Raw genomic sequence first — 56,724 nt, 5'->3', positions numbered from 1 at the left:
CCAGACCTTCGCCGAATGGCAGGCAGGTTTTCGCGTCGAAGCCCTGAAAGCCGGCATTACGCCTGCAGTGTTCGACAGCGCCTTCGCCAACGTCACCCCCGATATGGCAGTCATCCGCGCCGACCGCAGCCAGCCGGAGTTTTCCCGGCCGGTGTGGGAATACCTCAACGGCGCCTTGTCGGCGCTGCGCGTGCGTAACGGCCAGGCCTTGCTGATCAAGCATGCCGATATCCTGCAAAGCATCGAACAACGCTACGGCGTGGATCGCCAGGTATTGGTCTCGGTCTGGGGCATGGAAAGCAACTTCGGCTCGTTCCAGGGCAACAATTCGGTGATCCGCTCCCTGGCGACCCTGGCCTACGAAGGCCGTCGCCCGGCATTCGCCCAGGCGCAATTGCTGGCCGCGCTGCAAATCATCCAGCACGGTGATATCCCGGCCGAGCAGATGCGCGGCTCCTGGGCCGGTGCCATGGGCCAGACCCAATTCATTCCGACCACCTACAACACCCACGCGGTGGACTTCGACGGTGACGGACGCCGCGACATCTGGAACAGTTCCGCCGACGCCCTCGCCTCCACCGCGCACTACCTGCAAAGCTCCGGCTGGCAGAAAGGCCAGCCGTGGGGCTTTGAGGTACAGCAATTGCCGGCAAACTTCGACTACGCCCTGGCTGATGGCGTAGTGCGCAAACCGGTGGGCGAATGGTTGAAACTCGGGCTGCAGGTGCCGGCCGGTGCCAGCGTCCCGCCCAATGTCGAGGCGCTGTCCGCCGCCCTGCTGCTGCCGGCCGGCCATCGTGGCCCGGCGTTCCTGGTGCTGGATAACTTCCGCGCAATCCTCAAGTACAACAACTCGTCGTCCTACGCCCTGGCAGTCGGCCTGTTGTCCGAGCGCTTTGGCGGTGGCGGGGTGATTCGCGGGGATTGGCCAACGGACGAACTGCCACTGACCCGCTCCCAGCGTATCGAGTTGCAGACGGTGTTGAGCGCCAAGGGCTATGACGCTGGCAACCCGGATGGGATTATCGGCGCCAATACGCGCAAGGCGATTCGTGCGGCCCAGCAGTCGTTGGGCTGGCCGGCGGATGGGTATCCGACGGTGAAGTTGCTGGAGTCCTTGCAGAACCGCTAGAACTGCGTAAGGCGACTACCGCCTTCGCGAGCAAGCCCGCTCCCACAGGGGCAAATGCAGGCTTGCTCGCGATAACGGCCTGACAGACGACTAAATACTCAGGGTTTGAACACCACATCCTGCTCCAGCACTAACCGCTGCTCCCCCGCATCCAGTCGCACCAAGGCGCCCATCGGCAAGGTCAGGTTCGGGTCGCAATGGCCGCTGCGCCAGCCAGCCAGGACCGGGATGCACAACGGCTCGAAGGTCTGCTTCAACAGCCGCTCCAGTGCAACGCTATCCACCCCCGCCACATCCCCCACCAGCACACCGTGAACCTGTGCCAACTTGCCCGCCAGGCGCAAGTGCGTCAGCAGGCGGTCGATGCGGTAGATCGGCTCGTTGACGTCTTCGATAAACAGAATGATGCCCTCGGCATCGATTTCGAACGGTGTGCCCATCACGGCCGCGATCATTGACAGGTTGCCCCCCAGCAGGCGCCCGCAGGCGATGCCAGGCTCAATGGTGGTCAGCGGGTAGGCCACCGGGTGCGCCAGCACACTGCCAGCCCCTAGTTGCCCACGCAGCAGGCTGAACAGCGATGATTCGGTGGGCTGTTGCTTATCACCGAGCAGGTCGGCATTGAGCATCGGCCCGTGGAAGGTCACAAAACCGGCGTAGCGGCTGATCGCCAGGTGCAGCGCGGTGATATCGCTGTAGCCGACGAAAGGCTTGGGGTTGGCGGCCAGCAGGGCAAAATCCACACCGTCGAGCAAGCGCGGGGTGCCGTAGCCACCGCGCAGGCAGAAGATGGCGTCGATATCGGGGTCGGCGAAGGCCGCATGCAGGTCACGCAGGCGTACTTTGTCGCTGCCGGCCAGGTAGCCGTCGCGCTCATACACCCCCGAGAAGATCCGCAGCTCGTAGCCACGGGTACGCATCCATTGCCCGGCCTTTTCCACATCCAGCGCGGAGGGGCCGGCGGGGGCGATCAGGCCGATAGTGCCTTCAACTCGCAACGCGGGTACGACGGCACTCGGTTGAGCGGTCATCCATGTTCTCCCTCTCTGTAACGCAGAACCCAATGTGGGAGCGGGCTTGTTCGCGAAGGCGCAGTATCAGTCAATGGATCAAGTGACTGATACTGCGCCTTCGCGAGCAAGCCCGCTCCCACACAAGCCCGCATTCCACATTGATTCTGCGGTGCGGCTTACGAAACCAGGCTCGCCTTGACCAGCTTGGCCTGTTCGTCGGCGTGGTACGACGAACGTACCAGCGGGCCCGACGCAACGTTCTTGAAGCCCATCTTGTAGCCTTCTTCGGCAAACCAGGCAAAGGTGTCCGGGTGCACGAAACGCTGCACCGGCAAGTGACTGCGCGACGGTTGCAGGTATTGGCCGAGGGTCAGCATGTCGATGTCGTGTTCGCGCATGCGCTTCATGACTTCGATCACTTCTTCGTCGGTTTCGCCCAGGCCCAGCATCAGGCCGGATTTGGTCGGGATGTGCGGCATCATCTGCTTGAATTTCTGCAGCAGGGTCAGCGACCACTGGTAGTCCGAGCCCGGACGCGCGGCCTTGTACAGGCGTGGCACGGTTTCCAGGTTGTGGTTGAACACATCTGGCGGCTCGGCGGCGGTGATTTCCAGCGCCACGTCCATCCGGCCACGGTAGTCAGGGACCAGGGTTTCGAGCATCACGTTCGGCGACAGTTTGCGGATTTCGCGGATGCAGTCGGCAAAGTGCTGGGCACCGCCGTCACGCAGGTCGTCGCGGTCTACCGAGGTGATCACCACGTACTTGAGTTTCAGGTCGGCAATGGCGATGGCCAGGCTTTCTGGCTCGTTGACGTCCAAAGGCTTGGGCCGGCCGTGGCCAACGTCGCAGAACGGGCAACGACGGGTGCAGATGTCACCCATGATCATGAACGTCGCGGTGCCGCCGGAGAAACACTCACCCAGGTTCGGGCAAGAGGCTTCTTCACACACGCTGTGCAGCTTGTGTTTGCGCAGCAGGGCCTTGATGCGGTCGACTTCCGGCGAGACCGGGATGCGCACGCGGATCCAGTCGGGCTTTTTCGGCAGTTCGGTGGTCGGGATGATCTTCACCGGGATGCGTGCAACCTTCTCGGCGCCGCGCAGCTTGACGCCGGCTTCCACCTTGGCACGCGGAGCCGGGGCCGGACGGTCGGTAATGTCCAGCGTCGGGATCATGGTTTGCACAACATCAGTAGTCATATCAGTCGATTCCGCCCGTCAGGGTCGTCTGCTCAGCATAGTCGAGGTGTTTGACGAGCTGCGCGCGCAGCCGGGCACTTACCTCGGCAAATTCTATAGGTGTTGCGTGATCGCTCAACTGGGTCATGGCCAAACCGGCGTAACCACAGGGATTGATCCGGCGAAACGGCGCCAGGTCCATGTCCACGTTCAGGGCTAGGCCATGAAAGGAACAGCCATGGCGGATGCGCAGGCCCAGGGAGGCGATTTTCGCGCCGTCGACATAAACACCTGGAGCGTCGGGCTTGGCTGCCGCGGTTACGCCGTAGCTGGCCAATAGCTCGATCAGGCAGGTTTCCATGCGACTGACCAGATCACGCACGCCAAACCCCAGCTTGCGCACATCCAATAGCAGATAGGCCACCAGTTGCCCGGGGCCATGGTAAGTCACTTGGCCACCTCGGTCGACCTGCACCACCGGAATATCACCCGGAAGTAGCAGATGCTCAGCCTTGCCAGCCTGGCCCTGGGTGAATACCGGCGGGTGTTCCACCAGCCAGATTTCATCAGGAGCCGAAGTGCCGCGCTCGTTGGTGAACCGTTGCATCGCATGCCAGACCGGCTCGTAGGCCATCTGGCCGAGCTCGCGAAAGCCCAGGACCTGTGACATCACAACACCATGTGCACGAAGCCGGTGGCCCGCAGTTCACTGTTGATGTTGTAGAGCTGGTCTTGATCAGTCGCAACGATGTGCAACTGGATCGTGGTGTATTTGCCGGTAGAGCTGGATCGCTCATCCACGCGCTGATCGTTGATCGTAGCGTGCTTGCGCACGATTTCGAGGATCAGGTCTTTGCGGCCGACACCGGTATCGCTGATCACCTTGATGGGATAGTCCACCACCGGGAATTCGATCTTTGGCGCCTTTACTTCTTTATCGGTCATGGCGTAACGGCCTCGTAAGCGGTAAGCCGTGGCGACGAGCAAAGCCCCGCGTCGGATCAACGCGGGGCTTTGCGGGTGCACACAATCAGTTGAACAAGCCGTAGAAGAATAGACGGATGCTATCCCACACGCGGCGGAAGATACCACCTTCCTCAACAGCGTCGAGTGCGATCAGATCGGCACTGTGTACGACTTTGTCGTCCAGCTTCACTTCGACTTTACCGATCACATCGCCCTTGGCGATTGGCGCGGTCAGTTGTGGGTTCATGGTCATGCTGGCAGCCAGTTTCTTGAGCTGGCCTTTAGGCATGGTCAGGGTCAGGTCATCAGCCAGGCCGGCCTTGACTTGACGCTCGGTGCCTTTCCAGACCGGAGCCTGGGCCAGTTCAGCGCCCTTCTGGTAGAAGGTCTGGGTTTCGAAGAAGCGGAAACCGTAGGTCAAAAGCTTCTGGGTTTCAGCCGCACGCGCCTGTTCGCTGTTGGTGCCGAACACCACGGCGATCAGGCGTTGGCCGTCACGTACTGCCGAGGACACCATGCAGTAGCCCGCTTCGTCGGTGTGGCCGGTTTTCAGACCGTCGACGGTCTTGTCACGCCACAGCAACAGGTTGCGGTTAGGTTGCTTGATGTTGTTCCAGAAAAACTCTTTCTGGGAGTAGATGGCGTAGTGCACCGGGTCGACGCGAATGATCGCGCGGGCCAGGATCGCCATGTCATGGGCCGACGAGTAGTGGTCTGGGTTTGGCAGGCCGGTCGGGTTCATGAAGTGGCTGTTGGTCATGCCCAGGTCAGTCACGGTTTTGTTCATCATGTCGGCGAATGCATCTTCGCTGCCGGCGATGTGCTCGGCCAGGGCGACGCTGGCGTCGTTGCCGGACTGGATGATGATGCCGTGCAGCAGGTCGCTGACAGTCACCTGGGAGCCGACCTTGATGAACATCCGCGAACCACCGGTACGCCAGGCGTTTTCGCTGACGGTCACCGGATCGTTTTCACCGATCTGGCCGCGACGGATTTCCAGGGTCGCGATGTAGGCGGTCATCAGCTTGGTCAGGCTGGCCGGCGGCAGGCGCTGGTCACCGTTGTTTTCGACCAGCACGTTGCCGCTGGCGGCATCCATGAGCACGTAGGACTTGGCAGCCAGTTGCGGTGGCGCTGGCATCATTTCGACGGCCCAGGCAGCGGGCGCGATGATCAGCGGGACAAGCAGGCACAGGCGTTTGGCTAAGGTGGTGATGTTCATCCGTCTCTCGAAATTGCTTATGGAAACTTGCCCTCGCGGGCAAAACTATTCAGACAACCCGTTGCCAGGCTGTCGCGTGTTCAGTTGCCAGCTCAACCCTTGCCTTCGGGTTTTTATTATCCAAAGAGCCTGCAACCAGGACCCAGGCGTGCCTGGACCCTCAATCCGCTACTTATTCCGCGCTGACCACGCTGGGCTGACCCAGGTTGGCCAGTCGCACGCTGTTCTGCACTTGGGCAATTTCGCCCGCCGAGCCGATAGGGCCCAGGCGTACCCGGTGCAGGGTCTGCTGGTTACGCACGATGGAGCTGATAAATACCGGCGCGCTGACCATCCCGCTGAGCTTGGACCTTAACAGTTCTGCCGCATCCGGGTTGGCGAAAGCGCCGACTTGCAGGTACTGCCCGCCCGCTGCACTGCCCGGCGCCGCCTGTGGCACGGCCACGACTGGCGCAGCGTGTTGCTGGGGCGGCGGCGTCCACTGTTCGACCTTGCCCGCCGAGGCGGTGATCTGCGGCTGTGCGCTTTGTGGTTCGTTGAGCATCAACGGCGCCGGCTTGCCGCGCTGCGCCCAGTATTGGGCTGGGTCGATGCCTTCGACCTTGACCCGCGCCGTGCCGGATTCGGCATAGCCGAGTTTTTTCGCGGCAGCGTAGGACAAGTCGATGATTCGGTCGGAATAGAACGGCCCACGGTCGTTGACCCGCAGGATCACCACGCGGTTGTTGTCCAGGTTGGTCACCCGTACGTAGGCCGGCAGCGGCAAGGTCTTGTGCGCCGCGCTCATGCCGTACAGGTCGTACACCTCGCCGTTGGCGGTGTTCTGGCCGTGGAACTTGGTGCCGTACCAGGACGCCGTGCCCGACTGCACGTAGTTCTTGGACTCTTGCAGCGGGAAGTAGGTCTTGCCCAGTACCGTGTAGGGGTTGGCCTTATAGTTGCCGGTATGCAGGGTCGGCGTGGCATCCGGGATACGCGAGACGTCGACGTCCCACCACGGCGCGCCGTCCTTGTGGGCCCGGTTGATATCCAGCCCAGGCTGCGCGCGGACTACCGGGCCAGCGGCCTTCTGCGTCGGCGCACGGCTGGTGGAACAACTGACAACCAGCAAGGACAATGCGGCCAGCGCCACCAGCTTGAGCGGTTTATTGATTGGCGATACCCGCATTACTTGACGCCCCGTGCTTGAACCAGCATGTCTGACAGCTGATGCACGGCCATTGCGTACATCACACTGCGGTTATAACGCGTGATTGCGTAAAAATTCTTCAGGCCCATCCAGTATTCAGGGCCATCGGCGCCTTCCAGGCGGAAGGCAGTAACCGGCATATCATCGCGCAGCGCATCATGACTTGACCAGCCCAGCGCTCGCAACTCCCCGACGGTTTTCACCGGTTCGATACCCTGGGTCAGGCCTTCATCGGCGCGATCCCCCGTGACATCCGCACGGATCACCACCGGTTCGCCACCTACCCAGCCATGACGCTTGAAGTAACTGGCAACGCTGCCAATGGCATCATCGGGATTGCTCCAGATATTGATGTGGCCATCACCGTCAAAATCCACGGCGTAGGCGCGAAAGCTGCTGGGCATGAACTGTGGCAAGCCCATGGCCCCGGCGTAGGAGCCCTTGAGGGTCAATGGGTCGACCTGCTCTTCACGGGCCAGCAGCAGGAACTCACGCAGTTCCTTGCGGAAGAATTCGGCGCGGGGCGGGTAATCGAAGCCCAGGGTCGACAAGGCATCGATCACTCGATAACTGCCGGTATTGCGCCCATAAAAGGTTTCAACGCCGATGATCGACACGATCACCTGGGCCGGCACGCCGTATTCTTTCTCGGCGCGAGCCAGCACGGCCTCGTGCTGGCGCCAGAAGTCCACACCCCGCGCCACCCGGGCGTCGGTGAGGAACATCGGGCGATATTCCTTCCACTGTTTGACGCGCTCGGCGGGCCGGGAGATGGCGTCGAGGATCGCCTGCTTGCGCTGGGCCTCGCGGAACACGCCCATCAGTTGTTCGCCGGCGAAACCATAGTCACGCGTCATCTCGCCGACAAATTCGGCGACCTGGGGCGAGCCGTCGTAATCGCCGGCCAAGGCCTGCGGTGAAACGCCGAAGGCGCCCAACAGGCCCAGACAGGACGCATACCGAGCAGCCCAGCCGCGCATTGCTTGCATTGACATCTTCACCTTATTCAAACCTGTGCGATCCACTTGCGATGGGTATGGATCGACATCAAAACCCCAAACGCTGACAGTAATGTCACCAGCGAAGTTCCGCCGTAGCTAATGAACGGCAACGGCACCCCAACCACCGGCAGCAGGCCACTGACCATACCGATGTTGACGAAAACGTAAACAAAAAAAGTCATTGTCAGCGCACCGGCCAGCAATTTGCCGAACAACGTCTGCGCTTGCGCGGTGATTACCAGGCCGCGCCCGATCAACAGCAAGTAGATCAGCAGCAGCGCGCAAATGCCCACCAGGCCGAACTCTTCGCCCATCACCGCGATAATAAAATCGGTGTGGCTTTCCGGCAGGAAGTCCAGGTGCGACTGGGTGCCGAGCAGCCAGCCCTTGCCAAACACCCCGCCGGAACCGATGGCAGCCTTGGACTGGATGATATTCCAGCCGGTGCCCAACGGATCGCTCTCGGGATCGAGGAAGGTCAGCACCCGCTGCTTCTGATAATCGTGCATGAAGAAGAACCACATGGCGATCGCCACCGGCACGGCCGCCACCAGCACACTGACGATCCAGCGCCAGCGCAGGCCGCCCATGAACAGCACGAACGCACCACCCGCAAGGATCAGCAGGCCGGTGCCAAGGTCCGGCTGGCGCACAATCAGAATGAACGGAATGCCGATCAGGATCAGGCTGATCCCTACATGCTTGAGCTGCGGCGGCAACGTGCGCTTGGCCAGGTACCAGGCGATGGTGGCCGGCATCAGGATCTTCATGAATTCCGACGGCTGGAAGCGAATCACCCCCGGAATATTGATCCAGCGGGTGGCACCCATGGCGTTATGCCCCATGACATCCACCACCACCAGCAACAGGACGCCAGCGACATACCCCAGCGGCACCCAGCGCGCCATGAAGCGCGGTTCCAACTGGGCGATGACCACCATCGACAACAGGCCCAGACCGAACGACGACGCCTGTTTGATCAACAGGTCCCAGTTCTTGCCGCTGGCCGAATACAGGACAAACAGGCTGCCAGCCGCCAGGGTCAGCAGCAGGATCAGCAACGGGCCATCAATGTGCATGCGCTGCAACAAGGTGGCGCGGCGACGCATCACATCTTCACTGGAGAGGATGCGGTCAAAATTACTCTTCACGGGCCGTAGCCTCCGCGCTTGAAGGGTTGGCAAACTCAGGCTTGAGCTTGCCGTCCTGATCCAGCAACCAGGCGTCCATGATCTGGCGCACCACCGGAGCGGCCACACCAGAACCGGATTCACCGTTTTCGACCATGACCGCTACGGTGATTTTCGGGTTGTCGGCCGGGGCGAAACCGACGAACAAGGCGTGGTCACGATGGCGCTCCTGAACCTTGGAGCGGTCGTATTTCTCGCCCTGCTTGATCGCGACCACCTGGGCGGTACCGCTCTTGCCGGCAATCCGGTACTGCGCACCGGCAGCCGCCTTGCGCGCGGTGCCCCGCGCGCCGTGCATCACTTGTTGCATGCCGTGGTTGACCTTGGCCCAGTCGGATGGATCGCGCAGGATGATGTCCGGGATCGGGTTGTCATCCACCGGCTTTTCACCCTCGATGGTCTTGGCCAGGTGCGGGCGAATCCACTTGCCCTTGCTGGCCACCAGCGCCGTGGCCTGGGCCAGCTGCAAGGGCGTGGCCTGCATGTAGCCCTGGCCGATCCCCAGGATCAGGGTCTCGCCAGGGAACCAGGCCTGGCGACGGGTGGCACGCTTCCATTCCCGGGAAGGCATCAGGCCTGGGGATTCTTCAAACATGTCCAGGGACACTTTCTGACCGAGGCCGAACTTGCCCATGTAGGTCGACAAACGATCGATCCCCAGCTTGTGGGCCAGGTCATAGAAGTAGGTATCGTTGGAACGCATGATCGCCGTATCCAGGTCCACATAGCCGTCGCCGGTGCGGTTCCAGTTACGGTATTTGTGATCGTAGTTGGGCAACATGTAGTAACCCGGATCGTAGACTCGGCTGGAAGCGGTGACCACACCAGCATCCAGGCCGGCAATCGCCACCGCCGGTTTGATGGTCGAACCCGGCGGATACAGACCGCGCAGCACCCGATTGAACAGCGGCCGGTCGATGGAGTCGCGCAACTCGGCATAGGCCTTGAAGCTGATCCCGGTCACAAACAGGTTGGGGTCGAAACTCGGCTGGCTGACCATGGCCAGGACCTCACCGGTATTCGGATCCAGTGCGACCACCGCGCCACGCCGGCCGCCAAGGGCCATTTCTGCGGCCTCCTGCAGCTTGATATCCAGGCTCAGGACAATGTCCTTGCCGGGTATCGGGTCGGTCCGCTTGAGCACTCGCAGCACGCGGCCACGGGCGTTGGTCTCGACTTCCTCGTAACCTACCTGGCCGTGCAGTTCCGGCTCGTAGAAACGCTCGATACCCGTCTTGCCGATATGGTGGGTGCCGCTGTAATTGACCGGATCGAGGGTTTTCAGCTCTTTTTCGTTGATCCGCCCCATGTAACCAACCGAGTGGGCAAAGTGCGCCCCTTGCGGGTAATGGCGCACCAACTGCGCCACCACTTCTACACCCGGCAGGCGGAACTGGTTCACCGCAATCCTGGCGATCTGTTCTTCAGTCAGTTCAAACAGGACCGGCACCGGTTCAAACGGGCGCCGCCCCTGTTTCATGCGCTTTTCGAAGATCACCCGGTCTTCCGGGGTCAGTTGCAACACCTCGACAATCACATCGAGGATCTGCTGCCAGTCACCGGAGCGCTCGCGGGTCATGCTCAGGCTGAAACTGGGTCGGTTATCGGCGATCACCACGCCATTGCGATCGAAAATCAAGCCACGGGTCGGCGGAATCGGCTGCACATGCACCCGGTTGTTTTCCGACAGTGTGGAGTGATATTCGTACTGGATCACCTGCAGGTAATACAGACGGGCGATCAACACGCACATCAGCACCACCACCGCGATCGCGCCAAAGATCACGCGCGCGCGTACAAGACGTGCGTCTTTCTCGTGGTCCTTGATGCGGATCGGCTGGGTCATCAGGCAGGGCGCAGACTATTTGTGATAAGGGTGCCCGGACAGGACTGTCCAGGCGCGATACAGCTGTTCACCGATCAGGATCCGTACCAGCGGATGCGGCAGCGTCAGGGGCGACAGCGACCAGCGCTGGTCGGCCCGCGCGCAGACTTCCGGCGCCAGCCCCTCGGGGCCGCCGACCATGAAGTTGACCGTGCGCGAATCCAGGCGCCAGCGATCCAGTTCCACCGCCAACTGCTCGGTGCTCCAGGGCTTGCCGTGCACCTCAAGGGTGACGATGCGCTCGTTGGGACCGACCTTGGCCAGCATCGCCTCGCCTTCCTGACGGATAAAGCGCGCCACATCGGCGTTCTTGCCCCGGGTGTTGAGCGGTATTTCCACCAGCTCCAGCGCCAGTTCGGATGGCAGACGCTTGGCATATTCATGCCAGCCTTCTTCCACCCACTTGGGCATGCGTGAACCGACAGCGATCAGGCGCAAGCGCACAGCCGTTCCTTATTCCTGGTCTTTGTTGAGCTTGTCGAAGTGCGCGTGGCCGACTTCAGGGCTGTGGTGCTTGCCATCGGCGGCACGGCTCTGCTCGGCACCTTTCCACAGGCGCTCCAGGTCGTAGAACTGGCGGGCGTTGCTGGTCATCATGTGTACGATCACCGTGTCCAGGTCAGCCAGTACCCAGTCGCTGTCGCCCTTGCCTTCTTCACCCAATGGCTTGACGCCCTGGGCTTTGACGGCTTCGCGAACCTTGTCCAGCATCGCGCCGATCTGGCGGTTGGAGGTACCGGTGGCGATGATCATGAAGTCGGTGATGCTTTGCTTGTCGCGCACGTCCAGGACCTGGATGTCCTGGGCCTTCACGTCTTCCAGGGCGGCGACGGCCAGCGCTACCAGCGCTTCACCCTCAGGAGCCGGGACCAGCAAGGCTTCCACCGGCAACGGTGCGCTCTTGAAGGTGCCTTTGCGCTTAACTTTGCTTACGTCTTTGTTCGTCATATAAAACTCGTTTTGCTCATTAGTTCGGGCGCTTCAATACACGACTATTCGTGCCTTCAAGCGCGCCTTTTCAGTTCGACGCACGGTAAAGCCCGTGCGCATCGATGTAGGCCAGGACCGCGTCAGGCACCAGGAAACGTACCGACTTACCGCTGGCCAGCAGTTGACGGATCTGGGTGGCCGACACCGCAAGCGGGGTCTGCCAGACGAATGCAATATTCCCGCTCGGCCCGGTCAGGGCCTGTGGGTCACTTACCGACCGCGCTGCCAGCAGGTTGCGCAAGGCATCCGGCGGTTCGCTGTCGGCATCCGGGCGTTGCAAAACCAGGATGTGGCAATGCTGGAGCAACTCTTCCCAGCGATGCCAAGTGGGCAGGCCGCAAAATGCGTCCCAGCCCAAAAGCAGAAACAACTGGTCATCGGCGGCCAACTCGGCCCGCGTCTGCTCCAGGGTGTCGATAGTGTAGGACGGTTTATCGCGCTTGAGCTCGCGGTCGTCCACCACCAACGGGGCAATCCCGGCCACCGCGCACTGCACCATTGCCAGGCGCTCCTGCGCGCTGACCTGCGGTGTATCCCGGTGCGGCGGCCTGGCGTTGGGGATCAGCCGCAGCTCTTCCAGCCCGAGGGTATCCGCCACTTCCAGGGCACTGCGCAAATGGCCGATGTGCACGGGGTCGAAGGTACCGCCGAGCAGCCCGATGCGTTTACCCATCAAGTGCGCACATGGCCATCGCCAAAGACCACGTACTTCTCGCTGGTCAAGCCTTCCAGGCCAACCGGGCCACGGGCGTGGAGCTTATCGGTGGAAATACCGATCTCCGCCCCCAGGCCATATTCAAAGCCATCGGCAAAGCGTGTCGACGCGTTGATCATCACCGACGCGGAGTCCACTTCGGTGAGGAAACGCCGGGCATCGCTGAAATGCTCGGAAACAATCGCATCGGTGTGCTTGGAACCGTAGGTATTGATGTGCTCGATGGCCTGGTCCAGGTCATCAACGATCCGAATCGACAGGATCGGCGCGGTGTACTCGGTGTACCAATCCTGCTCGGTGGCTTCGATCACATCGCCGCCCAGCAACGCCCGGGTACGCTCGCAGCCGCGCAGCTCAACACCCTTGTCACGATAGATCGCAGCCAATGGCGGCAACACGCGCTCGGCAATGCCGGCGTGGACCAACAGGGTTTCCATGGTGTTGCACGGCGCGTAGCGGTGCGTCTTGGCGTTATCGGCAATGCGGATCGCCTTGTCGAGATCGGCCGCAATGTCGATATATACGTGGCAGACGCCATCCAAATGCTTGATTACCGGCACCTTGGCATCGCGGCTGACGCGCTCGATCAGGCTCTTGCCACCGCGCGGCACGATCACGTCGACAAATTCAGGCATGGTGATCAGCGCGCCAACGGCGGCGCGGTCGGTGGTTTCCACCACCTGCACCACTTGCGCCGGCAACTCGGCCACGGCCAGGCCTTGCTGGATGCAAGCGGCGATGGCGCGGTTGGAGTTGATGGCCTCGGAGCCGCCGCGCAGGATGGTGGCGTTACCGGACTTGAGGCACAGGCTCGCAGCGTCAATGGTCACGTTCGGACGCGACTCATAAATGATGCCGATCACACCCAGGGGCACGCGCATCTTGCCGACCTGGATCCCGGACGGCAGGTAGCGCATGTCGCGGATTTCACCGATGGGGTCAGGCAGCTTGGCCACCTGACGCAGGCCTTCGATCATGTCGTCTATACGTGCCGGCGTCAGCGCCAGGCGATCGAGCAGTGCCGGTTCCAGACCATTGGCCCGGCCATTGGCCAGGTCCTGCTCGTTGGCGGCGATCAGCTCGGAGCGCGAGGCATCCAGAGCGTCGGCGGCAGCCAGCAGGGCACGGTTCTTCTGCGCAGTGCTCGCACGGGCGATCAACCGCGAGGCCTGACGGGCAGCGCGACCCAGGCGGGTCATGTAGTCAAGAACGGACTCAGTCATGGTCTGGAGGTCTTGGCAAAGAGGAAAGCGGCAGATTATAGCTGTCGCGCCGTCCTACGGACAGCGGTGAGGGGCGGATGGTCGAAATGAACTGCAAAAAGACGACGTTCAGCGGTGATTAAGCCTGGAGTTGATATCATCCTGTCACATTTGGCCTGCGCAACCGTCAACCGTCATGTCCAGTTTTTCGCCCAAGATCCTCGCCAGCCCCCTGCCTGATGGCTTTTTCGACCGCGACGCGCAAACGCTCGCGAAAGATTTGCTGGGCAAAGTCATCCGCCATCGCGTCGACGATGTGTGGCTGTCGGCGCGAATTATTGAAACCGAGGCCTATTACCTAGCCGAAAAAGGCAGCCATGCATCCCTCGGCTACACAGAAAAGCGTAAGGCTTTGTTTCTGGATGGCGGGCACATCTATATGTACTACGCCCGTGGTGGCGACTCCCTGAACTTCAGCGCCCAAGGGCCGGGCAATGCCGTGCTAATCAAGTCGGCCTACCCGTGGGTGGATGAGGCCTCAGGGCCGGGCAGCCTGGCGCAAATGCTGCTGAACAACCCTGACGCCAGCGGCCGGCCGCGCCCGGCCCAGAAGCTCTGCGCCGGGCAAACACTGCTGTGCAAGGCCTTGGGTTTGAAGGTGCCAATGTGGGACGCCAAGCGCTTCGACCCGCAGCGACTGTACGTCGAGGATGTGAACCTTACGCCCGCGCAGATTATCCAGACCACCCGCCTGGGCATTCCCGGTGGGCGGGATGAACACTTGATGTATCGCTTCGTCGATGCAGGCTATGCGGTGTATTGCACACGGAACCCGTTGCGACGCGGCCAGGTCGAAGGCCGCGACTACGTTTTGATTTGAAAACCTGCGTCCTCTTGTAGGAGCGAGCTTGCTCGCGAAAAACGTCCAGGCGCCAGGTTTATCCAGGATGCCCGCGTTATCGTTAGCGATTTTCGCGAGCAAGCTCGCCCCTACAGAGGATACGACCATTGATGGAGTGATTGTATGGGCCCATGGCTCGATGGCATTACTGGCTGGCTGACCCTTAACCCGCAATGGCTGGCGGCGGCGGTGTTTATCGTCGCGTTTGTGGAGTGCCTGGCCATTGCCGGGATTATCGTGCCAGGTACGGTGTTGCTGTTCGCCATTGCCGCACTGGCCGGCAGTGGTGCGTTGTCCCTGGGCGAAACCCTGCTGCTGGGCTTGCTCGGCGGGCTGCTGGGCGATGGGATTTCCTACTATCTGGGGAGGCATTTCCACCAGAATATCCGGCGCCTGCCCGGCCTGCGTCATCATCCCGAATGGATGGACGGTGCCGAGGCCTACTTTCAGAAGTACGGCATCGTCAGCCTGCTGGTAGGACGCTTCATTGGCCCGCTGCGCCCCATGCTGCCCATGGTCGCCGGGATGTGCGACATGCCATTCCCGCGCTTTGCTGCCGTCAGCGTGCTGGCCGCCGCCGGCTGGTCGGTCGCCTACCTGTTGCCTGGCTGGGCCGCAGGTGCAGCGTTCCGCCTGCCGCTGCCCGAAGGGTTCTGGCCTGAGGCTGGGGTGGTTGCCGCCTGCCTGGCCGTGTTGTTCGGTATCGCCCTCAACAGCACCCTGCGCGGCCACCGCCGGGCCACGCTGTGGGTGGGCTGCGCCAGCCTGGCCTTGTTGATTGCGATGTTTATCGGTTATCCGTACCTGAACCACTTTGACCAGGGATTGATGGCCCTGGTCCAGGAGCATCGCAGCCCAACCATGGACCGGGTCATGGTGATGATCACGCAGTTGGGTGAGTTCAAGAAGATGTTCGTCGCCAGCGCCGTGCTGACCGGCCTGCTGTTCCTGGCACGGCAATGGCGCCAGGGGATCTTTGTCGGCGCCACACTGCTGGGCGCCGCGCTGATCAATACCGGGAGCAAGCTGTTCTTTGCCCGTGGCCGACCAGAAATCCTCGTCGACCCGCTGACCAGCTTCAGCATGCCCAGCGGTCACGCCTCGGGCTCATTTGCGTTCTTTCTCGCGCTGGCGGTGCTGGCCGGTCGCGACCAACCGATTCGCATGCGCCTGGCCTGGCTGCTGCTGGGAGCGATCCCGGCCGCCGCCATTGCACTGTCACGGGTGTATCTGGGGGCGCACTGGCCGAGCGATATCCTGGCTGGCACCTTGCTAGCAATGACGGTTTGCGCCTTCAGCCTGACGCTGAGCCAGCGCCAGAGCTCGCTACCGCCCATGGCGCCAAAGGTGTGGTGGCTGATCGTGCCGGGATGCGTGGCGGTTCTGGGGTTCTTTGCCCTGACCGGGACCACCCACGCCCTGCTGCGCTACGCCTACTGATCTAGGCCGGACCGACCCAGTCCACGGGAGCGCTACGCCGTTCAGAGCAGCGCTCCCGGCGTTCGAACAACATCTCATCGGCGATTTCGGCAGCCCGCTCGGCAATGTACTCCGGGCCACGATCGCCGGCCTGCTGAATCAATTGCGCGGTCACACTGACAAAAAAAGCATCCCAGATCGGCTGCTCCGATGGCGACAATCGAATCATGTTCATTCCCTGACAGTAGTGGCTGAAGCTCCACTATTTCAGGCGATGAGCACCCGGCATCGAAGAAAAATCCGAACCTTGCGTGGATAAATCCGAGGCAACCCGGCTCAGGGAAACAGTTCACCCTGCAACTCATCCAGCAGCAACTGGATCGCATCCAGACGCTGCTGGGGATCGTCGAGTTGCAGCAACTCGATCTTGTCGGCGTCGGTGAACGGCAACAGGTAGGCAAGGCGGTTGCCCAGCACCTGCTGCCCCTGCGCATCGGCGCCCATGTCCAGCGAGGCGACCATCGGGTGCTCCGCCAGGGCCTCAAGCAGCGCCAACAAATCAGCATCCTCCTCGTCCAACGGGCGCTCGGGCAGGTCTTCCAGCCACTCGACATCGGCTACCAACAGTTGATCGCGCTGCACATCCGCCTCGCGCACCCGAAACCTGCGCCCACCCTCGACCCGAATCCCCAGCAAGCCATTGTCCTGCTGCTTGAAATCACGAATCAGCGCTTCGCAACCAATCACTGCATAGCCATCGGGTGCCAGGCCGACTTCCTGGCCATCAAGGATGCAGACCACGCCGAAGCCTTCGCCCTTTTTCATGCAGCGGCCGATCATGTCCAGGTAGCGCGCCTCGAACAGTTGCAGGTCGAGGGTGCAGCCTGGAAACAGCACGGTATTGAGAGGGAACAGCGCCAGACTCATAAAGCGTTCCTTAAACCCGACTTAAATCGCCAAAGACACGGCCAGTGGCAGGAACACTGCCGTGGCCACGCCCATCAAACTCATCGCCAATGCGGCAAAGGCGCCGCACTCCTCGCTTTCCTGCAAGGCCACCGAGGTGCCGACAGCATGGGCGGTCATGCCCAGGGCCATGCCCCGCGCCTCCGGGCTGTGTACCCCCAGGCGCGACAGGTAGGCCGGCCCGATCATCGCACCGATCACCCCGGTGATCAGCACGAACACCGCCGCCAGTGCCGCGACGCCGCCGATCTGCTCGGCCACCAGCATGGCGATGGGCGAAGTCACCGACTTGGGCGCCATGGTCATCAGCACCATGTGTTCGGCACCAAACCACCATCCCAGCCACACACACAGGCCGGTGGCAAACACACCACCCACCACCAGCGTAGTAAAAATCGGCCAGAACAGCTGACGAATCCGTCGCAGGTTCAGATACAGCGGCACCGCCAGCGCCACGGTAGCCGGGCCCAGCAGGATGCTCATGATCTCGGTGCTTTTGCGGTACTCGACGTAGGTCAGCCCGCAACCCAGCAACACGCCGATCACCAGCAACATCGACACCAGCACCGGTTGCAGGAAGATCCAGCGGGTCTTTTCATACCCCGCCAACACCAGTTGATAGGCACCCTGGGTAATGCCGATGCCAAATAAAGGATGGTGGATCACCGCGGCCCACGCGCCCTGCCAATCGAAGGTCATTGCCCCTCCTCCCGCCGCGCCTGGCGCTTGACCAGCTTTTGCATCAACACGCCGACAAAGCCCATGGCGATCACCAGCGATAACACCAGCGCGCCGACGATGGCCCAGAAATCGGCAGCAATGTCCTTGGCATACACCATCACCCCCACCGCCGGCGGCACCAGCAGCAACGGCAGGTAACGCAACAGGCTGCTGGCCGCCAGGCTCAACGGCTCGCCGACTTCGCCGCGCCACACCAGATACGCCAGCAGCAACAGCAGGCCGACAATCGGCCCCGGCAAGACCGGCAGGAACAAATGATTGATCGCCGTGCCCAGCAATTGGAACAACACCAGCCAAGTCAAACCGCGTAACAACATCTGCCTTCCCTCCAAAAGCCCTTGGCCATTATAAGCATGCAGCCCCTATGAACTGGCATTCGCCAAAAGCATGGTGGGTTGACCGGACCATTGGCCCATGATGATCTACATTGGTTCTCTGTAATCCACCGAAAACAACAACACCCACCCCCTGTAGGAGCGAGCTTGCTCGCGAAAGCCGTCAACGATAACGCGGGCATCCAGGCAGTACGCGGTGACGTTGGGTTTTTCGCGAGCAAGCTCGCTCCTACAGGGGAATAGATTGATGAACCAAGGAGAGTCGCAATGCCCTTCGTACCTGTAGCGCAACTCAATGATTATGTCGGCAAGGAACTGGGACGTTCCGCATGGCTCACCATCGACCAGGAGCGTATCAACCTGTTCGCAGAAGCCACCGGCGATTATCAGTTCATCCACGTCGACCCGGTGAAAGCCGCCCAGACCCCATTTGGCAGCACCATTGCCCATGGCTTCCTGTCGTTGTCGCTGATCCCCAAGCTGATCGAAGACATCCTGATCATGCCTGAAGGCTTGAAGATGGCCGTCAACTACGGCCTGGACAGCGTGCGATTTATCCAGCCGGTTAAAGTCAATTCCAAGGTGCGCCTGGCGGTGACCCTCACCGACGCAACCGAGAAAAAGCCTGGCCAGTGGCTACTCAAGGCGACCTGCACCCTGGAAATCGACGGCCAGGAAAAACCCGCCTATATCGCCGAGTCGTTGTCACTCTGCTTCGTCTGATGCACATGTAGGAGCCGACTTGCCGGCGACAGCGTTTTTGCCGACGCCATCGCCGACAAGTCCTGATTACCACACAGACCACTAGGTATAGCTTCCCCCGCTGCGGCATACTCGGCGCTCAATTATCCGGATCCCGCTATGCGCCCAATCGTTCCCCTTGCTCTGGCCTTGTTGCTCACCGCTTGCGGCGACGGCGAATCCCTGTTGCCGCCCGACGCACGGCTGCCGGACGGCGGGCGTTATCGCGGGGATGTGGTCGATGGGCTGCTGCAAGGCCAGGGCCGGGTGGACTATCCCAATGGCAGTTGGTACGCCGGGCAATTCGACAAGGGCCAGTGGCACGGCCAGGGCGAATGGCACGGCAGCAACGGCGAAGTCTATAAAGGGCAGCTCCAGCAAGGTCTGTTTGATGGACAGGGCACCCTGACCACGGCGGCCAATACCTACGTCGGCGGCTTCAAGCAAGGCCGACGCAATGGCGAAGGCACCCTCAAAGAGGGGCAAATGACCTATCGCGGCGAATTCAAGGACGACCAGTATTCCGGCCTCGGGCGCCTGGAGCTGGCGGACGGCAGTCAATACCAGGGGCTGTTCGCCCACGGCAAGCCCAACGGTGAAGGCCAGCGCAACGACGACAGTGGCAACCAGTTCAGCGGCCACTTCGTCAACGGCCAACTGGAAGGCAACGGCACCTTCAACAGTGCCGAAGGCGACATGTACATCGGCCACTTCAAGCAGAACCAACTCAACGGCAAGGGCCGTTATGAAAACGCCGATGGCGACGTGTGGACCGGTGAATTTCGCGAAGGCGCCCTGAGCGGCAAGGGCGAACTGACCGGTGTGGATGGCAGCCATTACATCGGGCAATTCAGTGACTGGCGCTTTACCGGTGAAGGGCGCCTGAACCTCAGCGACGGCAGCTTCTACGTCGGCGGCTTCGACAACGACAGTTATCAGGGCCAGGGCACCCTCGTGCTCACCGACGGCACCGTGCAAGCCGGAACCTGGCTCAACGGCCTGCGCGTGCGCGATGCCGACGGCAAGCTGTTGCCCGATACCCTCGAAGTCGGGGTACTGGCCCAGGGCCGCTTGCTCGATGAGGCCCTCGCGGCCGTGCCGGCGTCTACCCCGGCTGTCGAGCTGTACAGCCTGGTGGTGGCTGGTGACGGCAAGCAAAGCGTATTTCTGCGCGAGGCCGACTATGTCAGCAACCTGCTGGCCAGTCGCTTCGGCGCGCGCGGCCAGATCCGCCTGGTCAACCACCGCGACCATATCGCCGACCGCCCGATGGCGACCCGCGAAAGCCTGCGCCGGGCCGTACTGACCCTGGCCGAACGCACCGGCCCCGAAGACCTGGTGTTTATCTACCTGACCAGCCATGGCACCCACGAGCACCAACTGGTGCTCGACCAACCGCGCATGGAACTGGCCGACCTGCCGAGCGACGAACTGGCCGCCGTGATGGCGCCGCTGAAAAACCGCGACAAGGTCATTGTTATTTCCGCGTGCTACTCCGGTGGGTTCATCCCGGCGCTCAAGGACGAACACACCCTGATCATGACCGCCTCGCGCGCCGATCGCGTGTCGTTTGGCTGCTCGGAAGAAGCCGACTTCACCTACTTTGGCGACGCCCTGTTCGCCCAGGCCCTGAACCAGACCGACGACTTGCAGCACGCCTTCAAGCTGGCGCAACGGCATGTGACCGAACGCGAGATGGCCGACAATTTCGAAGCCTCCGAACCGCAGATCTGGGCCCCCAAGAGCGTCATCGCCCGCTGGCAATCATTACGTAAACAGCAGGCACGAAAGGCGCTGGAAAGCGTCTCTATCAATAGCAAGGAAGCCAAGAGCAACTAAGCTGAAACTGTATCAAGGGGGGAAACACCATGTACTTGACGCCTCAGCATATATTGCTTGCCGGAGCCTCGGGCTTGACCGGGGAACATCTGCTGGACCGCCTGCTCAACGAGCCCACCGTCACCCGCGTACTGGCACCCAGCCGCCGCCCGCTGGCCGAGCACCCGCACCTGGAAAATCCCGTCGGCGACCCGGCGGTATTCCTGCCGCAACTGAGCGGCCGGGTAGATCTGGCCTTCTGCTGCCTGGGCACCACCCTGAAAAAGGCGGGGTCGGAGGCGGCTTTCCGCGCCGTCGACCTGGACATGGTCGTGACGTTCGGCAAGCGTGCCCGGGAAATGGGAGCGCGGCACCTGATCGTGATCAGCGCGATTGGCGCCGACCCGAAATCCTCGGTGTTTTATAACCGCGTCAAGGGCGAAATGGAGCAGGCCTTGAAAGCCCAGGGCTGGCCACAACTGACCATCGTGCGACCTTCGCTGCTGTTGGGCGAGCGCCTGGAAACCCGGCTGGCGGAAAAGCTCGCAGGGCCGTTGTCGCGGCTGATTCCCGGTAAGTATCGCGGCATCGAAGTGTGCGAACTGGCCCGGGCCATGTGGCGCCTGGCGCTGGAGGAGCAGGACGGGGTACGGGTTGTCGAGTCGGATGAGTTGCGCAAGCTTGGCAAGTGAATCCGTTCAACGGTTTTTGCACCGGCCCAATGTGGGAGCGGGCTTGCTCGCTCCCACATTTTAGGTCGGTGTTAAACCTTGGCTCAGTGTTACAACCCACCCGTCGCATTAAACCCAACCCCCAATACCGTCAACGCCGACAGCGGCAACAGCAGCGTGTCGAGCAACGCGCTGGCCGGCAGATCAAGGCCCGGATAGCTCGGCGCTTGCGCACCAAAACGGTCCATGGCGCAACAACCTCCCTGCAGCGCATACAGGTCCAGGCGCGTCCCTGCATAGACCACCGGCGCGCCGGGTTTCGCCGCATCCAGGGTGCGCGCCGTGGCGCAACCCGCCAGGTGCAGCGCCAGCACGATCAACAGTGCTTTATTCATCGCTGCTCAAATGATGCTCACCCCAACGCGGCAGCATGTCCTGGGGGATATTCAGCAGGTTGAGGATCCGTGCCACCACAAAATCCACGAGGTCATCGATGGTCTGCGGCTGGTGATAAAAGCCCGGGGACGCCGGCAGGATGGTCACGCCCATGTTCGACAACTTGAGCATGTGCTCCAGGTGAATGCTCGAATACGGCGCCTCGCGCGGCACCAGGATCAACTGGCGGCGCTCCTTCAAGGTCACGTCTGCCGCGCGCTCGATCAGGTTGTTGCAGGCACCGGTGGCGATCGCCGACAAGGTGCCGGTGGAACACGGCACCACCACCATCGCTGCCGGCGCACCGGAACCGGAAGCCACCGGCGACATCCAGTCTTCCTTGCCGTAGACCTTGATCTGCCCCGCCGCCGCACCGGTGTATTCGGTAAGGAAGGCCTGCATCATCTGCACTTTAGGCGGCAGCGAGACATCCGTCTCGGTGGCCATTACCAACTGCGCCGCCTTGGAAATCAGGAAGTACACCTCGCGGTCTTCGCGCACCAGGCAGTCCAGCAGGCGCAACCCATAAGGTGCACCGGACGCGCCGGTCATCGCCAGGGTGACGCGCTCCGGCCCGCTCACTGCAGGGCCTCGGCGAGTTTACCGTGCAGGCCGCCGAAGCCGCCGTTGCTCATGATCACCACGTGAGTGCCGGGTTTGGCCTGGCTCTTGACCCGTTCAATGATGCCTTCCAGCGAATCACTGACAATCGACGGCACGCTGCAGAGTTTGGCCACGGCCGCCAGGTCCCAGCCAAGGTTGGCCGGTGCGTACCACACCACCTGGTCGGCATCATTGACGCTTTCCGGCAGGCCGTCGCGGTGTGCACCCAGTTTCATGGAGTTGGAGCGTGGCTCGATAATGGCGATTACTGGCGCATCGCCCACGCGCTTGCGCAGGCCATCAAGCGTGGTGGCAATTGCCGTCGGGTGGTGGGCAAAGTCGTCGTAGATGGTGATCCCGTTCACTTCAGCGACCTTTTCCATCCGCCGCTTGACGCTCTTGAACGCACTCAGCGCAGCAATACCCATCGCCGGCACCACGCCGACATGGCGCGCAGCCGCCAGGGTGACCAGGGCGTTGGCGACGTTGTGCTGGCCGGTCATGTCCCAATCGACAATGCCCTGGGCCTCGCCCTCGAACAGCACCTCAAACCGGGAGCCATCCTCGCGGAGCAACTTGACCTGCCATTGGCCGCCCGCGCCAGTGGTTTGCACCGGCGTCCAGCAGCCCATCTCGATCACGCGCTGCAAGGCAGGCTCGGTGGTCGGATGGATCACCAGGCCTTCGCTGGGGATGGTGCGCACCAGGTGATGGAATTGCCGCTCGATGGCCGGCAGATCAGGGAAGATATCCGCATGATCGAACTCCAGATTGTTCAGGATCGCTGTGCGTGGGCGGTAGTGAACGAACTTGGAGCGTTTGTCGAAGAAGGCGCTGTCGTATTCATCGGCCTCGATCACAAAAAACGGCGTGTCGCCCAGGCGCGCCGATACCGAGAAATTCTGCGGCACACCGCCGATCAGGAAGCCGGGGCTCATGCCCGCGTGCTCCAGTACCCAGGCCAGCATGCTGCTGGTGGTGGTCTTGCCGTGAGTACCCGCCACCGCCAGCACCCAGCGGCCTTGCAGCACATGATCGGCCAGCCACTGCGGGCCGGAGACGTAGGGCAGGCCTTTGTTCAGCACGTATTCCACGGCAGGGTTGCCACGGGACATGGCATTGCCGATCACCACAAGGTCCGGGACCGGGTCAAATTGCGCCGGGTCGTAGCCTTGGGTCAGCTCAATGCCCTGAGCCTGCAATTGCGTACTCATCGGCGGATAAACGTTGGCATCGGAGCCGGTGACATGATGACCCAGCTCTTTGGCCAGGACCGCCATTGAGCCCATGAAGGTGCCGCAAATACCGAGAATGTGAATGTGCATAGTCGACCTCGTAAAACATCGAGGCAGGTTAGCGCAGGGTGGGAAAATTCGCACTCTTTTACTGCAACCCAAAGAGTTGCAATCAAGCCCGGTACTTGGGCATTTCTGCACAACACCCAGCTTGATTGCACTCCCTTGGTGAAACAAACAAACGCACTCCAGCTACCGAATCAGAAGCAATGAAATTTATCTCACGCTGTCTGGGTTTTTTTCGCGTCTTCCACCTCGCGTACTGCAATAAGTCTGCCTATGCCCGAACTATTGAGATGCTCATACCTTTTATCCAGCGTATCCAATCTGACAGTAGCATCTTTCGACACGACTGCTGAATCGTCCTTGTATGGCCTGTAAATAAAATCATTTTTCTCCGAAACTTTCACCATGTTATTCTCAGCCGCGTCATAAAGCTTTTCCATAACATCAAGGCGTTCATTTGTGCCAGTGGGCCATGTCGAGCTTTTTTCAAGGGCCTTACCGTCCCCGCCCTCAACCATGGTCTGAATTGTATTGACGGCATACAGAGTTTTTAGCTCAGCGTTCTCCAGGCGCAACTTAATCACGGCATCATCTTGTCCTCCGGGACTGCTTACCGCCGCCGCAGTATTAGTGGCCTGACTTAGGGCAGGCTGATGGATCGGAGGAAGTACCGGGGTATTGGCAGTAAAACTACCTTTGATAGTTTCGCCAGCCCAGACAGACCCCGCGTAGGTACCAATATTCAACGGTGCGCTGACAAGTCCATTTACGGAAGCATTCACAAAAGCATCACGTGTAACGGTTTTCAAACTGGTGTCCGTTTTAAACACCCCAGCCTTGACTAGGCGATCAGCGACAACCAGATTGGCCGCCACATCGCCAAATGTCTTCGGTTTGGCAACAGCAGGCTTGGCCGGGCCAGTGACTGATGAACCTGGGTGCTGCGTTTTGAACACCATGTCCCTGAATTTAGTCACCCCCGGGCTGTTTGGAGGGCCTGCTGGCCGGCTGTGACCAAGACCGGCGGTCTGTATATATTTACCTGGCGTCCCATTAGACGGCGGAAGCTTCGACTTTTTCGGAGAGGGAAGCGTGGGAAACGTGGGACGCTTGGGAAACTTAATCCCCCGCTTAGTACGTACAGACCCTTCATCCTGCTGCTTTTGCCCAGCAGTATGTGCCTGGTAGGACACCTGGGTCTTTTGGTTATCCATTGACTCATTCAACGTTGACACACTTTTCGTACTGGCGGCTGCCTGCTGACTGGGCAAGTCGGCCGCCGAATCTTTCATTTGAAAATAATTTGGAATAGGAGAACCTGTAATATTCATATCTTCACCTACATAGTAAAAAACACGCCTATGACGCGCCACTAGTACACTGACCCGCCTCTAGAACCTACAATTCCAAAATAATGAATCGTCCTTTATTTCTTAGTACAAGAAAGACAATGCTCAGTTCCACAAGACACATAATTCAAATCAAAAAATCACAACCCACACTTCAAACGCATCTTTCCTCAACACTGACGCACCGCACAAGCACCAAAACAAAAAAACAAAACCCATATTAAACAAGCACCTCACCAAACCACTCCCAGCAAGTGACTGCACAGCCTGGCACTCAGACTATATACATTATGGACTACAGCACTTAGCGAACATACCGGCGACTCGCCCACCGACAACTTACGAAAAGTGAAGGCGTGAGCAAGTTCGCCAGGAAAAGCGTAAAAGATCAAAAGCCCTCCTTGGCGTCACTCAGTTGCGGAGCGCAAAGCGATTCCATGTTTGCGCAATTTGCGGTACAGCGTATTGCGACTGACGCCCAACTGCTCTGCGGCAAGGCTCATATGCCAGCGCTGCTGTTCGAGCGCGGCCAGCAATACCAAGCGCTCGGCATCCTCCAGCGGCTGCTTACCCCGCTGTATGGTGATTTGCACCTGAGAGGGCGCCAGACGAACCATCGAGGGTAAATCGTCCATCTCTACCCGCCCACCGTCACACAGTGCAACCAAGGTGCGCAGCACCGTACGCAGTTGTCGGACGTTACCCGGCCAGGCGAAGTCCAGCAGCGCCTGACGGGCATCGCCATCCAGCACTATCGCCTGCCCTTCAGCTTCTTGTGTCAGCAGAAAGTCCAGTAACTGCGACTTGTCGCTGCGCTCACGTAACGCCGGCAACGCTACCTCCAGACCATTGAGGCGATAGTACAAGTCCTCGCGGAAGGTGCCGTCGGCCACCCGCATCAACAAATCACGGTGGGTTGCGCTGATAATGCGCACGTTCACCGCTTGCGGTTCGCCACCTATAGGCACCACCAACCGGTCTTCCAGCACCCTTAATAACCGGGTCTGCAACGCCAGGGGCATATCGCCGATTTCATCGAGGAACAAGGTGCCACCATCGGCCTGTTGCAGCTTGCCGCGCATGCCTTCCTTGCGGGCGCCGGTGAAGCTGCCGCCGCGATAACCGAACAACTCGCTCTCGATCAGGTTTTCAGGGATGGCCGCGCAGTTCAGGGCTACGAAAGCTTTGTCGGCGCGCTGGCTGGCGTGGTGCACGGCTTTGGCAAAGGCCTCCTTGCCGGAGCCGGTTTCGCCATTGATCAGCAGCGGCACGTCACGTTCGAAGACCCGCAGGGCCTTGCGAAAATCACTCTGCAGCGCCTCGTCACCCAGGCAGATCCCTGGCAAACGTGGCCGCTCAACCTTGGGCGGCGCTTGCACCACCGGGCTGGGTGCGCGGCGGGATTCACCGCGCAGTACGGCAAACAGGCTACGCCCATCGCGGGTACGCAGGGGCCAACTGGCGCTGGCATTGGCACTGGCGCGGCCAAGCAATTGGTCCAGGGTGCAATCGAAAAACATCTCCACCGGCAGGCCCAGCAAGCGCCCGCGTGGCTGGCCCAGCAGGTTCTGCGCGCTTTGGTTGAGCGCACAGATGCGCCCTTCGCCGTCGAATGCCAGCAGCCCTTCGCTGAAGAGCCCCACGGACTCGGCCTGCAGATGGAAACGCAGCAACCAGTGGTTTTCAAAGTGCCGCAGGAAATAGCAGCTCTCGATCATCTTCGCCGAGAGATTGACCAGCGCCATGGTGTGGAACTGGCTCTGGCGCGAAACCGCTTCGCGGGCCGACGATACGTCGAGCACAGCCAGTAAATCGCCATGAGGGTCGAACACCGGGCTCGCGGAACAGGTCAGCCCGGTATGGCGCCCGCGAAAGTGTTCGTCGCGATGAATGGTCAGCGCCTGGCGCTCCACCAGGCACGTGCCAATGCCATTGGTGCCTTCGCAGGCCTCGCTCCAATCGGCGCCGAGCCATAGGCCGGCGCGCTCGAACACCTTGCGTTCACTGGGCGCGGTGACGCAATTGAGGATCACCCCGCGCGCATCGGTCAGCAGCACCGCGTGGCCGGCGCCGGAAAGTTGTTGATGCAAATTATTCATTTCATTGCCGGCGATGTGCAGCACTTGTTGCAGGCGCTCGCGGCTTTCGAGCAGGCGATCATGCTCCAGCACCGTGGGGGCGATGGTCAGCGCCGGGTCGAGGTGGTAATCCTCCAGGCAGCGCAGCCAAGAGCGGGCAATCGACGGATCGCTGCCGGGGCCGTGCTGTGGGTCTTGCCCACGGGTGACGGTCAGGACTTGCCGAGCATGGCGGCTGAAATGATCGTTGTGCATGTTCTTATTGTTCTCCTGCTGCGTGGGACACACCGCGGACCGGGACGCCCAGCATCCTCCAGGCCTTGGCGCATTGCAATCCCAGGGCGACCCATGGGTCACAGGCTGTACCGCTTATGGCACAAAGTGTCACACAGGCTGTATCAGACTTGTCACAGCAAAGCCTTGCAACAAACCCCAAGCCCTTGATTTACCTGGCCCACAGGGCACTGGCCCGACCTTTGCTCTACGCTTTATCAAGCGCAGCCACGCTGCACTCCAATAAACATAAGAAGTCAGGAGATACCCACCATGCGTTATGCACACCCCGGTACTGAAGGCGCTATCGTTTCGTTCAAGGCCAAGTACGGCAACTACATCGGTGGCGAATTTGTTGCACCGGTCGATGGCAACTACTTCACCAATACTTCGCCGGTGAACGGCAAGCCCATCGCCGACTTCCCACGTTCCACTGCCAAGGATATCGACAAGGCACTGGACGCCGCCCACGCCGCCGCTGACGCCTGGGGCAAGACCTCGGCCCAGGACCGCTCGCTGGTGCTGCTGAAAATCGCCGACCGCATCGAACAGAACCTCGAACTGCTCGCCGTCACCGAAACCTGGGACAACGGCAAGGCCGTGCGCGAAACCCTCAACGCCGATATCCCCCTGGCCGCTGACCACTTCCGCTACTTCGCCGGCTGCATCCGCGCCCAGGAAGGCAGCAGCGCCGAGATCAACGAACACACCGCCGCCTATCACTTCCACGAACCACTGGGTGTGGTCGGCCAGATCATCCCGTGGAACTTCCCTCTGCTGATGGCTGCCTGGAAACTCGCGCCAGCCCTGGCCGCCGGCAACTGCGTGGTACTCAAACCGGCCGAGCAGACCCCGCTGGGCATCAACGTGCTGATGGAAGTGATCGGCGACCTGCTGCCACCGGGCGTACTGAACGTGGTCCACGGTTTTGGCAAGGAAGCAGGCGAAGCCCTGGCCACCAGCAAGCGCATCGCCAAGATCGCCTTTACCGGCTCCACGCCAGTGGGCTCGCACATCATGCATTGCGCGGCCGAGAACATTATTCCGTCCACCGTTGAGCTGGGCGGCAAGTCGCCGAACATCTTCTTCGCCGACATCATGAAAGCCGAGCCACAGTTCATCGAAAAAGCCGCCGAAGGCCTGGTGCTGGCGTTCTTCAACCAGGGCGAAGTGTGCACCTGCCCATCCCGCGCACTGGTGGAAGAGTCGATCTACGACGACTTCATGAAAGTGGTGATGAAGAAGGTCGAGTCGATCAAGCGTGGCGACCCGCTGGACACCGACACCATGGTCGGCGCCCAGGCGTCCGAGCAGCAATTCGACAAGATCCTGTCATACCTGGAAATCGCCAAGGGCGAAGGTGCCGAGCTGCTGACCGGCGGCAAGGTGGAGAAACTGACCGGCGACCTGGCCAGCGGCTATTACATCCAGCCGACCCTGCTCAAGGGCACCAACAAGATGCGCGTGTTCCAGGAAGAAATCTTTGGCCCGGTGGTCAGCATCACCACCTTCAAGGATGAAGCCGAAGCCCTGGCGATCGCCAACGACACCGAGTTTGGCCTGGGCGCTGGCTTGTGGACCCGCGATATCAACCGCGCGTACCGCATGGGCCGGGCGATCAAGGCCGGGCGTGTGTGGACCAACTGCTACCACCTCTACCCCGCGCATGCGGCGTTTGGGGGTTACAAGAAGTCCGGCGTGGGTCGTGAAACGCACAAGATGATGTTGGATCACTATCAGCAGACCAAGAACCTGCTGGTGAGCTACGACATCAACCCGCTGGGGTTCTTCTAACCCTCCCCCGCTCTCACACTTGAAATGCAATTAAATGTGGGAGCGGGCTTGCTCGCTCCCACATTTGGATCTTCATCAGTAGTTGCGACGTGCATTCGGCAGACATCCGCCGAGTTAAAACAATAAAAAAGGTACTTTCCCATGCCTAGCGAACCGACAGGATCCTCCGTCGACTTCGAAAAAGTCGGCTCCGAATATTTCCAACAACGCGAACTGAAAAAAGGCGCCGCCGGCTGGGTGCTCCTGGTCGGCCTCGGTGTTGCCTATGTGATTTCCGGCGACTACGCCGGCTGGAACTTTGGCCTGGCCCAGGGTGGTTGGGGCGGGATGTTCCTCGCCACGCTGCTGATGGCCACCATGTACTTGTGCATGTGTTTTTCCCTGGCCGAACTGTCCTCCATGATCCCCACCGCAGGCGGCGGCTATGGCTTTGCCCGCAGTGCATTCGGGCCTTGGGGCGGATTCCTCACCGGCACCGCGATCCTGATCGAATACGCCATCGCCCCCGCCGCCATCGCGGTGTTTATCGGCGCCTATTGCGAGTCGCTGTTCGGCATCGGCGGCTGGATGATCTACCTGGCGTTCTACATCATTTTTATCGGCATCCACATCTTTGGTGTCGGGGAAGCGCTGAAGCTGATGTTTGTGATCACCGCCGTCGCCGCGATTGCCCTGGGGGTATTCCTGGTGGCCATGGTGCCGCACTTCAACGTCGCCAACCTGCTGGATATCCCGGTGACCGAGGCCAAGGGCGCCAGCAGTTTCCTGCCATTTGGTTATGTTGGCGTGTGGGCCGCGATCCCCTATGCGATCTGGTTCTTCCTCGCCGTCGAAGGCGTGCCCCTGGCCGCCGAAGAAACCAAGAACCCGAAACGCGACCTACCGCGCGGCCTGATCGGCGCGATTGTGGTGTTGACCAGTTTTGCCCTGCTGATCCTGGTGATCGCCCCCGGTGGCGCGGGCACCCTGGCGCTGGTCAAATCGGGCAACCCGCTGGTCGAATCCCTGGCCCTGGCCTACGGCGGCTCGACCTGGATGGGCAGCTTCGTCAACCTGGTGGGCCTGGCCGGACTGATCGCGAGTTTCTTCTCGATCATCTACGCCTATTCCCGGCAGATCTTCGCCCTGTCCCGCGCCGGTTACCTGCCGCGCAAACTGTCGCAGACCAATAAAAGCAAGGCGCCGGTGCTGGCGCTGGTGATCCCGGGGATCATCGGTTTTGGCCTGTCGCTGACCGGCCAGGGCGACCTGCTGATTTTGGTGGCGGTGTTTGGCGCGACCATTTCCTACGTGTTGATGATGGCCGCGCATATCACCCTGCGCATCCGTCGCCCCAAAATGGAGCGCCCGTACCGCACACCGGGAGGCATCTTCACCTCGGGCCTGGCTCTGGTGCTGGCGTGTATCGCAGTAGTCGCGGGCTTCCTGGTGGATCCACGCGTGGTGATTGGCGCGGCGATCATCTATGGAGTATTAATTGCTTACTTTGCTTTCTACAGTCGGCATCACTTGGTAGCAGGCACGCCGGAAGAAGAGTTCGCGGCGATCCAGGCCGCAGAGGCCGCCTTGCACTAAACGCCGTAAACCACGGCGCGGGCCACCGCCCGCGTCGTCATGGAGAGTCTGTATGGCAAGTTTTTCTCATTCGGTCGGCGCCTTGACCTACCGTTTCGACAGCCTCAAGGACGTGATGGCCAAGGCCAGTCCCGCCCGCTCCGGGGACTTTCTCGCAGGCGTTGCCGCGCAGAACGATGGCGAACGTGTGGCAGCACAAATGGCCCTGGCCAATATTCCCTTGAAGCACTTCCTTGAAGAAGCGCTGATCCCCTATGAAAGCGATGAAGTCACCCGGCTGATCATCGACACCCACGACCAGCAGGCCTTTGCCGTGGTCAGCCACCTGACCGTTGGCGGCCTGCGCGACTGGCTGCTCAGCGATGCGGCCGACGAACACAGCCTGCGGGCATTGGCACCCGGCCTGACGCCGGAAATGGCCGCCGCCGTGTCGAAGATCATGCGCGTGCAGGACCTGGTGCTGGTGGCGCAGAAAATCCGCGTCGTTACCCAGTTTCGCGGCACCCTGGGCCTGCGCGGGCGCCTGTCCACACGCCTGCAACCCAACCACCCCACGGATGAGCCGGCGGGGATCGCCGCGAGCATTCTCGACGGTCTTTTGTATGGCAACGGCGACGCCATGATCGGCATCAACCCGGCCACCGACAGCATCGCCTCGATCTGCGCCATGCTGGAGATGCTCGACGCGATCATTCAGCGCTACGAGATTCCGACCCAGGCCTGCGTGCTGACCCACGTCACCACCTCCATCGAGGCGATCAACCGTGGCGTGCCACTGGACCTGGTGTTCCAGTCGATTGCCGGCACCGAAGCAGCCAACGCCAGCTTCGGGATCAACCTGAATGTGTTGCAGGAAGGCTACGATGCGGGTTTGAGCCTGAATCGCGGGACCCTGGGGCAAAACCTGATGTATTTCGAGACAGGGCAAGGCAGCGCCCTGTCCGCCAATGCGCACTTTGGCATCGACCAGCAAACCTGCGAAACCCGCGCCTATGCCGTGGCCAGGCATTTCAAGCCGTTTCTGGTCAACACCGTGGTCGGTTTCATCGGCCCCGAGTACCTGTACAACGGCAAGCAGATCATCCGCGCCGGCCTCGAAGACCACTTCTGCGGCAAGCTGCTGGGCGTGCCGATGGGTTGCGACATCTGCTACACCAACCATGCCGAAGCCGACCAGGACGATATGGACACCCTGCTGACCTTGCTGGGCGTGGCCGGGATCAACTTCATCATGGGCATCCCGGGCTCCGACGACATCATGCTCAACTACCAGACCACGTCCTTTCACGACGCGCTCTACGCCCGCCAGACCCTGGGCTTGAAGCCCGCGCCGGAGTTTGAACAGTGGCTGGCGAAAATGGGCATCTTCACGCAAGCCGATGGCAAGGTGCGGTTTGGCAACAACCTGCCACCGGCCTTCCGCCATGCCTTGGCGCAACTGGGATGAAGAAGGAGCCCGAAGTGCAGCTTGATACGCCAGAAAACGACAACCCATGGCTGGAACTGCGGCGCCTGACCCCGGCGCGGATTGCCCTGGGCCGCACCGGCACCAGCATCCCCACCGGCGCGCAACTGGACTTCCAGTTCGCCCACGCCCAGGCCCGCGATGCGGTACACCTACCGTTCGACCATGCCGAATTGAGCCGCCAGATGGCCGAGCGCGGCCGCGACAGCCTGTTGCTGCACAGCGCCGCACTCGACCGCCACAGCTACCTGCAGCGCCCGGACCTGGGGCGGCGCCTGAGCGATGAGTCGGCACAGACCCTGCGCGACTACGCCCTGGCCAACCCCGGCGGAGTGGACCTGGCGGTGGTGGTGGCCGATGGTTTATCAGCACTGGCGGTGCATAAACACACCGCGCCGTTTCTGACACGCATGGAAGAACAAACCCACGCTGAAGGCTGGTCGCTATCGCCGGTGATTCTGGTGGAACAAGGCCGGGTCGCGGTCGCCGATGAAATCGGGCAACTGCTCGGCGCAAAAATGGTGGTGATCCTGATTGGCGAACGGCCGGGGCTCAGCTCGCCGGACAGCCTGGGGCTGTATTTCACCTACAACCCCAAGGTCGGCCTCACCGATGCGTACCGCAACTGCATTTCCAACGTGCGCCTGGAGGGCTTGAGCTACGGCATGGCCGCGCACCGCCTGCTGTACTTGATGCGCGAGGCCTGCCGGCGACAACTGTCGGGGGTCAACCTCAAGGACGAGGCACAGGTTCAGACCCTTGAAACGGATGATCCGGACCTGATGAAAGGCAATTTCCTGCTCAGTCCGCCAAAGGAGTGATGCCGACACGATTGCGATTTTTAGCCGCTTTAGGCAGCATCAAGCAGCGGGCGCCCGAGTAATGGATCGTTTGCCGTCGTATTCCTATAGAAGTTGAGGCCTAGCATGCGGATTACTCAAGCGACTCTGGAACACCTGGACCTGTTGACCCCATTATTCGTCAAATACCGTGAGTTCTACGGTGCGCTGCCCTTTCCTGACTCGTCCCGGGCCTTTCTGGAAAAGCGCCTGCGCCGCAAGGAATCGGTGATCTACCTGGCGCTGCCGGATGACGACGACAGCAAGCTGCTTGGCTTTTGCCAGCTGTATCCGAGCTTTTCCTCGCTGTCATTGAAACGGGTGTGGATCCTCAATGATATCTACGTCGCCGAGGACGCCCGCCGCCAACTGGTAGCCGATAACCTGATGCGCACCGCGAAAAAAATGGCCAAGGAAACCAATGCCGTGCGTTTGCGCGTGTCGACCAGCAGCGATAACGCCGTGGCGCAGAAGACCTATGAATCCATGGGCTTTCGTGAAGACACCGAGTTCAAGAACTACACACTCCCGATCAGCGAAGACTGAAACACCGCAAAAAAATGTAGGAGCTGGCTTGCCTGCGATGCATACACCTCGGTGTGTCAGTCAGACCTCGGTGATGCTATCGCAGGCAAGCCTGCTCCCACATTTGGATCAGTGCTAGCCAGAATAGCTGCGACATCCCCCGCTACAAAACCAACACGCTTTTCACCACTCAATCCGTATAATGCCGACCTTTTAGGGCTGTAAGAAAATCGGCATACGCCTGTAGCCTTATTACCCGAAGCTTCCGCACAGGCCCGCTGAGCCAGGCCGTCCACACAGGTGCCATCCATGGATTTCAACCCGCTCGACCTTATCCTGCATCTCGACGTGTACCTCGACCTGCTGGTAACCAATTACGGTCCGTGGATCTACGCCATCCTGTTCCTGGTGATTTTTTGCGAAACCGGCCTGGTGGTGATGCCGTTCCTGCCGGGCGATTCGCTGCTGTTCATTGCCGGCGCCGTAGCGGCTGGCGGTGGCATGGACCCGGTCCTACTGGGCGGCCTGCTGATGCTGGCGGCGATCATGGGTGACAGTACCAACTACGTGATCGGCCGAACCGCCGGAGAACGCTTGTTCAGCAACCCCAACTCGAAAATCTTCCGCCGCGATTACCTGCAAAAGACCCACGATTTCTACGACAAGCACGGCGGCAAAACCGTGACCCTGGCGCGCTTCCTGCCGATCCTGCGCACCTTCGCGCCGTTCGTCGCCGGTGTCGCCAGAATGCCTTACCCACGGTTCTTCGGCTTCAGCGTGCTGGGCACCATCCTCTGGGTCGGCGGCCTGGTCACCCTCGGCTACTTCTTCGGCAACGTGCCGTTCATCAAGAAAAACCTGTCGCTGCTGGTGGTGTTCATCATCCTGCTGTCACTGGTGCCGATGATCATTGGCGTGGCACGCAGCCGCTTTGGCCGCACCTCATCCGAAGCCAAGCCGCACTGATCGGCCATGTGGTCCCTCAGCGCCTGGCGTCGCCGGCGCATCCTGGCCAAACATCCCGTTGCCGATGAAACCTGGCAGCGGGTGCGCCATCACCTGACCTTCCTCGACGGCATCAGCGCCGAACAGGACCAATGGCTGCGTGAAGCCAGCATCCTGTTCCTCACCGAAAAACACCTCACGGCCCTGCCCGGCGTCGAACTGCACCAGGAACAACGCCTGTTGCTCGCCGCCCAGGCGCAACTGCCGCTGATGAACCTGGGCGACCTGGACTGGTACCAGGGCTTCCACGAAATCATCCTCTACCCCGATGACTTTCGCAGCCCCCAGCGCCATCGCGACGCCAGCGGCGTGGAACATGAATGGGACGGCGAACACAGTGGTGAAGCCTGGCAGCAAGGCCCGGTGATCCTCGCCTGGCCGGGCGTGCTGGCCAGTGGCAATTGGGAAGGCTACAACCTGGTAATCCACGAACTCGCGCACAAGCTCGACATGCTCAATGGCGATGCCAATGGCCTGCCGCCGCTGCATGGCGACATGCGCGTGCAAGAGTGGGCGAGCGTGATGCAGGGCGCCTATGACGACCTCAACCGCCAACTCGACCACAACCCCGACGCCGAAACCGCCATCGACCCCTACGCGGCGGAAAACCCTGCGGAATTCTTTGCTGTCACCAGCGAGTATTTTTTCAGCGCCCCGGATTTACTCACAGAAAGTTATCCACAGGTCTACGAGCAACTGAGCCACTTTTACCGCCAGGACCCACTGGCCCGCCTGAAACATCTGCAGGCCAGCGACCCGCGCTATCAGACTGAAGGCTAAGTACCGTACGACGTCTGGCGCGTGGCATCGGCGCAGGAATATGCCTATAATCGCCGCCACTTTTAGGCCAATCCGGCCAGTTTACCTGGCCAATAACGGGGGCAACGCCCAATGAGCTACAGCAAGATTCCGGCTGGCAAAGACCTGCCGAACGACATCTACGTCGCCATCGAGATTCCGGCCAACCATGCGCCGATCAAATACGAAATCGACAAAGACAGCGACTGCCTGTTCGTTGACCGTTTCATGGCCACCCCGATGTTCTACCCGGCCAACTACGGTTTCATCCCTAACACCCTGGCAGACGACGGTGACCCCCTCGACGTGCTGGTCGTGACGCCTTACCCGGTCACCCCAGGCTCGGTCATCCGTGCCCGCCCGGTTGGCATCCTGAACATGACCGACGACGGCGGCGGCGATGCCAAAGTTATCGCCGTACCACACGACAAGCTGTCCCAGCTGTACGTCGACGTGAAGGAATACACCGACCTGCCGCCACTGTTGCTGGAGCAGATCAAGCACTTCTTCGAGAACTACAAAGACCTCGAAAAAGGCAAATGGGTGAAGATCGACGGTTGGGGCAACGCAGACGCCGCCCGTGCCGAGATCATGAAGTCGGTAGCCGCCTATAAAGGCTGATACCCGCTACTCATTGCCACGGCAATCAAAAAAGCCCCGATCATCCGGGGCTTTTTTTGTGGGAAAAAATAAACAACAAGTTCAATAGAATAAACAAATCATCAACTAACGTTTAACTGAATACATTATCGACAGGATTTCACTTTCAATAAGGAAATACCTACATACACCAACTCAACACATAGTTTATTTGATCTAGTTTTCCGGCCAGTAAACTCTGCGTTTATGAATACATCAGGTGATCGCTTAAGAATATTACTTCGGGAAGTTCATCTTTCCGCATCCGACTTCGCCAAGAATCGCGACGTCACGCCCCAGCACGTAAACAACTGGTTCAAGCGTGGCGTGCCCATGGCCCGGCTCGACGAAATAGCAGAACTGCTGTGTGTCACCAGCCGCTGGCTGCGTACCGGCGAAGGCCCCAAACACCCGCCGACCAACTACCAACTGGAAGGCCCCAACACAGCAAACAACGCTGACGCACGCGAAGACTGCGGCCACTACCTCTGCGGCCCCAGCAGCGGCCCGGAAAAAATCGACGTGGAAATCCCCCTCCACGCCTCCTTCAACACCGAAGAAAGCCTACGCCTCTCCCTGCACACCCTGGAACAACTCAACGTCACCGCCGAACGTGCCCTGGGGGCCTACATGGTCGGCAACAGCATGACCGACATCATCCAGGACCGCGCCATCCTGGCCATCGACCGTGGCCGCACGCAAATCATCGACGGCGAAATCTACGCCCTCGAACACGACGGCATGCTGCGCATCAAATACCTCTACAACCGCCCCGGCGGCGGCCTGCGCATCCGCAGCCACAACAGCAACGAACACCCCGACGAACTCCTGACTTACGATCAGCGCTTCGAGCAAAACGTACACATCCTGGGCTGGGTCTTCTGGTGGTCCACCCTGAACAACCGCCGCCCTCCCGTCCCGCTGGACGAGCACCTGATCGGCCACGACAGCTCTAAATCAGACCAGACGCTGGAAAATTGAGAGGAGTGTAAGTATTATGCGCGGCACATTTGGCAGGGGTTGGCGTAGCGCCGACACACCCTGCCCGGCGATGCGGAGGAGTTCCCGCTGATGCCCCCTTTATCACTTGGGCGAGAGCTTGAGTGAACGATTGAAGGCTGGTGAGGTTTACCAAAAATAGACTTAACCAGTCCCCGAGAAGCCGGCCACAAGCCGGCTTTTTAATGCCCCCAAAACCTAATCCCATCTAAAAGCCCCCTGCTAACCAAACTATTCCAGGGCTTTAGTTATTCCCAACGAAAAACCAAGAGCCGCACCCTCAAGCACAGCTCTCGCGACCTAAGTAACAACAACAGCCCTACCGAGTCCCGCGCAACCGCAACCCCGCCGGCATAAAGTAAGAATCCTCCGGAATCGCCTGACCAAAATCCACCGTCTGTGGCTCTTCATTATCCAGGTTCTGTACGTAATACCGCCGTGCCTGCAGGTCATGGAACACGTCCAATGCACTCCAGGTAGTTGGCAAATCGTAGAAGTTTTTCAAGTAGGCCATCGACACCCGCCACAGTTCGCCACGGCCGTCGTACTGATCGACCACCGCTGCGCCCCAGCTGTCTTCATCGAGGTACAGCACGCGTTTGGAGTACAGGTGCCGCGCCGTTGGTTTGAGGGTGCCTTCGACTACCCACACGCGGTGCAGTTCGTAGCGGGTGTATTGCGGGTTGAGGTGGCCGACTTTGAGCAGGTCGGCGTATTTCACGTCGGCGCTGGCAACTTTGTAGTTGTTGTAGGGGATGTAGATTTCTTTCTTGCCCAGCAGTTTCCAGTCGTAGCGATCCGGCGAGCCGTTGAACATGTCGGTGTCGTCCGCCGTGCGCAGGCCATCGGAGGATGAGATCGGTGTGTCGTAGGCCAGGTTTTGCCAAAAAGACTCTCCAATAGCGCCACGTAGCGGGGTCTAATGCCCCTGTAGGAGCGAGCTTGCTCGCGAAGGACGTCAACGATAACGCGTGCTTGCATCAAGTTCTTCGCGAGCAAGCTCGCTCCTACAGGGGGTCTACGCCGGGTAGCCGGTGATCTCGCGGATGCTCTGGTACAGCGGCTTGAGCTGGCGATACATGTGCAGGTAGACCTCGCGGTACAAGCGGTCGTACATCTGTTGCGCCTCAGGCTGGGGCATGAAGACTTCAGCGGTGCGGGTCATGGCGGCGATGGCCGTATCAAAATCCGGGTACAGCCCAAGCCCCACGGCACAGGCAATCGCCGCCCCCAGCCCGGACGCCTCGAACACATGGGGGCGCTCGGCGGGCAGGCCAAAGATATCCGCGGTGAGTTGCATCGCCGCGTCGCTCTGGGAGCCGCCACCGGCCACGCGCAGGCGCTTGATCGGGGTTTTCGAACGGCGCTCGATACGCTCCTTGCCCTGGCGCAGCGCATAGGCCAGGCCCTCAAGAATCGCCCGGTAGATATGCGCCCGGGTGTGCACATCGCCAAAGCCGATCATCGCCCCCTTGGCCTCCACCCCGGGTTCACGGATACCCGGCGACCAGTAGGGCTGCAGGGTCAGGCCCATGGACCCGGGCGGCACCGCGTTGACCAGCGCATCAAACAGTTGCTCCGGTTCCAGGCCCTGCTCGCGGGCCTGCTGCATTTCCCGTAGGCCGAACTCGTTCTTGAACCAACTGACCATCCAGTAGCCGCGATAGATCATCACTTCGCAGTTGTAGTGATCAGGGATCGCCGCCGGGTAAGGCGGGATCAGCGGGACAATCTCCAGATAGCGCGAGCGAGTAGTGGTAATGGTCGCCGTGGTGCCATAGGACAGGCACGCGGTCGTTGCCTCCACCACGCCGGAACCAAGCACCTCGCAAGCCTTGTCGGAGCCGGCGGCAATCAGTGGCAACCCCTCCGGGATCCCGGTATGGCGGCTGGCCTCGGCGGTGATGCGGCCCAGCTCTTCCCCCGGTTTGTACAGGCTCGGCAGTTGCTCCGCCCGCACCGCCAGGGCCTGCCATTTCCAGTCCCGGGGCGCGGCCCAGCGCAGGTGTTTGAAGTCGAAGGGCAAGTAGCCCACGCAACAGCCCACAGAGTCGACAAAACGTCCGGTCAGGCGATGGCTGAGAAACCCCGAGAGCAGCAGGAACTTGTCAGTGGCCGCCCAGATATCCGGCTGATGCTGGGCGATCCAGTTGGCCTCGGCCTGGGCGCGAAAGTAGTCCACCGTGGCCTGGGCGCCAATCAGCTTGAACAGCCAGCCCCAGGGCCCCTTGATCCCGCCCTTCGGCTCGCACTGGCGCTGGTCGAGCCAAAGGATGGCCGGCCGCAACGCCTGACCCTGGGCATCGACATTGATCAACGTGCCGCGCTGGGTGGTCAGGGACACGCCGCGGATCAGACTGCGGTCGATGCCGGTCTGCGCCCACAACTGCTGGCAGGCTTCCCCCAGTTTGCGCCAGTAATAATCCGGGTCCTGCTCGGCCCAGCCGGGCTGGCTGGAGTAGTAGGCCTGCAACTCGACCTTGCCTTTGCCCAGCAGGTTGCCCTGCAGGTCGAACAACAGCGCGCGGACACTCTGGGTGCCGTTGTCGATCGCCAGCACATAGTCTTTGCCGGGGGTGTTGTTATCCACGAAGCTCTCTTTTTTCATGAAGCTCTCTTCAGATCGAGGCGCAGGGTACGCTGTGATGACGTTGCCAAAGTTGCAGGTAACGCTGCTGTTCCTGTTCCCAGCGCGCGTCGTCCCAGCCCAGGCGCGGCTGGCACAGCCGGCGGATGTCCGCCAGGTAGTGGGCCGCGCCTTCGGCCAATAGCAGGCCGAGGCGAGTGCGCCGCAACAACAGGTCGTCCAGGTGCAAAACCATCTCGGTCTCGGCGGCAAACGCCAGCTCCGCCCACAAGGTATCGCTGGCCCCGACGCAATCGCTGCCCAAGGTGCGTATCAAGCTGGCCAGGCGCGGCAGATCGCGGCCATGACGCCCGGCCAGGCGCCGCACGCCGGCGTCGCTCAGCCCGGGGATCGCCTGCAACGGTACGGCCTGGAACACCGGCGCGCCGTCATCCTCCAGGGGTTTGCCGAGCATCCCGGCACAGGCCCGCAGCACCTCGATGGCCTGGGGCCGGAAGGTGGTCAACTTGCCTCCCGCCAGGGTCACGCAGCCGGGCTCCTGCCACAGCACGTGCTCGCGGGTTTCATTCGATGGCTTGGCCTGGGAGTCGGCGGCGCCCACCACCGGGCGCACCCCGGACCAGGTACACAGCACGTCCGCCGCCGTCACCTGGGCTTGGGGAAATGGCTGGGCGCAAGCCTCCAGCAAGTAGTCGAGTTCCTCACAGGTGATGCTCGCACCAAGGTCCAGATCCTCGCGGTGATCCAGGTCGGTGGTGCCCACCACCGTGGCCCCTTCCCACGGAAAGACAAACACCGGACGGCCGTCGCGCCGATGCATGAAACTGAAGGCATGGGCCACCGGCAAGCGCCAGCCCGGCAACAACAGATGGCTACCACGCAAGGGCCGCAACTGGCGCTGCCCGCCGCCCGGTTGCAGGCGCTCAGCCCAGGCTCCGGTGGCCACCGCCAGCACCGCGCAGCGCACTTGCATAACCGCGCCGCCCTCAGTGTCCTCGACCTCGACCCCACACACACGCTCGCCGTCGCGCAACACCTGGCGCACCCGCAGGCCATTGAGCACCCAGGCGCCATCGGCACGGGCCTCGGCCAACACGCGCATGACCAGCCGCGCATCGTCGGTCAGCGCATCGCGAAACTGCGAGGCACCCAGCAGTCCTGGCTCCTTCAGGCCCGGTGCCAGATAGCGCAGTTGTGCAGGTTTATGGAACTGGCGGCTGCGACAACCGGCCAGCGCGTCATACAAGCGCAGCAAACCGCCGAATACCCGTGGCCCGGGGAACCCGCCGCGATAGTGCGGCATCAGGAAACTCATGGGGTCTACCAACCCCGGTGCCTCGCCCATCAAGCGTTGGCGCTCGCGCACCGAATCACGGGCCAGGCGCCACTGGCCCTTAGCGATGTAGCGCAGGCCACCATGGACCATTTTCGACGAGCGGCTGGAAGTGCCCCAGGCAAAGTCCCGCTGCTCCAGCAGCAGGCAGCGCCAGCCGCGCCGGGCCGCCTCGCGCAGGATCCCGGCGCCACTGATGCCGCCACCGATCACGATCAGGTCCCAGGTTTCACTCGCCAGTTGCGGCAGCACGGCTTCGCGCCATTGGGCATTCCAGTCATTGCTCATGGGCCTAGTCTTCCAGCAGCGTGCCGGGGTTGAGGCGCCCGGCCGGGTCAAAATGCCGGCTCAGGCTGTGCAGCGCAGCCATCGCCAATTCGCCTTTCTCCCTCGGCAGGTAGGGCGCGTGGTCCTTGCCCACGCCATGCTGGTGGCTGATGGTGCCGTGGTTTTCGACGATGGTGCGGCTGGCCGCCTGCTTCAGGGCCTTCCAGCGTTCGAGGGTGGCCGGGTAGTCTGCCGCCGGGCGGAACACATAGCTGGTGTAGATGCTCGACCCTTCGCCATAGACATGGGATAGATGGGTGAACACATGGACCCGCTCGCCCTCGGCCGCCAGGCAGTCGCGCAGGCCGGCCTCGATAGCGTGCAGCAAGCCGTCGACATGGCACCAATCGGTCGCGGTCTCCAGGGTGTCGACCACGTAGCCGGCCTGCCAGAGGTTCTCCCGCAGATAGGGGAAGCGAAAGCGGTTCTGTTGCCATTTCTTGCCCAGCAGGGTGCCAGTGAATACGCCGCCAAAGGCCTTCAGATGCTGGCGCGCCTGGCGCAACGACAGGGCATTCTGCCGACGATTGCCGGTGACACCGAAAGTCAGCAGGCATTTACCCTCGCCAGCCCCGCGTAGCGCCAGGTAGCGTTCCAGCCAGGCGATTTGGTTGGGGTGGCCGGCCAGCGCCAGTTGGGTCTGGGTTTCCATGGCATTGGACAGGCGCAGCATCGACAGCGGCACTCGTGCCTGCACCAATTGCCGGATAGCCTGTAGGGCACGGGGCCAGTCCGGCAGGAACACGCCATAGAAGCGCTCATCCTCGGGCAGCGCACTGACCCGCACCTTGACCTCGGAAATGATGCCGAAGCGCCCTTCACTGCCCAGCACCACTTCCCGCAGGTCGGGGCCGGCGGCCGAAGCCGGGAAGGTCGGGATCTCCAGCGGCCCGGCGAACGTCTCCAGGGTGCCACCGGCGAACAGTTGCTCGATCCGCCCGTAGCGCAGCGATTGCTGGCCGCTGGAGCGGCTGGCCACCCAGCCACCCAGGGTCGACAGTTCCCAAGACTGCGGAAAGTGCCCCAGAGTGTAGCCTTTGGCCCGCAACTGGCTCTCCACCTGGGGGCCACTGGCGCCAGGGCCGAAGGTGGCGATCAGGCTTTGCTCGTCCAGGTCGAGCAGGCGGCCCATGTGTGCCAGGGACACCGTCAGCACCGGGCGCAAGGACGCCGGCGGGTTGATATGCCCGGCCACCGAGGTGCCACCACCATAGGGAATCAGGCACAGGTCAGCACTGTCGGCCAGGGCCAGCAACTGGCGGATCTGCTCGACGCTTTCCGGCAGGGCCACTGCATCCGGGTACTGGCCCAGAACACCTTCACGCAGGGCCAGCCAGTCCGGCAGGCTCTGGCCCCGGGCATGCATCAGGCGGTCACGGGGCTCGATGCTGTAAAGCGGATGGGGCGCCAGGCGCGAGGCGGGAACCCGGGCCAGGGCGCTGTCCAGGCTGGCGTCAGGCAGGGTGTGACCCTCGCCCAGTCGCTCGCGCAAGAACGCCGCCCCATGGGCCGGCATCTCCATCTGCGTGGTTTCTTCGCCCCAGCCGTTCCAGCGTCGCATGCGTGTTTCTCCCAGCAGATCGTGTGATTTTCAGTCCACCCATACTAATCAGCCGGCGCAAGCTGTCACGGTCGCATCAGGACAAATGGAGTAGCCAATTGGGTCAATCGGCCCATTACCCGATGTCGCCACGGGAGCATTTACTTTAGCCACGGTTTCAAATTACCTTGCCAGCCATCGAAGCGCGCAAGGTAATGCCGCCGGCAACACCCCCGCCAGGAACCCAATCATGCAGACACTCGGCTCGACCTCAGTCCCTCCTCTGCTGAAATACCTGCGCCATGCCGAACACCTTGGCGTGGCGACCGCCCCCGCCCTGGCGGCGGCCGGGATCACGGCCGGCCAACTGGACGACAACAGCCTGCGCCTGCCCGTGGAAGCCCACGAACGCCTGCTGGAGTATTTCTGCGAACATTCCGGGGACCTGTTGTTCGGGCTCAATTCGGCACGGTTCGTGTTGCCCAACTCGTGGAGCGTGCTGGGTTACATCACCATGAACTGCGCCACCCTGGGCGAGGCGATGAACCGCATCATGCCGTTCGAAAAGCTGGTGGGTGACATGGGCACCAGCCGCGCGGAGATGGTCGGTGAGCAAGTGCGGCTGATTTGGAACTGCCGCCACCAGCAGCCACGGATCCGTCGGCATATGGTCGAGAACGTGCTGGCGTCCTGGCTGGTGTATGCACGCTGGATCGCCGACACCGAACTGTCGCCCAGCCAGGTGCTGCTCGAACACCCGTTGCCGGAAGGCGCGCAACTGAGCCAATACGAGGACTTCTTCGGTTGCCCGGTGTTATTCGAGCAACCCTGCTCGGCCTTGGTGGCGCCGTTGAGTTACCTGCAAACGCCCCTGCGCCAGGCCGATGCGCAATTGCTGCGCACCCTGGAGGAACATGCCCTGGCCCTGATGGCCTCGCTGGACGATTCGACCCTGGCGCTACGGGTGAAGAACGCCCTGCGCCAGTTGCTCAAGGAAGGCCTGCCGCGCAAGGAACAGGTGGCCGAGCAGTTCGCCATGTCGGTGCGCACCTTGCAGCGCCAGTTGCAACAGGCCGGTACGTCCTACCAGCAGATCCTCGACGACCTGCGCCAGGAACTGGCCGAGCACTACCTGCTGCACAGCGACCTGCCGATCCAGGACATCGCCCAATACCTGGGTTTCACCGAGCCGCGCTCGTTCCACCGCACCTTCAAGAGCCGCACCGGTGTGCCGCCGGGCGAGTATCGGCAGACTCACCGTGGGAGCTGAGGCCACCACCGCCGACTAGAAAGCCATTGCCCTTGACTCTCCCCTATATGGCAGACCCTACGCTGGGCATCATTTCCCTCAGGGCTTTCCCCGTGGTTCAGCGCATCCTGGTCATCCTCGGCCACTCCTCCAGCACCAGCTTCTGCTCGGCACTCGCCGAGACCTACCTCCAATCGGCCAAGGCCGCCGGCCATGAAGTCCGCATCCTGCGCCTTGGCGAGCTGGTTTTCGACCCGATCCTGCACCACGCCTATCACCAGGCCCAACCCCTGGAGCCCGACTTGCTCGGCGCCCAATCCGACATACTCTGGGCGACACATCTGACGTTCGTCTTCCCTATCTGGTGGGGCGGCGTTCCGGCCTTGTTGAAGGGGTTTATCGAGCGGATTTTCCTCGCCGGCTTCGCCTTCAAATACCGCAAGGGCAAGGCGTTCCCCGACAAGCTCTTGAAAGGCCGAACCGCCCACCTGCTGGTGACCATGGACACACCCGCGTGGTATTACCGCTGGTTCTACCACATGCCCGGCATCCACCAGATGCGTAAGACCACCCTTGAGTTTTGTGGCATCAAGCCGATCAAGACAGTGATGTTCGGCCCGCTACTGGGCTCTACGGCGGCGCAGCGCGACAAGTGGCTGAAGAAGGCCGGCACACTCTTTTAGGAAAGGATCTGCATGTACATCGGTAAAGCCGCGCAGTTGTCAGGCACGACAATCAAGGCGATTCGTCACTACGAGGACATCGGCCTGCTGCCGCCCCCGCAACGCGAGGGGCGGTATCGGGTGTACTCGGCGCAGAGCGTTGAGCTGCTGACGTTTATCAAGTGTGCGCAGCTGTTGGGCTTCAAGCTCAAGGAGTTGCAGGGGATTTTGCACGGACACCGTGGCGACGAGCTGCCATGGCAGCGCGCCAACCAGGCGATTGCGCAAAAAAAGGTCGAATTGATGACGCAGATTACAGCCCTGCAACAGGTGCATGCCGGGCTGGTGGCGTTTGAGGGCAGCCTGGAGCAGGCCCAGGGCCAGTGCCCATTTGCGCGGTTGGTGGAAACGGGCACCGTCCTCAACACCTAATTCAGCAGGTCGCCTCATTGGTTTTGCAGGGCGTGCTCAAGCGCCCCTTATTTGCCCCTCCCCCCCCTATCTGCTAGTGTCGCGCCCGTTTACCGTCAACCGGAATAGCCGCCATGGCCCGCAAAAAAGTTGCACTCGATTTCGAACAATCCCTCGCCGATCTGCAAACCCTGGTCGAGCGGCTGGAGAACGGCGAGTTGTCGCTGGAAGACTCGTTGACGGCATTCGAGCAAGGCATTGGCCTGACTCGCGATTGCCAGAGCGCGCTGGCGCAGGCGGAGCAGAAGGTCCAAGTGTTGCTGGAGCGGGATGGGGAGTTGGCCGAAGAACCTTTCGACGCGGAACAACCGCAATGATCGACGTTTATCAGGCCAGCAGCCAGGCCCGGGTCAATGCTGCGCTGGAGCCGCTGTTTGTGGCGCCAAGCCCCGAACTCAAGCGTCTGTATGAAGCCATGCGCTACAGCGTGATGAACGGTGGCAAGCGTGTGCGGCCGTTGCTCGCCTACGCGGCCTGTGAGGCGCTGGGTGTGGACGCCGCGCAAGCCAATGGCGCGGCGTGTGCAGTGGAGTTGATTCACGCCTACTCGCTGGTACACGACGATTTGCCAGCGATGGACGATGACGATCTGCGTCGCGGCCAGCCCACCACCCACAAGGCCTTTGACGAAGCCTGTGCGATCCTCGCCGGTGACGGCCTGCAAAGCCTGGCGTTCAGCGCCTTGCTCGACCCACGCTTGAGCGACGTCAATGCCCAGATCCGTTTGCGCATGGTCACCGCGTTGGCCACGGCAGCGGGCCCGGCGGGTATGGTCGGGGGCCAGGCGATTGACTTGGGTTCGGTCGGCCTCAAGCTGGACCAGCAAGCCCTGGAATATATGCACCGGCACAAGACCGGCGCACTGATCGAGGCAGCCGTACACCTCGGCGCCCTGGCCAGTGGCCGCGCCGAAGCGGCGCAGTTGGCCGCCTTGCAGGTGTATGCCCGGGCCATCGGCCTGGCGTTCCAGGTGCAGGACGATATTCTCGACGTAGAAAGCGATACCGCGACCCTCGGCAAGCGCCAGGGCGCCGATATTGCCCGGGACAAACCGACCTATCCGTCGTTGCTTGGGCTGGAAGCCGCCAAGGCCTATGCCCTGGAACTGCGTGACCAGGCCCTGGACGCCCTGCGACCATTCGACGCGGCAGCCGCGCCGCTACGCGACCTGGCGCGGTATATCGTCGAACGTCGCCACTGATTACAGCGGTCATTACGGCCGCCTATCAGCCAAGTTCGGTGCTCTGCGTGGGCAGTTTGCAATGCTTGAGGTAAACTGCCGCCTCTTCTATACCTATAACGATTCGCCTGATGCCCACGACGTTTCAAGAGATTCCCCGCAAGCGCCCGACCACGCCTCTGCTGGACCGTGCCAACACGCCGGCCGGCTTGCGCCGCCTGGGTGAAGCCGAGCTGGAAACCCTGGCCGATGAGTTGCGCCTGGAATTGCTCTACACGGTCGGCCAGACCGGTGGGCATTTTGGTGCAGGCCTGGGCGTCATCGAGCTGACCATCGCGTTGCATTACGTATTCGACACCCCGGACGACCGGCTGGTGTGGGACGTGGGGCACCAGGCGTATCCGCATAAAATCCTCACCGGACGCCGCGAGCGCATGGCCACTTTGCGCCAGAAGGATGGCATTGCCGCCTTCCCGCGCCGCGCCGAGAGCGAGTACGACACCTTTGGCGTCGGCCATTCCAGCACCTCGATCAGCGCAGCCCTGGGCATGGCGATTGCCGCCCGCCTGCAAAACAGCGATCGCAAGGCAATTGCCGTGATCGGTGATGGCGCGCTGACAGCCGGCATGGCGTTCGAAGCGTTGAACCATGCGCCGGAAGTGGATGCCAATATGCTGGTGATCCTCAACGACAACGACATGTCGATCTCGCGCAATGTCGGCGGCCTGTCCAATTACCTGGCAAAGATTCTGTCCAGCCGTACCTACGCCAGCATGCGCGAAGGCAGCAAGAAAGTGCTGTCGCGCCTGCCAGGCGCGTGGGAAATTGCCCGCCGTACCGAAGAGTACGCCAAGGGCATGCTGGTCCCCGGCACCCTGTTCGAAGAATTGGGCTGGAACTATATCGGCCCGATCGACGGCCACGACCTGCCGACCCTGATCGCCACCCTGCGCAACATGCGTGACCTCAAGGGCCCGCAGTTCCTGCATATCGTCACCAAGAAAGGCAAAGGCTTCGCCCCGGCGGAAGTCGACCCGATTGGTTACCACGCCATCACCAAGCTCGAACCGCTGGACGCGCCCGTGGCGGCACCCAAAAAGGCCAGCGGGCCGAAGTACTCCGGTGTGTTTGGCGAATGGCTATGCGACATGGCCGCCGCCGACCCGCGCCTGGTAGGCATTACCCCGGCGATGAAGGAAGGCTCCGACCTGGTGGCGTTCAGCGAGCGTTTCCCGCTGCGTTACTTCGATGTGGCGATTGCCGAGCAACACGCGGTGACCTTTGCTGCCGGCATGGCCTGCGAAGGCGCCAAGCCGGTGGTGGCGATCTACTCCACGTTCCTGCAACGCGGTTATGACCAGCTTATTCACGATGTGGCGGTGCAGAACCTCGACGTGCTGTTCGCCATCGACCGCGCCGGTCTGGTCGGCGAAGACGGCCCGACCCACGCTGGCAGCTACGACCTGTCGTACTTGCGCTGCATCCCCGGCATGCTGGTGATGACCCCGAGCGACGAGAACGAGCTGCGCAAGATGCTCAGCACCGGGCACCTGTACAACGGCCCGGCAGCGGTACGCTACCCCCGTGGCAATGGCCCGAATGCGGTGATCGAGAAAGACCTGGAACCGATCGAGATCGGCAAGGGCATCGTCCGTCGCCAGGGCAGCAAGACCGCATTCCTGGTGTTCGGCGTGCAACTGGCCGAAGCCCTGAAAGTGGCGCAGAACATCGACGCCACGGTGATCGACATGCGTTTCGTCAAACCTCTGGACGAAGCCCTGGTGCGCGAAATCGCCAGCAGCCATGAGTTGCTGGTAACCGTTGAAGAAAACGCCATCATGGGCGGCGCCGGTGCGGCGGTCAGCGAGTTCCTGGCGCGGGAGAATATCCTCAAGTCGGTGCTGCACCTGGGTTTGCCGGACATTTATGTCGAACACGCCAAGCCGGCGCAGATGCTGGCCGAGTGTGGGCTGGATGAGGCGGGGATTGAGGCTGCGGTGCGTGCGCGCATGACACTGCTGGGCCTGTAACACTGAGCAAAATGTGGGAGCGGGCTTGCTCGCGAATGCGGTGTATCAGTCAGCACATTTGATACTGACATACCGCATTCGCGAGCAAGCCCGCTCCCACATGGGTACTGTGTCAACTTCCAACGCTATGGACAGCCCATGAGCAGCCTTCGCCTTGCCCTATCCCTGCTGCTGCTCCCCGCCACCGACCTGCTGGCCGACAGCTTTGAACGCGATGACGCCCTGAAGCTCCCCGATGTGGTGATCAGCGCCAACCGCCAGGTCCAGGCGCGCAATGACAGCAGCGCCGCCAACACGGTCTTCACCCGCGACGATATCGACCGCCTGCAACCCTCCAGCCTCACCGACCTGCTCAGCCGCGTGCCCGGCGTGCAAGTGGCGCGGACCGGTGGCCGAGGCAGTTTGCCGGGGATTTTCATGCGCGGCACCAAGTCGGCGCAAAGCCTGGTGCTGGTGGATGGCCAGCGCATTGCCAATACCACGTCCGGCGACAGCGGCCTGCAATACCTGAATGTCGATCAGATTGAACGGGTGGAAGTGCTGCGCGGATCGCGCTCGGTGATTTACGGCAGTGACGCCATCGGTGGGGTGATTCAGGTATTTACCCGTCGCAATGCCGGACAAGGCCTGCAACCGCGCCTGAAACTGGGCTTTGGCAGCAACCACACCTGGGAGCGCAGCCTGGGCCTGTCGGGCGGCGATGAGCGCACGCGCTTCAACCTGGGCGCGAGCCTGGATGAAACCGCCGGTATCGACTGGAGTCACGCCTCCTTCCCCAGCGATCGCGATCATGATGCCTATCGCAACAAGTCGCTGAGCCTGAACCTCAGTCATAGGTTCAGTGATGAACTGGAGATGGGGTTCAACCTGCTGGATAGCCGTGGCAAGTCTGAATATGACAACAGCGCTGGACGCTACGACGATGTCATTAAACAAAGTTTCGGGCAGAAGCCCTATACCGACTACACCGTCAGCAGCGCCAGTGCCTATATCGACGCCCAACTCAACGAGGTATGGCAGAGTCGTGTAGAGCTGGGCCACAGCGAAAACCGCGACACCAAACGTGACAAGCTCAGCGCTGACTTCAGCGTGTTCAACACCTACCGCGACTCGATCAACTGGCAGAACGACCTGACGCTCGACCAGCAAAACAGCCTGATCCTCGGCGGCGATTGGTATGAAGACCGTTTTCACGGCAGCACTACGTACAACGAAAACAGCCGCTGGAACCGCGCCGCATTTATCCAGCATCGATTCAAGGGCGAGTGGTTTTCCACCGAACTGGGGCTGCGCCGCGACCAGAACCAGCAGTTCGGCGGGCAGAACAGTTGGAGCGGCACGCTGACCTTGCCGGTCAACCCCAACAACGACGTGCTGTTCAGCTACAGCGAAGGGTTTCGTGCGCCGACGTTCAATGATCTGTACTACCCCGACACTCAGTACAGCAACCCTGACCTACAGCCCGAAACCTCGAAAAGCTACGAACTGCAATGGCGCAGCCAGCTCAGTGATAGCACGCAGCTGGAAGCCTCGCTGTACCGCACTGATCTGAGAGACGCGATCATCCTCGACGCCAGCGGCAAGCCACAAAACGTCGCCACCGCCCGCATCAACGGCTTCGAAGCCGCACTCAAACAGGAGCTGTTCGGCTGGCAGGGCAACCTCGGCCTGTCGATCATCGACCCACGCGACCGCAACAGCGGCCACACCCTCGCCCGCCGTGCCCGGCGCACCTTGAACCTGGACCTGGATCGGCAGTTCGATCAGTTGAGCCTGGGCGCCAGTTGGCAGGCAATCAGCAGCAGCTACGACGCCGAGGACAACAAGAACCGGCTCCCAGGCTATTACCTGGTGGGATTGCGCAGTGGCTGGGCGCTGAATCGGGAAGTGGCGTTGTCGCTGAAGGTGGATAACCTACTGGACCGCCGCTATACACGGGCGTGGTACAGCTATGACGATCCGGGCTTCCAGAATAACCAACCGTATCGGGAAGAGGGCCGGACGTGGATGGTTGGCGTGACATGGACGCCGCAGCTCTAAAGTTGTCTGGGGCGACGCCATCGCAGGCAAGCCAGCGATAGCGGTCTTAGCGGTTCGGCTCAATCACCTGACACAACCTCGCCACCGCCTCCACCATTTGCCCACTGGGCCGCTCCAGCCCTTTATCCGGCACGATCAGCAAACGCCCTTGCGCCACCGCCGCCACTTGCGGCCAAGCCTTCCAGTCCTGCAACTGCGCTTGATCCGCCGCCAGGATCACCTCGGGATCACGCTGCAACACCGACTCGATGCTGACCTGTGGCGCTGGCAACTTGAGGTCATCAAACACATTGCGTGCGCCGCACACACTTAACGCATCGCTGATGATCTGCCCACCGCCCACGGTGTACAGCGGCTGATTCCACACCTGATAGAACACCCGCAACGGCTCGCTGCGGTGATAGCGCTGGCGCAACGCAGCCAAGCGTTGGCGCAGTTGCGCGGCCAATTGGCGACCGGCATCGGCACGGCCCAACTGCCCGGCGATGGCTTCCACCTGACTGCTCAGTTGTTCAAGGCTATGGGGCTCGGCAACGTAGATCGGGATGTTCAGGCGTTTGAGTTGCTCGCGCTGGGCGGGGCCGACGCTGCCGGGCCAGAGCAGCAGCAAGTCCGGCTGCAGGCTGAGCAGTCGCTCCAGATCCAACTGCCCATAGCGCCCCACCGAAGGCACGTTGCGCAGTGCTTCAGGTCGTTCGCCGCCGTCGAGTACGCCCACCAACAGATCGGCAGCACCCAGCTCAACGACGATTTCAGACAAGGAAGGCGCGAGGCTGACCACCCGCTCGACCGCCGTTGCCGACGCGCTGGCGGCCAGCAGCAGAACCACCAGCCAGCAACGCATCAACCGAGCTGACGCGGAATGCGGTAGAGGTAGAACAGCACCAGGGTCGACAAGGCCAGGAGAAACAGCGGCACCGCTTCCAGACCGACGAACACCGCCAGCGCACCGACCCAGGCCGGAAACGCCGCGACCAGCAATGCCGTGCGTCGACGGGCTGCAAGGGTGATCCAGGCGGTCGGTTCTTCAGGTGTATCAAGGGCCTTGGAGGTGGCGATCAACGCGTGTTTGTAGGCATGGAAGTAACGCAGGCTGGCAAACATCGAGGCGACACCGGCGATAAAGAACGGCATCGCCAGCACCGGCAACAGCGGCTCACCCTGGCCAAATACCAGGTTGATCACGAACAACGGCAGCAACGCCAGCGCCAGGTACTGCCACCAACTGAAGGACAGCCGCCGCTTGACCTGGCCGCGCGTCACGCCCGGTCGACCTCGCCCTGATGCTCGTTGCCCATCATGTGGTCGAGCTTGCTGGCCTTGGTCGCCAGGTAGAGTTTGTTGTGCGGGTTATGCCCGGTGTGCAGCGGCACGCGCTCGGCGACGGTGATGCCCATGTCGGTCATGGCCTTGACCTTGCGCGGATTGTTGGTCATCAGGCGCAGGGACTGCACACCCAGATGCTCAAGCATCGGCAGGCAGATGGCGTAGTCGCGCTGATCGGCGGCAAAGCCCAGGCGCTCGTTGGCTTCCACGGTATCGGCGCCGCCGTCTTGCAGTTCGTAGGCGCGAATCTTGTTCAGCAGGCCAATGCCACGGCCTTCCTGACGCAGATACAGCAACACGCCACGGCCTTCACGGGCGATGGCTTGCAAGGCGGCTTCCAGTTGCGAACCGCAGTCGCAGCGCTGGCTGAACAATGCGTCGCCGGTCAGGCACTCGGAGTGCAGTCGGCCCAGGACCGGAGCACCATCGGCCACATCACCCAGGCTGAGCACGACATGTTCGCGCCCGGAGGCTTTTTCAAGAAAGCCATGCATGGTGAACGTGGCAAAAGGGGTAGGCAGCTTGGAAGCAGCAACGAAAACGACGGGCACCGTGTGCTCCTGATTTCAGATTTCACAGAGGCGGGCATTGTAACAGCACGTTCCTACAGACGCTTAAGCTGAATTATCGCTGATAAAGATCAATAGGTTCGATTGGCCTTTGCCTTGGTTCTATGAATGCTCATCTTTTGATGTAGGAGCGAGCTTGCTCGCGAAGGACGTCAACGATAACGCGTGCATGCAGGATAATCGCGGTGTTCTCTGGTTCTTCGCGAGCAAGCTCGCTCCTACATAAAGGCATGCTGGTCAGAACGGATAGGGCTGGTGCCAACGTTCGAAGATCGGCTTCAACTCGCCGCTTTTCACCAGGACCTCCATGCGCTGGTCAAACAGCGCCAGCAGCGCCCTGCCCCGCTCGTTGTCAGCAAACCCCAGGAACAATGGCAGCTCGGCCACATGGGTGAGCTTGAACACCGACGGATCAGACGCTTGGCCAACCACGTGTTTTACCTCGGTCAAGGCGTCGATATAGAAGTCTGCCCGCCCTTGCTGGAGCATCGGTAAAATCCCGCTGCGGCGCTCGATCTGGTTGAAACGGTGAATATTGGGCAGGTATTCCTCGTACTTGTAGCCGCGTACCCAGGCCAAACGGTAATTGCCCAGGGTCGCCAGGGTCGGCGCCTGGCTGCTCGCAAGTCCCAGGGCGTAGATGTGATCAGAGTCATAGTGCCTGCGCGCGTATAACACGCCTTCGGTTTCATCCCGATAGGAACCGACCCAGGCGTCCGCTTCGCCACGCCGGACCAGGCCGACCGAACGGGTGTAGGGCACGCTGCGGATCTTGACCTTGATCCCGGCCGGCTCGAAAATTTCGCGCATCAGGTCCCAGCCCAAGCCACTGCCATCGACGTTGGTGTAGTCGTTCCAGGTTTCACTGACCAGGCGAATCGGCCCAGGCACGACCTGCATCTCATCAGCCCGCACTGAAGACGCAACGATACACAGCAGGATCAGCAGCCAGCGACGTACATCCATGATGACGACCTCCTGTGAAAGCCCATCTTTTTCACAACCTAGCAAAGGGTAGCGTAGGTCACCACGTCACGGTGCCTGACGAAAATGCTGATAGCCACCAACGGCCGGGGTGATGTCCTGCCCGGCGGCATCAAGCAATGCCACGCCCGACCCCGCCTCCACGCGCCCAACCACATGGACCGGCCAACCGTCGGCCAGCAACGGCGCCAGTTCGCCGGGTGGCAAGGTGAAGGCCAGCACGTAATCGTCGCCACCACTCAAGGCGGCTGTATGGGCCCCGTCATCGCCCAGGAAGGCCAGCAGCGCTACAGACAGCGGCAGCCGTTGCCACTCAATCACCAGCCGCACGGCAGAAGCCTTGGCGATATGCCCGCAATCAGCCAGCAGGCCGTCGGAGATATCCAATGCTGACGTAGCCTTGCCACGCAACGCCAGGCCCAAGGCCAACTGCGGTTGCGGCGACCAGTAATGTGCCAGCAGCGGCTGGGCGATAACCGCGTCAGCGCTGCGCTGCCCCAATACCAACGGCAAGGCGCCGGCGGCATTGCCCAAGTCGCCACCCACACACAGCAAGTCGCCCGGCTGCGCACCGCTGCGGGTCAGCGCCTGGCCCGCCGGGACACGGCCAAACACGGTGACGGTCAGGCTCAGCGGCCCACGGGTGGTATCACCGCCCACCAGGCCCACGCCACAGCGCTGGGCCATGGCGTTCAAACCCTGGGCATAGCGCTGCAACCAATCGGCCGAAACCGTCGGTGTGGTAAGCGCAAGGGTAAACGCGAGGGGGTTGGCGCCCATGGCTGCCAAGTCGCTGACTGCCACCGCCAGCGAGCGCTGGCCGAGCAGGAACGGATCGCAGGGGTCGGCAAAATGCACGCCGGCCACCAATGTATCAGTAGAGATCGCCAGTTGCTCCCCTGGGGGAACCGCCAGCAGGGCGCAGTCGTCGCCGATCCCCAGGGCAATGCCTTCGCCGCCTTGCGCACAGGGCGCGGCGGCGAAGTAGGTGCGGATCAGCTCGAACTCGCCCATCAGGGAGTCAAGCGCAGGTTAGCGCTTGTACGCCTTCACTTCGGCTTCACGCAGGCGCGGGGCCAGCTTGTCGAGCACGCCGTTGACGAACTTGTGACCGTCGGTCGAACCGTAGACTTTCGCCAGTTCGATACCTTCGTTGATCACAACGCGATACGGCACGTCGACGCGCTTGAGCAGCTCCCAGGTGGACAGGCGCATCACGCACAGTTCAACCGGGTCCAGCTCTTCGAGGGTCAGGTCCAGGCAAGGTGCCAGGGCCGTGTCGATCTCGCCCAGGTTGGCGTGCACGCCGTGCAGGATGTCGTGGAAGTACGGCAGGTCGGCGAAGGTAAAGTCGTTGTCGACACGGAACTGCGCTTCGATTTCGTTCAGCGAAGTACCCGCCATCTGACGCTGATACAACGCCTGGGTCGCCAACTGACGGGCAGCGCGGCGCTTTTCGTTCTTCGATGGCTTGCCGGCGTCCGCAGGACGTGGCTCGCGTGGGTTGAAACGATCGCTCTCGTCGGAAATCACTTGGCCTCCAACTGCGACAGCAGGCTGACCATTTCCAGGGCGGACAAGGCAGCTTCAGCGCCTTTGTTGCCGGCCTTGGTGCCGGAACGCTCGATGGCTTGTTCGATGGAATCAACGGTCAGTACGCCAAAGGCCACTGGCACGCCGAACTCCATGGACACCTGGGCCAGGCCCTTGGTGCACTCGCCAGCCACGTATTCGAAGTGCGGAGTACCGCCACGAATGACTGCGCCCAGGGCGATGATTGCTGCGTATTCGCCTTGCTGGGCAACTTTCTGCGCAACCAGTGGAATTTCGAAGGCGCCAGGGGCACGGATAATCGTGATATCGCTTTCGCTCACACCGTGGCGAACCAGGGCGTCCACGGCACCGCTTACCAGGCTTTCAACCACGAAGCTGTTGAAGCGGCCAACCACCAGGGCGTAGCGGCCTTTGGGGGCGATGAAGGTACCTTCGATGGTCTTCAGGGTCATTCGACAAATCTCTTAAAGAGCCGGGACGCGTATATGACGCGCCCCTTAGTGATATTTGAACCGCGAACAAGACGCGACAATCGTCGGCCTTTATTCGGAGGGCACGTATTCTACTACTTCCAGGTCGAAACCGGATATCGCATTAAATTTCATGGGCGCACTCATCAGGCGCATTTTGCGCACGCCCAGGTCACGCAGGATCTGCGAGCCGGCACCGACGATGCTGTAGGTGGTCGGTTTTTTCACCGGTACCTGGTCAGCGCTTTCGCGGATATGCGCCAGCAGTACATCGCCATCCACCGGGTTACCCAGCAACAGTACGACACCGCTACCCGCCTCGGAAACCGCGGCCATGGCGGCTCGCAAGCTCCAGCGGCCCGGCTGCTTGACCATCAGCAGGTCGCGCAACGGGTCCATGTTATGCACACGCACCAGGGTCGGCTCTTCGGCGCAGATGTTGCCCAGGGTCAGCGCCATGTGCACGTCGCCTTCCACCGAATCACGGTAGGTCACCAGGTTGAAATGCCCCAGTTCGCTGTCCAGCGGCTGCTCGGCAATCCGCTGAACGGTACGTTCGTGGATCATCCGGTAGTGAATCAGGTCGGCAATGGTGCCGATCTTGATGTTGTGTTCAGCGGCAAAGGCTTCCAGTTCAGCGCGACGGGCCATGGTGCCGTCGTCGTTCATCACTTCGCAGATCACCCCGCTCGGCTCGAACCCGGCCATGCGCGCCAGGTCGCAGGCAGCTTCGGTGTGGCCGGCACGGGCCAGGGTGCCGCCAGGCTGGGCCATCAGCGGGAAGATATGCCCAGGGCTGACGATATCTTCGGCCTTGGCGTCTTTGGCGGCAGCGGCTTGCACGGTGCGGGCGCGGTCGGCGGCGGAGATACCGGTGGTCACACCGGTGGTCGCTTCAATCGAGACGGTGAACTTGGTGCCAAACCCCGAACCATTGCGCGGCGCCATCAGCGGCAGCTTGAGCAGTTCGCAGCGCTCGCGGCTCATGGGCATGCAGATCAGGCCACGGGCGTGCTTGGCCATGAAGTTGATATGTTCCGGCTGGCACAACTCGGCGGCCATGATCAGGTCGCCTTCGTTTTCGCGGTCTTCGTCATCCATCAGGATGACCATCTTGCCTTGGCGGATGTCTTCAACCAGTTCTTCGATGCTATTGAGCGCCACGCGGCACCCCCTTGGTCAGGATTTCAGGTAGCCGTTAGCGGCCAGAAAACTTTCGGTGATGTTACCGGCTGCAGGCTCTGCGGCCTTATCGCCCAGCAACAGGCGCTCCAGATAACGGGCAAGCAAGTCCACTTCCAGGTTCACCCGGCGACCTGGCTGGTACGAGGCCATGATGGTTTCGCTGAGGGTGTGGGGAATGATCGTCAGTTCGAATTCGGCGCCATTCACGGCGTTCACGGTCAGGCTGGTGCCATCGACGGTGATCGAGCCTTTATGGGCGAT

The 56,724-nt window shown here is 61.4% G+C and carries 55 protein-coding genes and 2 pseudogenes (2 of these 57 cut by a window edge); 22 read left to right on the top strand and 35 right to left on the bottom strand.

Annotation, left to right across the window (positions count from 1 at the left end):
- Positions 1–1,132: the 3' portion of a lytic murein transglycosylase gene (locus H097_RS19200; protein ID WP_032861704.1), read on the top strand. It extends 194 nt beyond the left edge of the window; 1,132 of the gene's 1,326 nt are visible here — the last part of the coding sequence; the start codon falls outside the window, past its left edge; the stop codon is at positions 1,130–1,132.
- Positions 1,133–1,230: 98 nt separating this feature from the next.
- On the opposite strand, the gene H097_RS19195 is transcribed toward H097_RS19200, so the two are convergent.
- The 13 genes from H097_RS19195 to H097_RS19135 form a co-directional block, all read right to left on the bottom strand.
- Complete coding sequence (locus H097_RS19195; protein ID WP_032861703.1) at positions 1,231–2,163, bottom strand: LD-carboxypeptidase; 933 nt, start codon at positions 2,161–2,163, stop codon at positions 1,231–1,233.
- Between the two features lie 158 nt (positions 2,164–2,321).
- Positions 2,322–3,323, bottom strand: a complete 1,002-nt coding sequence (gene lipA, locus H097_RS19190; protein WP_162237654.1) for a lipoyl synthase — start codon at positions 3,321–3,323, stop codon at positions 2,322–2,324.
- Between the two features lie 25 nt (positions 3,324–3,348).
- Positions 3,349–3,996, bottom strand: a complete 648-nt coding sequence (lipB, locus tag H097_RS19185; protein WP_032861701.1) for a lipoyl(octanoyl) transferase LipB — start codon at positions 3,994–3,996, stop codon at positions 3,349–3,351.
- The gene (locus H097_RS19180) at positions 3,996–4,271 is read right to left on the bottom strand and encodes a DUF493 domain-containing protein (protein WP_015886061.1); all 276 of its coding nucleotides are present in this window, start codon (positions 4,269–4,271) and stop codon (positions 3,996–3,998) included. The genes lipB and H097_RS19180 overlap by 1 nt, the downstream gene beginning before the upstream one ends.
- Before the next feature lie 85 nt (positions 4,272–4,356).
- Positions 4,357–5,514 carry a D-alanyl-D-alanine carboxypeptidase family protein gene (locus H097_RS19175; RefSeq protein ID WP_029292257.1) on the bottom strand — a complete coding sequence of 386 codons (1,158 nt, stop codon included), beginning with the start codon at positions 5,512–5,514 and terminating at the stop codon, positions 4,357–4,359.
- Between the two features lie 172 nt (positions 5,515–5,686).
- A complete protein-coding gene (locus tag H097_RS19170; RefSeq protein WP_032861700.1) occupies positions 5,687–6,682 on the bottom strand; it encodes a septal ring lytic transglycosylase RlpA family protein in 996 nt (331 codons plus the stop codon).
- A complete protein-coding gene (gene mltB, locus H097_RS19165) occupies positions 6,682–7,692 on the bottom strand; it encodes a lytic murein transglycosylase B (RefSeq protein WP_032861698.1) in 1,011 nt (336 codons plus the stop codon). The genes H097_RS19170 and mltB overlap by 1 nt, the downstream gene beginning before the upstream one ends.
- Positions 7,693–7,709: 17 nt before the next feature.
- Positions 7,710–8,813: a rod shape-determining protein RodA gene (gene rodA / locus H097_RS19160; RefSeq protein WP_050593408.1), complete on the bottom strand. Its 1,104-nt coding sequence runs from the start codon at positions 8,811–8,813 to the stop codon at positions 7,710–7,712.
- Between the two features lie 31 nt (positions 8,814–8,844).
- Positions 8,845–10,740: a penicillin-binding protein 2 gene (gene mrdA / locus H097_RS19155; protein WP_032861694.1), complete on the bottom strand. Its 1,896-nt coding sequence runs from the start codon at positions 10,738–10,740 to the stop codon at positions 8,845–8,847.
- Between the two features lie 15 nt (positions 10,741–10,755).
- Entirely contained in the window at positions 10,756–11,223 is a 468-nt protein-coding gene (gene rlmH, locus H097_RS19150) for a 23S rRNA (pseudouridine(1915)-N(3))-methyltransferase RlmH (protein WP_003185785.1), read from the bottom strand.
- 9 nt (positions 11,224–11,232) lie between these two features.
- Positions 11,233–11,727, bottom strand: a complete 495-nt coding sequence (rsfS, locus tag H097_RS19145; protein WP_032861691.1) for a ribosome silencing factor — start codon at positions 11,725–11,727, stop codon at positions 11,233–11,235.
- Positions 11,728–11,797: 70 nt separating this feature from the next.
- Complete coding sequence (nadD, locus tag H097_RS19140) at positions 11,798–12,442, bottom strand: nicotinate-nucleotide adenylyltransferase (RefSeq protein WP_032861688.1); 645 nt, start codon at positions 12,440–12,442, stop codon at positions 11,798–11,800.
- Positions 12,442–13,707, bottom strand: coding sequence for a glutamate-5-semialdehyde dehydrogenase (locus H097_RS19135; protein ID WP_032861686.1), 1,266 nt, complete (start codon positions 13,705–13,707; stop codon positions 12,442–12,444). The genes nadD and H097_RS19135 overlap by 1 nt, the downstream gene beginning before the upstream one ends.
- 175 nt (positions 13,708–13,882) lie before the next feature.
- On the opposite strand from H097_RS19135, the gene H097_RS19130 reads away from it, so the two are divergent.
- Together H097_RS19130 and H097_RS19125 are read left to right on the top strand one after the other, a co-directional pair.
- Complete coding sequence (locus H097_RS19130) at positions 13,883–14,566, top strand: DNA-3-methyladenine glycosylase (protein WP_032861684.1); 684 nt, start codon at positions 13,883–13,885, stop codon at positions 14,564–14,566.
- A gap of 144 nt (positions 14,567–14,710) precedes the next feature.
- The gene (locus tag H097_RS19125; RefSeq protein WP_032861681.1) at positions 14,711–16,027 is read left to right on the top strand and encodes a bifunctional DedA family/phosphatase PAP2 family protein; all 1,317 of its coding nucleotides are present in this window, start codon (positions 14,711–14,713) and stop codon (positions 16,025–16,027) included.
- A gap of 1 nt (position 16,028) precedes the next feature.
- Here the strand turns inward: H097_RS19125 and H097_RS19120 are convergent, their stop codons facing one another.
- From H097_RS19120 to H097_RS19105, 4 genes are all read right to left on the bottom strand, one after another.
- Positions 16,029–16,235: a hypothetical protein gene (locus H097_RS19120; RefSeq protein ID WP_032861949.1), complete on the bottom strand. Its 207-nt coding sequence runs from the start codon at positions 16,233–16,235 to the stop codon at positions 16,029–16,031.
- A gap of 107 nt (positions 16,236–16,342) precedes the next feature.
- Positions 16,343–16,933 (bottom strand): LON peptidase substrate-binding domain-containing protein, encoded by a 591-nt coding sequence (locus tag H097_RS19115; RefSeq protein WP_032861680.1) that lies wholly within the window; start codon positions 16,931–16,933, stop codon positions 16,343–16,345.
- Between the two features lie 21 nt (positions 16,934–16,954).
- Positions 16,955–17,671: an LrgB family protein gene (locus H097_RS19110; RefSeq protein ID WP_032861678.1), complete on the bottom strand. Its 717-nt coding sequence runs from the start codon at positions 17,669–17,671 to the stop codon at positions 16,955–16,957.
- Positions 17,668–18,030, bottom strand: coding sequence for a CidA/LrgA family protein (locus H097_RS19105; protein ID WP_032861676.1), 363 nt, complete (start codon positions 18,028–18,030; stop codon positions 17,668–17,670). Before H097_RS19105 ends, H097_RS19110 begins: the two co-directional genes overlap by 4 nt.
- Positions 18,031–18,315: 285 nt before the next feature.
- Here H097_RS19105 and H097_RS19100 point away from each other — a divergent pair, with 285 nt between their 5' ends.
- The 3 genes from H097_RS19100 to H097_RS19090 all read left to right on the top strand — a co-directional run bounded on the left by H097_RS19100 (position 18,316) and on the right by H097_RS19090 (position 21,299).
- A complete protein-coding gene (locus tag H097_RS19100; RefSeq protein ID WP_032861675.1) occupies positions 18,316–18,771 on the top strand; it encodes a MaoC family dehydratase in 456 nt (151 codons plus the stop codon).
- A gap of 138 nt (positions 18,772–18,909) precedes the next feature.
- On the top strand, positions 18,910–20,628 hold the full coding sequence (locus H097_RS19095; protein ID WP_032861673.1) for a C13 family peptidase: 1,719 nt from the start codon (positions 18,910–18,912) through the stop codon (positions 20,626–20,628).
- 29 nt (positions 20,629–20,657) lie between these two features.
- Positions 20,658–21,299, top strand: coding sequence for an oxidoreductase (locus tag H097_RS19090; protein WP_032861672.1), 642 nt, complete (start codon positions 20,658–20,660; stop codon positions 21,297–21,299).
- An 89-nt stretch (positions 21,300–21,388) separates the two neighbouring features.
- Here the strand turns inward: H097_RS19090 and H097_RS19085 are convergent, their stop codons facing one another.
- The 5 genes from H097_RS19085 to H097_RS19065 form a co-directional block, all read right to left on the bottom strand.
- Entirely contained in the window at positions 21,389–21,673 is a 285-nt protein-coding gene (locus tag H097_RS19085; RefSeq protein ID WP_032861671.1) for a YceK/YidQ family lipoprotein, read from the bottom strand.
- Entirely contained in the window at positions 21,666–22,295 is a 630-nt protein-coding gene (ubiX, locus tag H097_RS19080) for a flavin prenyltransferase UbiX (protein WP_032861669.1), read from the bottom strand. The genes H097_RS19085 and ubiX overlap by 8 nt, the downstream gene beginning before the upstream one ends.
- On the bottom strand, positions 22,292–23,641 hold the full coding sequence (gene mpl / locus H097_RS19075; protein WP_032861668.1) for a UDP-N-acetylmuramate:L-alanyl-gamma-D-glutamyl-meso-diaminopimelate ligase: 1,350 nt from the start codon (positions 23,639–23,641) through the stop codon (positions 22,292–22,294). Before mpl ends, ubiX begins: the two co-directional genes overlap by 4 nt.
- Positions 23,642–23,832: 191 nt before the next feature.
- The gene (locus tag H097_RS19070; protein WP_156356816.1) at positions 23,833–24,948 is read right to left on the bottom strand and encodes a hypothetical protein; all 1,116 of its coding nucleotides are present in this window, start codon (positions 24,946–24,948) and stop codon (positions 23,833–23,835) included.
- Positions 24,949–25,373: 425 nt separating this feature from the next.
- Positions 25,374–27,299 carry a sigma-54-dependent Fis family transcriptional regulator gene (locus H097_RS19065; RefSeq protein ID WP_032861667.1) on the bottom strand — a complete coding sequence of 642 codons (1,926 nt, stop codon included), beginning with the start codon at positions 27,297–27,299 and terminating at the stop codon, positions 25,374–25,376.
- A gap of 291 nt (positions 27,300–27,590) precedes the next feature.
- On the opposite strand from H097_RS19065, the gene H097_RS19060 reads away from it, so the two are divergent.
- The 9 genes from H097_RS19060 (at position 27,591) to H097_RS19020 (ending at position 36,938) form a co-directional block, all read left to right on the top strand.
- Positions 27,591–29,111 carry an aldehyde dehydrogenase family protein gene (locus H097_RS19060; protein WP_032861665.1) on the top strand — a complete coding sequence of 507 codons (1,521 nt, stop codon included), beginning with the start codon at positions 27,591–27,593 and terminating at the stop codon, positions 29,109–29,111.
- 141 nt (positions 29,112–29,252) lie between these two features.
- A complete protein-coding gene (gene eat / locus H097_RS19055) occupies positions 29,253–30,686 on the top strand; it encodes an ethanolamine permease (protein ID WP_032861664.1) in 1,434 nt (477 codons plus the stop codon).
- Between the two features lie 52 nt (positions 30,687–30,738).
- Positions 30,739–32,133: an ethanolamine ammonia-lyase subunit EutB gene (locus tag H097_RS19050; protein WP_032861663.1), complete on the top strand. Its 1,395-nt coding sequence runs from the start codon at positions 30,739–30,741 to the stop codon at positions 32,131–32,133.
- Entirely contained in the window at positions 32,130–32,972 is an 843-nt protein-coding gene (eutC, locus tag H097_RS19045) for an ethanolamine ammonia-lyase subunit EutC (protein WP_032861661.1), read from the top strand. The genes H097_RS19050 and eutC overlap by 4 nt, the downstream gene beginning before the upstream one ends.
- Before the next feature lie 105 nt (positions 32,973–33,077).
- Positions 33,078–33,536 carry a GNAT family N-acetyltransferase gene (locus H097_RS19040; protein ID WP_029292284.1) on the top strand — a complete coding sequence of 153 codons (459 nt, stop codon included), beginning with the start codon at positions 33,078–33,080 and terminating at the stop codon, positions 33,534–33,536.
- A 288-nt stretch (positions 33,537–33,824) separates the two neighbouring features.
- Positions 33,825–34,481, top strand: coding sequence for a DedA family protein (locus tag H097_RS19035; RefSeq protein WP_029292285.1), 657 nt, complete (start codon positions 33,825–33,827; stop codon positions 34,479–34,481).
- Between the two features lie 6 nt (positions 34,482–34,487).
- Positions 34,488–35,300, top strand: coding sequence for a M90 family metallopeptidase (locus tag H097_RS19030; RefSeq protein WP_032861660.1), 813 nt, complete (start codon positions 34,488–34,490; stop codon positions 35,298–35,300).
- A gap of 111 nt (positions 35,301–35,411) precedes the next feature.
- The gene (gene ppa, locus H097_RS19025) at positions 35,412–35,939 is read left to right on the top strand and encodes an inorganic diphosphatase (RefSeq protein ID WP_003176323.1); all 528 of its coding nucleotides are present in this window, start codon (positions 35,412–35,414) and stop codon (positions 35,937–35,939) included.
- A 225-nt stretch (positions 35,940–36,164) separates the two neighbouring features.
- Positions 36,165–36,938 carry an XRE family transcriptional regulator gene (locus H097_RS19020; protein WP_082445637.1) on the top strand — a complete coding sequence of 258 codons (774 nt, stop codon included), beginning with the start codon at positions 36,165–36,167 and terminating at the stop codon, positions 36,936–36,938.
- Between the two features lie 337 nt (positions 36,939–37,275).
- On the opposite strand, the pseudogene H097_RS19015 reads toward H097_RS19020, so the two are convergent.
- From H097_RS19015 to H097_RS19000, 4 genes and pseudogenes are all read right to left on the bottom strand, one after another.
- Positions 37,276–37,836, bottom strand: a pseudogene (locus tag H097_RS19015) (DUF1329 domain-containing protein); the annotation flags it as partial.
- A gap of 138 nt (positions 37,837–37,974) precedes the next feature.
- The gene (locus tag H097_RS19010) at positions 37,975–39,564 is read right to left on the bottom strand and encodes an FGGY-family carbohydrate kinase (RefSeq protein WP_050593406.1); all 1,590 of its coding nucleotides are present in this window, start codon (positions 39,562–39,564) and stop codon (positions 37,975–37,977) included.
- Positions 39,565–39,574: 10 nt separating this feature from the next.
- Complete coding sequence (locus tag H097_RS19005; protein ID WP_032861658.1) at positions 39,575–41,164, bottom strand: glycerol-3-phosphate dehydrogenase/oxidase; 1,590 nt, start codon at positions 41,162–41,164, stop codon at positions 39,575–39,577.
- A 4-nt stretch (positions 41,165–41,168) separates the two neighbouring features.
- Positions 41,169–42,764: an FAD-binding oxidoreductase gene (locus H097_RS19000; protein ID WP_032861657.1), complete on the bottom strand. Its 1,596-nt coding sequence runs from the start codon at positions 42,762–42,764 to the stop codon at positions 41,169–41,171.
- A 229-nt stretch (positions 42,765–42,993) separates the two neighbouring features.
- On the opposite strand from H097_RS19000, the gene H097_RS18995 reads away from it, so the two are divergent.
- The 7 genes and pseudogenes from H097_RS18995 (at position 42,994) to H097_RS18965 (ending at position 50,375) form a co-directional block, all read left to right on the top strand.
- A complete protein-coding gene (locus tag H097_RS18995) occupies positions 42,994–44,013 on the top strand; it encodes an AraC family transcriptional regulator (protein ID WP_032861656.1) in 1,020 nt (339 codons plus the stop codon).
- A gap of 92 nt (positions 44,014–44,105) precedes the next feature.
- Positions 44,106–44,701, top strand: a pseudogene (locus tag H097_RS18990) (NAD(P)H-dependent oxidoreductase).
- A complete protein-coding gene (locus H097_RS18985; RefSeq protein ID WP_032861655.1) occupies positions 44,688–45,086 on the top strand; it encodes a MerR family transcriptional regulator in 399 nt (132 codons plus the stop codon). Before H097_RS18990 ends, H097_RS18985 begins: the two are co-directional and overlap by 14 nt.
- A 113-nt stretch (positions 45,087–45,199) precedes the next feature.
- On the top strand, positions 45,200–45,442 hold the full coding sequence (locus H097_RS18980) for an exodeoxyribonuclease VII small subunit (RefSeq protein WP_032861653.1): 243 nt from the start codon (positions 45,200–45,202) through the stop codon (positions 45,440–45,442).
- On the top strand, positions 45,439–46,326 hold the full coding sequence (gene ispA / locus H097_RS18975) for a (2E,6E)-farnesyl diphosphate synthase (RefSeq protein WP_032861652.1): 888 nt from the start codon (positions 45,439–45,441) through the stop codon (positions 46,324–46,326). The genes H097_RS18980 and ispA overlap by 4 nt, the downstream gene beginning before the upstream one ends.
- Before the next feature lie 110 nt (positions 46,327–46,436).
- Entirely contained in the window at positions 46,437–48,335 is a 1,899-nt protein-coding gene (gene dxs, locus H097_RS18970) for a 1-deoxy-D-xylulose-5-phosphate synthase (RefSeq protein WP_032861650.1), read from the top strand.
- 138 nt (positions 48,336–48,473) lie between these two features.
- Positions 48,474–50,375, top strand: coding sequence for a TonB-dependent receptor (locus tag H097_RS18965; protein ID WP_032861649.1), 1,902 nt, complete (start codon positions 48,474–48,476; stop codon positions 50,373–50,375).
- A 46-nt stretch (positions 50,376–50,421) separates the two neighbouring features.
- Here the strand turns inward: H097_RS18965 and H097_RS18960 are convergent, their stop codons facing one another.
- From H097_RS18960 to H097_RS18920, 9 genes are all read right to left on the bottom strand, one after another.
- A complete protein-coding gene (locus H097_RS18960) occupies positions 50,422–51,219 on the bottom strand; it encodes a cobalamin-binding protein (protein ID WP_032861648.1) in 798 nt (265 codons plus the stop codon).
- Positions 51,219–51,638: a hypothetical protein gene (locus tag H097_RS18955; RefSeq protein WP_032861647.1), complete on the bottom strand. Its 420-nt coding sequence runs from the start codon at positions 51,636–51,638 to the stop codon at positions 51,219–51,221. Before H097_RS18955 ends, H097_RS18960 begins: the two co-directional genes overlap by 1 nt.
- Positions 51,635–52,252 (bottom strand): GTP cyclohydrolase II, encoded by a 618-nt coding sequence (gene ribA, locus H097_RS18950; protein WP_032861645.1) that lies wholly within the window; start codon positions 52,250–52,252, stop codon positions 51,635–51,637. The genes H097_RS18955 and ribA overlap by 4 nt, the downstream gene beginning before the upstream one ends.
- A gap of 255 nt (positions 52,253–52,507) precedes the next feature.
- A complete protein-coding gene (locus H097_RS18945; protein WP_032861644.1) occupies positions 52,508–53,236 on the bottom strand; it encodes a transporter substrate-binding domain-containing protein in 729 nt (242 codons plus the stop codon).
- Between the two features lie 66 nt (positions 53,237–53,302).
- Positions 53,303–54,268: a thiamine-phosphate kinase gene (gene thiL, locus H097_RS18940; protein WP_032861643.1), complete on the bottom strand. Its 966-nt coding sequence runs from the start codon at positions 54,266–54,268 to the stop codon at positions 53,303–53,305.
- A gap of 18 nt (positions 54,269–54,286) precedes the next feature.
- Positions 54,287–54,787 carry a transcription antitermination factor NusB gene (nusB, locus tag H097_RS18935; RefSeq protein ID WP_032861642.1) on the bottom strand — a complete coding sequence of 167 codons (501 nt, stop codon included), beginning with the start codon at positions 54,785–54,787 and terminating at the stop codon, positions 54,287–54,289.
- Positions 54,784–55,260: a 6,7-dimethyl-8-ribityllumazine synthase gene (ribE, locus tag H097_RS18930; protein WP_003176356.1), complete on the bottom strand. Its 477-nt coding sequence runs from the start codon at positions 55,258–55,260 to the stop codon at positions 54,784–54,786. The genes nusB and ribE overlap by 4 nt, the downstream gene beginning before the upstream one ends.
- 90 nt (positions 55,261–55,350) lie before the next feature.
- Positions 55,351–56,442, bottom strand: coding sequence for a bifunctional 3,4-dihydroxy-2-butanone-4-phosphate synthase/GTP cyclohydrolase II (ribBA, locus tag H097_RS18925; RefSeq protein ID WP_032861641.1), 1,092 nt, complete (start codon positions 56,440–56,442; stop codon positions 55,351–55,353).
- A gap of 15 nt (positions 56,443–56,457) precedes the next feature.
- Positions 56,458–56,724: the final stretch of a riboflavin synthase gene (locus tag H097_RS18920; RefSeq protein ID WP_032861639.1), read on the bottom strand. The gene runs 396 nt beyond the window's last position; the window shows 267 of its 663 coding nt (coding positions 397–663); its start codon lies beyond the right edge, outside the window — the gene reads right to left on this strand; the stop codon is at positions 56,458–56,460.

The sequence above is a fragment of the Pseudomonas sp. FH4 genome, assembly GCF_000510915.2.
Taxonomy (GTDB): domain Bacteria; phylum Pseudomonadota; class Gammaproteobacteria; order Pseudomonadales; family Pseudomonadaceae; genus Aquipseudomonas; species Aquipseudomonas brenneri.
This window is presented reverse-complemented; position numbering and strand designations above follow the sequence as displayed.

Excerpts from the sequence above, each read along its gene's own strand:
- H097_RS19130 (WP_032861684.1), top strand. The coding sequence starts at position 13,883 with ATGTCCAGTTTTTCGCCCAAGATCCTCGCCAGCCCCCTGCCTGATGGC.
- ppa (WP_003176323.1), top strand. The coding sequence starts at position 35,412 with ATGAGCTACAGCAAGATTCCGGCTGGCAAAGACCTGCCGAACGACATC.
- H097_RS19135 (WP_032861686.1), bottom strand. The coding sequence starts at position 13,707 with ATGACTGAGTCCGTTCTTGACTACATGACCCGCCTGGGTCGCGCTGCC.
- H097_RS18980 (WP_032861653.1), top strand. The coding sequence starts at position 45,200 with ATGGCCCGCAAAAAAGTTGCACTCGATTTCGAACAATCCCTCGCCGAT.
- H097_RS19100 (WP_032861675.1), top strand. The coding sequence starts at position 18,316 with ATGCCCTTCGTACCTGTAGCGCAACTCAATGATTATGTCGGCAAGGAA.
- mrdA (WP_032861694.1), bottom strand. The coding sequence starts at position 10,740 with ATGACCCAGCCGATCCGCATCAAGGACCACGAGAAAGACGCACGTCTT.
- H097_RS18985 (WP_032861655.1), top strand. The coding sequence starts at position 44,688 with ATGTACATCGGTAAAGCCGCGCAGTTGTCAGGCACGACAATCAAGGCG.
- H097_RS19125 (WP_032861681.1), top strand. The coding sequence starts at position 14,711 with ATGGGCCCATGGCTCGATGGCATTACTGGCTGGCTGACCCTTAACCCG.
- H097_RS19000 (WP_032861657.1), bottom strand. The coding sequence starts at position 42,764 with ATGCGACGCTGGAACGGCTGGGGCGAAGAAACCACGCAGATGGAGATG.
- H097_RS19120 (WP_032861949.1), bottom strand. The coding sequence starts at position 16,235 with ATGATTCGATTGTCGCCATCGGAGCAGCCGATCTGGGATGCTTTTTTT.
- H097_RS19065 (WP_032861667.1), bottom strand. The coding sequence starts at position 27,299 with ATGCACAACGATCATTTCAGCCGCCATGCTCGGCAAGTCCTGACCGTC.
- lipB (WP_032861701.1), bottom strand. The coding sequence starts at position 3,996 with ATGTCACAGGTCCTGGGCTTTCGCGAGCTCGGCCAGATGGCCTACGAG.
- H097_RS18965 (WP_032861649.1), top strand. The coding sequence starts at position 48,474 with ATGAGCAGCCTTCGCCTTGCCCTATCCCTGCTGCTGCTCCCCGCCACC.
- H097_RS19110 (WP_032861678.1), bottom strand. The coding sequence starts at position 17,671 with ATGACCTTCGATTGGCAGGGCGCGTGGGCCGCGGTGATCCACCATCCT.
- H097_RS18945 (WP_032861644.1), bottom strand. The coding sequence starts at position 53,236 with ATGGATGTACGTCGCTGGCTGCTGATCCTGCTGTGTATCGTTGCGTCT.
- H097_RS19115 (WP_032861680.1), bottom strand. The coding sequence starts at position 16,933 with ATGAGTCTGGCGCTGTTCCCTCTCAATACCGTGCTGTTTCCAGGCTGC.
- mltB (WP_032861698.1), bottom strand. The coding sequence starts at position 7,692 with ATGCAAGCAATGCGCGGCTGGGCTGCTCGGTATGCGTCCTGTCTGGGC.
- H097_RS19170 (WP_032861700.1), bottom strand. The coding sequence starts at position 6,682 with ATGCGGGTATCGCCAATCAATAAACCGCTCAAGCTGGTGGCGCTGGCC.
- H097_RS19035 (WP_029292285.1), top strand. The coding sequence starts at position 33,825 with ATGGATTTCAACCCGCTCGACCTTATCCTGCATCTCGACGTGTACCTC.
- H097_RS19050 (WP_032861663.1), top strand. The coding sequence starts at position 30,739 with ATGGCAAGTTTTTCTCATTCGGTCGGCGCCTTGACCTACCGTTTCGAC.
- H097_RS19005 (WP_032861658.1), bottom strand. The coding sequence starts at position 41,164 with ATGAGCAATGACTGGAATGCCCAATGGCGCGAAGCCGTGCTGCCGCAA.
- H097_RS19175 (WP_029292257.1), bottom strand. The coding sequence starts at position 5,514 with ATGAACATCACCACCTTAGCCAAACGCCTGTGCCTGCTTGTCCCGCTG.
- eutC (WP_032861661.1), top strand. The coding sequence starts at position 32,130 with ATGAAGAAGGAGCCCGAAGTGCAGCTTGATACGCCAGAAAACGACAAC.
- ribE (WP_003176356.1), bottom strand. The coding sequence starts at position 55,260 with ATGACCCTGAAGACCATCGAAGGTACCTTCATCGCCCCCAAAGGCCGC.
- H097_RS19030 (WP_032861660.1), top strand. The coding sequence starts at position 34,488 with ATGTGGTCCCTCAGCGCCTGGCGTCGCCGGCGCATCCTGGCCAAACAT.
- ispA (WP_032861652.1), top strand. The coding sequence starts at position 45,439 with ATGATCGACGTTTATCAGGCCAGCAGCCAGGCCCGGGTCAATGCTGCG.
- H097_RS18960 (WP_032861648.1), bottom strand. The coding sequence starts at position 51,219 with ATGCGTTGCTGGCTGGTGGTTCTGCTGCTGGCCGCCAGCGCGTCGGCA.
- H097_RS19090 (WP_032861672.1), top strand. The coding sequence starts at position 20,658 with ATGTACTTGACGCCTCAGCATATATTGCTTGCCGGAGCCTCGGGCTTG.
- nadD (WP_032861688.1), bottom strand. The coding sequence starts at position 12,442 with ATGGGTAAACGCATCGGGCTGCTCGGCGGTACCTTCGACCCCGTGCAC.
- mpl (WP_032861668.1), bottom strand. The coding sequence starts at position 23,641 with ATGCACATTCACATTCTCGGTATTTGCGGCACCTTCATGGGCTCAATG.
- H097_RS18995 (WP_032861656.1), top strand. The coding sequence starts at position 42,994 with ATGCAGACACTCGGCTCGACCTCAGTCCCTCCTCTGCTGAAATACCTG.
- H097_RS19040 (WP_029292284.1), top strand. The coding sequence starts at position 33,078 with ATGCGGATTACTCAAGCGACTCTGGAACACCTGGACCTGTTGACCCCA.
- eat (WP_032861664.1), top strand. The coding sequence starts at position 29,253 with ATGCCTAGCGAACCGACAGGATCCTCCGTCGACTTCGAAAAAGTCGGC.
- thiL (WP_032861643.1), bottom strand. The coding sequence starts at position 54,268 with ATGGGCGAGTTCGAGCTGATCCGCACCTACTTCGCCGCCGCGCCCTGT.
- rsfS (WP_032861691.1), bottom strand. The coding sequence starts at position 11,727 with ATGACGAACAAAGACGTAAGCAAAGTTAAGCGCAAAGGCACCTTCAAG.
- H097_RS19070 (WP_156356816.1), bottom strand. The coding sequence starts at position 24,948 with ATGAATATTACAGGTTCTCCTATTCCAAATTATTTTCAAATGAAAGAT.
- H097_RS19180 (WP_015886061.1), bottom strand. The coding sequence starts at position 4,271 with ATGACCGATAAAGAAGTAAAGGCGCCAAAGATCGAATTCCCGGTGGTG.
- H097_RS19060 (WP_032861665.1), top strand. The coding sequence starts at position 27,591 with ATGCGTTATGCACACCCCGGTACTGAAGGCGCTATCGTTTCGTTCAAG.
- H097_RS19105 (WP_032861676.1), bottom strand. The coding sequence starts at position 18,030 with ATGTTGTTACGCGGTTTGACTTGGCTGGTGTTGTTCCAATTGCTGGGC.
- H097_RS19095 (WP_032861673.1), top strand. The coding sequence starts at position 18,910 with ATGCGCCCAATCGTTCCCCTTGCTCTGGCCTTGTTGCTCACCGCTTGC.
- rodA (WP_050593408.1), bottom strand. The coding sequence starts at position 8,813 with ATGCGTCGCCGCGCCACCTTGTTGCAGCGCATGCACATTGATGGCCCG.
- H097_RS19010 (WP_050593406.1), bottom strand. The coding sequence starts at position 39,564 with ATGAAAAAAGAGAGCTTCGTGGATAACAACACCCCCGGCAAAGACTAT.
- H097_RS19195 (WP_032861703.1), bottom strand. The coding sequence starts at position 2,163 with ATGACCGCTCAACCGAGTGCCGTCGTACCCGCGTTGCGAGTTGAAGGC.
- dxs (WP_032861650.1), top strand. The coding sequence starts at position 46,437 with ATGCCCACGACGTTTCAAGAGATTCCCCGCAAGCGCCCGACCACGCCT.
- H097_RS19020 (WP_082445637.1), top strand. The coding sequence starts at position 36,165 with ATGAATACATCAGGTGATCGCTTAAGAATATTACTTCGGGAAGTTCAT.
- lipA (WP_162237654.1), bottom strand. The coding sequence starts at position 3,323 with ATGATCCCGACGCTGGACATTACCGACCGTCCGGCCCCGGCTCCGCGT.
- H097_RS19085 (WP_032861671.1), bottom strand. The coding sequence starts at position 21,673 with ATGAATAAAGCACTGTTGATCGTGCTGGCGCTGCACCTGGCGGGTTGC.